The 57,671-nt window shown below is 36.0% G+C and carries 58 protein-coding genes, 1 tRNA gene and 1 pseudogene (2 of these 60 cut by a window edge); 13 read left to right on the forward strand and 47 right to left on the reverse strand.

The features are described 5' to 3' along the window. The 3 genes in view from PYW42_RS08720 to terS are tightly spaced (at most 11 nt apart) and all read right to left on the reverse strand, a layout consistent with a single transcriptional unit that may run on beyond the window. Positions 1-1,301, reverse strand: the 5' portion of a protein-coding gene (locus PYW42_RS08720) for a phage portal protein (protein WP_002384358.1). Its footprint begins 187 nt before the window's first position; the window shows 1,301 of its 1,488 coding nt (coding positions 1-1,301); its start codon is at positions 1,299-1,301; its stop codon lies off the left edge, out of view. A gap of 11 nt (positions 1,302-1,312) precedes the next feature. After that, positions 1,313-2,602 carry a PBSX family phage terminase large subunit gene (locus PYW42_RS08725; RefSeq protein WP_002403123.1) on the reverse strand — a complete coding sequence of 430 codons (1,290 nt, stop codon included), beginning with the start codon at positions 2,600-2,602 and terminating at the stop codon, positions 1,313-1,315. Continuing rightward, entirely contained in the window at positions 2,574-3,377 is an 804-nt protein-coding gene (gene terS, locus PYW42_RS08730; protein WP_002389117.1) for a phage terminase small subunit, read from the reverse strand. Before terS ends, PYW42_RS08725 begins: the two co-directional genes overlap by 29 nt. A 268-nt stretch (positions 3,378-3,645) precedes the next feature. Between terS and PYW42_RS08735 the strand changes: the two genes are divergently transcribed. After that, positions 3,646-4,563, forward strand: a complete 918-nt coding sequence (locus tag PYW42_RS08735) for a beta family protein (protein WP_002370955.1) — start codon at positions 3,646-3,648, stop codon at positions 4,561-4,563. Positions 4,564-4,600: 37 nt separating this feature from the next. On the opposite strand, the gene PYW42_RS08740 is transcribed toward PYW42_RS08735, so the two are convergent. From PYW42_RS08740 to PYW42_RS08805, 14 genes are all read right to left on the reverse strand, one after another. Continuing rightward, positions 4,601-5,179 (reverse strand): sce7726 family protein, encoded by a 579-nt coding sequence (locus tag PYW42_RS08740; RefSeq protein WP_002370953.1) that lies wholly within the window; start codon positions 5,177-5,179, stop codon positions 4,601-4,603. A gap of 143 nt (positions 5,180-5,322) precedes the next feature. After that, positions 5,323-5,556 (reverse strand): hypothetical protein, encoded by a 234-nt coding sequence (locus PYW42_RS08745; protein ID WP_002389079.1) that lies wholly within the window; start codon positions 5,554-5,556, stop codon positions 5,323-5,325. 537 nt (positions 5,557-6,093) lie between these two features. After that, positions 6,094-6,165 (reverse strand) — tRNA-Trp (locus PYW42_RS08750). Positions 6,166-6,549: 384 nt separating this feature from the next. Then, the gene (locus tag PYW42_RS08755) at positions 6,550-6,966 is read right to left on the reverse strand and encodes an ArpU family phage packaging/lysis transcriptional regulator (RefSeq protein ID WP_010816133.1); all 417 of its coding nucleotides are present in this window, start codon (positions 6,964-6,966) and stop codon (positions 6,550-6,552) included. Between the two features lie 906 nt (positions 6,967-7,872). After that, complete coding sequence (locus tag PYW42_RS08760; protein ID WP_002389212.1) at positions 7,873-8,298, reverse strand: RusA family crossover junction endodeoxyribonuclease; 426 nt, start codon at positions 8,296-8,298, stop codon at positions 7,873-7,875. 17 nt (positions 8,299-8,315) lie between these two features. Next, on the reverse strand, positions 8,316-8,615 hold the full coding sequence (locus PYW42_RS08765) for a MazG-like family protein (RefSeq protein ID WP_002389080.1): 300 nt from the start codon (positions 8,613-8,615) through the stop codon (positions 8,316-8,318). Next, complete coding sequence (locus PYW42_RS08770; RefSeq protein WP_002389299.1) at positions 8,616-8,918, reverse strand: hypothetical protein; 303 nt, start codon at positions 8,916-8,918, stop codon at positions 8,616-8,618. It abuts the gene before it with no gap. A gap of 3 nt (positions 8,919-8,921) precedes the next feature. Continuing rightward, entirely contained in the window at positions 8,922-9,923 is a 1,002-nt protein-coding gene (locus tag PYW42_RS08775; protein WP_002389256.1) for a Lin1244/Lin1753 domain-containing protein, read from the reverse strand. Positions 9,924-9,959: 36 nt separating this feature from the next. Next, positions 9,960-10,853, reverse strand: a complete 894-nt coding sequence (locus PYW42_RS08780) for a recombinase RecT (protein ID WP_002369907.1) — start codon at positions 10,851-10,853, stop codon at positions 9,960-9,962. Continuing rightward, positions 10,853-11,797, reverse strand: coding sequence for a YqaJ viral recombinase family nuclease (locus PYW42_RS08785; protein ID WP_002389314.1), 945 nt, complete (start codon positions 11,795-11,797; stop codon positions 10,853-10,855). Before PYW42_RS08785 ends, PYW42_RS08780 begins: the two co-directional genes overlap by 1 nt. A gap of 97 nt (positions 11,798-11,894) precedes the next feature. Further along, positions 11,895-12,122 (reverse strand): hypothetical protein, encoded by a 228-nt coding sequence (locus tag PYW42_RS08790; protein WP_002364220.1) that lies wholly within the window; start codon positions 12,120-12,122, stop codon positions 11,895-11,897. Further along, positions 12,122-12,445 carry a hypothetical protein gene (locus tag PYW42_RS08795; protein WP_002369793.1) on the reverse strand — a complete coding sequence of 108 codons (324 nt, stop codon included), beginning with the start codon at positions 12,443-12,445 and terminating at the stop codon, positions 12,122-12,124. The genes PYW42_RS08790 and PYW42_RS08795 overlap by 1 nt, the downstream gene beginning before the upstream one ends. 43 nt (positions 12,446-12,488) lie before the next feature. Next, complete coding sequence (locus PYW42_RS08800; protein WP_002364222.1) at positions 12,489-12,674, reverse strand: hypothetical protein; 186 nt, start codon at positions 12,672-12,674, stop codon at positions 12,489-12,491. Next, the gene (locus PYW42_RS08805) at positions 12,665-12,859 is read right to left on the reverse strand and encodes a hypothetical protein (protein WP_002364223.1); all 195 of its coding nucleotides are present in this window, start codon (positions 12,857-12,859) and stop codon (positions 12,665-12,667) included. Before PYW42_RS08805 ends, PYW42_RS08800 begins: the two co-directional genes overlap by 10 nt. A 52-nt stretch (positions 12,860-12,911) precedes the next feature. Here PYW42_RS08805 and PYW42_RS08810 point away from each other — a divergent pair, with 52 nt between their 5' ends. Further along, on the forward strand, positions 12,912-13,094 hold the full coding sequence (locus PYW42_RS08810; protein WP_002364224.1) for a YegP family protein: 183 nt from the start codon (positions 12,912-12,914) through the stop codon (positions 13,092-13,094). A 39-nt stretch (positions 13,095-13,133) separates the two neighbouring features. Here PYW42_RS08810 and PYW42_RS08815 read toward each other — a convergent pair. The 3 genes and pseudogenes from PYW42_RS08815 to PYW42_RS08825 form a co-directional block, all read right to left on the reverse strand. Further along, positions 13,134-13,855, reverse strand: a pseudogene (locus PYW42_RS08815) (Rha family transcriptional regulator). A 38-nt stretch (positions 13,856-13,893) separates the two neighbouring features. Continuing rightward, complete coding sequence (locus PYW42_RS08820) at positions 13,894-14,211, reverse strand: hypothetical protein (protein ID WP_002364228.1); 318 nt, start codon at positions 14,209-14,211, stop codon at positions 13,894-13,896. Between the two features lie 5 nt (positions 14,212-14,216). Further along, the gene (locus PYW42_RS08825) at positions 14,217-14,408 is read right to left on the reverse strand and encodes a helix-turn-helix domain-containing protein (protein ID WP_002356998.1); all 192 of its coding nucleotides are present in this window, start codon (positions 14,406-14,408) and stop codon (positions 14,217-14,219) included. Between the two features lie 290 nt (positions 14,409-14,698). Here PYW42_RS08825 and PYW42_RS08830 point away from each other — a divergent pair, with 290 nt between their 5' ends. From PYW42_RS08830 to PYW42_RS08850, 5 genes are all read left to right on the forward strand, one after another. Then, a complete protein-coding gene (locus PYW42_RS08830; RefSeq protein WP_002385819.1) occupies positions 14,699-15,043 on the forward strand; it encodes a helix-turn-helix domain-containing protein in 345 nt (114 codons plus the stop codon). Positions 15,044-15,055: 12 nt separating this feature from the next. Next, the gene (locus PYW42_RS08835) at positions 15,056-15,694 is read left to right on the forward strand and encodes an ImmA/IrrE family metallo-endopeptidase (RefSeq protein ID WP_002389292.1); all 639 of its coding nucleotides are present in this window, start codon (positions 15,056-15,058) and stop codon (positions 15,692-15,694) included. 117 nt (positions 15,695-15,811) lie between these two features. Then, positions 15,812-16,576 carry a LysM peptidoglycan-binding domain-containing protein gene (locus PYW42_RS08840; RefSeq protein ID WP_002389030.1) on the forward strand — a complete coding sequence of 255 codons (765 nt, stop codon included), beginning with the start codon at positions 15,812-15,814 and terminating at the stop codon, positions 16,574-16,576. A 14-nt stretch (positions 16,577-16,590) separates the two neighbouring features. After that, the gene (locus PYW42_RS08845) at positions 16,591-16,920 is read left to right on the forward strand and encodes a hypothetical protein (RefSeq protein ID WP_002369911.1); all 330 of its coding nucleotides are present in this window, start codon (positions 16,591-16,593) and stop codon (positions 16,918-16,920) included. Between the two features lie 74 nt (positions 16,921-16,994). Continuing rightward, positions 16,995-18,143, forward strand: a complete 1,149-nt coding sequence (locus PYW42_RS08850; RefSeq protein WP_002389015.1) for a tyrosine-type recombinase/integrase — start codon at positions 16,995-16,997, stop codon at positions 18,141-18,143. Positions 18,144-18,170: 27 nt separating this feature from the next. On the opposite strand, the gene comGD is transcribed toward PYW42_RS08850, so the two are convergent. The 12 genes from comGD to PYW42_RS08910 form a co-directional block, all read right to left on the reverse strand. Next, positions 18,171-18,614, reverse strand: coding sequence for a competence type IV pilus minor pilin ComGD (comGD, locus tag PYW42_RS08855; protein WP_025189135.1), 444 nt, complete (start codon positions 18,612-18,614; stop codon positions 18,171-18,173). Continuing rightward, positions 18,611-18,886 (reverse strand): competence type IV pilus major pilin ComGC, encoded by a 276-nt coding sequence (gene comGC / locus PYW42_RS08860; protein ID WP_002356991.1) that lies wholly within the window; start codon positions 18,884-18,886, stop codon positions 18,611-18,613. Before comGC ends, comGD begins: the two co-directional genes overlap by 4 nt. After that, entirely contained in the window at positions 18,886-19,932 is a 1,047-nt protein-coding gene (gene comGB / locus PYW42_RS08865; protein ID WP_002401325.1) for a competence type IV pilus assembly protein ComGB, read from the reverse strand. Before comGB ends, comGC begins: the two co-directional genes overlap by 1 nt. Then, positions 19,889-20,857 (reverse strand): competence type IV pilus ATPase ComGA, encoded by a 969-nt coding sequence (comGA, locus tag PYW42_RS08870; protein ID WP_002401324.1) that lies wholly within the window; start codon positions 20,855-20,857, stop codon positions 19,889-19,891. The genes comGB and comGA overlap by 44 nt, the downstream gene beginning before the upstream one ends. Before the next feature lie 239 nt (positions 20,858-21,096). Next, entirely contained in the window at positions 21,097-22,425 is a 1,329-nt protein-coding gene (locus PYW42_RS08875; protein WP_002362058.1) for an APC family permease, read from the reverse strand. A 289-nt stretch (positions 22,426-22,714) separates the two neighbouring features. Continuing rightward, on the reverse strand, positions 22,715-23,788 hold the full coding sequence (rlmN, locus tag PYW42_RS08880; protein ID WP_002356987.1) for a dual-specificity RNA methyltransferase RlmN: 1,074 nt from the start codon (positions 23,786-23,788) through the stop codon (positions 22,715-22,717). Between the two features lie 124 nt (positions 23,789-23,912). Beyond that, positions 23,913-25,742 (reverse strand): ABC transporter permease, encoded by a 1,830-nt coding sequence (locus PYW42_RS08885; protein WP_002391458.1) that lies wholly within the window; start codon positions 25,740-25,742, stop codon positions 23,913-23,915. Next, positions 25,732-26,481 carry an ABC transporter ATP-binding protein gene (locus tag PYW42_RS08890; RefSeq protein WP_002381711.1) on the reverse strand — a complete coding sequence of 250 codons (750 nt, stop codon included), beginning with the start codon at positions 26,479-26,481 and terminating at the stop codon, positions 25,732-25,734. The genes PYW42_RS08885 and PYW42_RS08890 overlap by 11 nt, the downstream gene beginning before the upstream one ends. 117 nt (positions 26,482-26,598) lie before the next feature. Then, positions 26,599-27,300 (reverse strand): GntR family transcriptional regulator, encoded by a 702-nt coding sequence (locus PYW42_RS08895; protein WP_002356983.1) that lies wholly within the window; start codon positions 27,298-27,300, stop codon positions 26,599-26,601. Positions 27,301-27,430: 130 nt separating this feature from the next. Then, entirely contained in the window at positions 27,431-29,854 is a 2,424-nt protein-coding gene (locus PYW42_RS08900; RefSeq protein WP_002411391.1) for a DNA translocase FtsK, read from the reverse strand. A gap of 313 nt (positions 29,855-30,167) precedes the next feature. Beyond that, entirely contained in the window at positions 30,168-31,379 is a 1,212-nt protein-coding gene (locus PYW42_RS08905; protein WP_002411392.1) for an NAD(P)/FAD-dependent oxidoreductase, read from the reverse strand. Between the two features lie 28 nt (positions 31,380-31,407). After that, positions 31,408-32,313: a prenyltransferase gene (locus PYW42_RS08910; protein ID WP_002360016.1), complete on the reverse strand. Its 906-nt coding sequence runs from the start codon at positions 32,311-32,313 to the stop codon at positions 31,408-31,410. A gap of 121 nt (positions 32,314-32,434) precedes the next feature. Between PYW42_RS08910 and PYW42_RS08915 the strand changes: the two genes are divergently transcribed. Then, entirely contained in the window at positions 32,435-33,415 is a 981-nt protein-coding gene (locus PYW42_RS08915; protein WP_002360015.1) for a polyprenyl synthetase family protein, read from the forward strand. A gap of 79 nt (positions 33,416-33,494) precedes the next feature. Here the strand turns inward: PYW42_RS08915 and cydC are convergent, their stop codons facing one another. The 8 genes from cydC to PYW42_RS08955 form a co-directional block, all read right to left on the reverse strand. Further along, positions 33,495-35,261 (reverse strand): thiol reductant ABC exporter subunit CydC, encoded by a 1,767-nt coding sequence (gene cydC / locus PYW42_RS08920; protein ID WP_002411395.1) that lies wholly within the window; start codon positions 35,259-35,261, stop codon positions 33,495-33,497. Further along, entirely contained in the window at positions 35,258-36,991 is a 1,734-nt protein-coding gene (gene cydD, locus PYW42_RS08925; RefSeq protein ID WP_002364369.1) for a thiol reductant ABC exporter subunit CydD, read from the reverse strand. Before cydD ends, cydC begins: the two co-directional genes overlap by 4 nt. Positions 36,992-36,995: 4 nt before the next feature. Continuing rightward, positions 36,996-38,009 carry a cytochrome d ubiquinol oxidase subunit II gene (cydB, locus tag PYW42_RS08930; protein ID WP_002356976.1) on the reverse strand — a complete coding sequence of 338 codons (1,014 nt, stop codon included), beginning with the start codon at positions 38,007-38,009 and terminating at the stop codon, positions 36,996-36,998. Continuing rightward, entirely contained in the window at positions 38,006-39,424 is a 1,419-nt protein-coding gene (locus tag PYW42_RS08935) for a cytochrome ubiquinol oxidase subunit I (RefSeq protein WP_002356974.1), read from the reverse strand. Before PYW42_RS08935 ends, cydB begins: the two co-directional genes overlap by 4 nt. Before the next feature lie 1,194 nt (positions 39,425-40,618). Continuing rightward, positions 40,619-41,482 (reverse strand): AraC family transcriptional regulator, encoded by an 864-nt coding sequence (locus tag PYW42_RS08940; RefSeq protein ID WP_002411398.1) that lies wholly within the window; start codon positions 41,480-41,482, stop codon positions 40,619-40,621. Positions 41,483-41,566: 84 nt separating this feature from the next. Beyond that, the gene (locus PYW42_RS08945; protein WP_002362072.1) at positions 41,567-43,648 is read right to left on the reverse strand and encodes a DNA topoisomerase III; all 2,082 of its coding nucleotides are present in this window, start codon (positions 43,646-43,648) and stop codon (positions 41,567-41,569) included. Between the two features lie 130 nt (positions 43,649-43,778). After that, complete coding sequence (locus PYW42_RS08950; RefSeq protein ID WP_002356966.1) at positions 43,779-44,144, reverse strand: DUF1033 family protein; 366 nt, start codon at positions 44,142-44,144, stop codon at positions 43,779-43,781. Positions 44,145-44,241: 97 nt separating this feature from the next. After that, complete coding sequence (locus PYW42_RS08955) at positions 44,242-44,811, reverse strand: TetR/AcrR family transcriptional regulator (protein WP_002411399.1); 570 nt, start codon at positions 44,809-44,811, stop codon at positions 44,242-44,244. Between the two features lie 132 nt (positions 44,812-44,943). Between PYW42_RS08955 and PYW42_RS08960 the strand changes: the two genes are divergently transcribed. Then, entirely contained in the window at positions 44,944-45,459 is a 516-nt protein-coding gene (locus tag PYW42_RS08960; protein ID WP_002362073.1) for a YbhB/YbcL family Raf kinase inhibitor-like protein, read from the forward strand. Between the two features lie 16 nt (positions 45,460-45,475). Then, positions 45,476-46,708 (forward strand): multidrug efflux MFS transporter, encoded by a 1,233-nt coding sequence (locus PYW42_RS08965; RefSeq protein ID WP_002369152.1) that lies wholly within the window; start codon positions 45,476-45,478, stop codon positions 46,706-46,708. Positions 46,709-46,894: 186 nt separating this feature from the next. On the opposite strand, the gene mnmA is transcribed toward PYW42_RS08965, so the two are convergent. The 4 genes from mnmA to PYW42_RS08985 form a co-directional block, all read right to left on the reverse strand. Next, positions 46,895-48,019, reverse strand: a complete 1,125-nt coding sequence (gene mnmA / locus PYW42_RS08970; RefSeq protein WP_002356960.1) for a tRNA 2-thiouridine(34) synthase MnmA — start codon at positions 48,017-48,019, stop codon at positions 46,895-46,897. 225 nt (positions 48,020-48,244) lie between these two features. Continuing rightward, positions 48,245-48,589, reverse strand: a complete 345-nt coding sequence (locus PYW42_RS08975; protein ID WP_002356959.1) for a DUF1831 domain-containing protein — start codon at positions 48,587-48,589, stop codon at positions 48,245-48,247. A gap of 67 nt (positions 48,590-48,656) precedes the next feature. Beyond that, positions 48,657-49,802, reverse strand: a complete 1,146-nt coding sequence (locus PYW42_RS08980; protein WP_002366913.1) for a cysteine desulfurase family protein — start codon at positions 49,800-49,802, stop codon at positions 48,657-48,659. A gap of 156 nt (positions 49,803-49,958) precedes the next feature. Then, positions 49,959-50,933: a ribose-phosphate diphosphokinase gene (locus PYW42_RS08985; protein WP_010816137.1), complete on the reverse strand. Its 975-nt coding sequence runs from the start codon at positions 50,931-50,933 to the stop codon at positions 49,959-49,961. 212 nt (positions 50,934-51,145) lie between these two features. Here PYW42_RS08985 and PYW42_RS08990 point away from each other — a divergent pair, with 212 nt between their 5' ends. Genes PYW42_RS08990 through PYW42_RS09000 form a run of 3 tightly spaced genes read left to right on the forward strand, consistent with a single transcriptional unit; the run spans position 51,146 to position 53,674 of the window. Further along, a complete protein-coding gene (locus tag PYW42_RS08990; RefSeq protein WP_002360005.1) occupies positions 51,146-51,895 on the forward strand; it encodes a metal ABC transporter ATP-binding protein in 750 nt (249 codons plus the stop codon). Next, positions 51,892-52,761 (forward strand): metal ABC transporter permease, encoded by an 870-nt coding sequence (locus tag PYW42_RS08995; protein WP_002369145.1) that lies wholly within the window; start codon positions 51,892-51,894, stop codon positions 52,759-52,761. Before PYW42_RS08990 ends, PYW42_RS08995 begins: the two co-directional genes overlap by 4 nt. Beyond that, a complete protein-coding gene (locus tag PYW42_RS09000; RefSeq protein ID WP_002356954.1) occupies positions 52,748-53,674 on the forward strand; it encodes a metal ABC transporter substrate-binding protein in 927 nt (308 codons plus the stop codon). Before PYW42_RS08995 ends, PYW42_RS09000 begins: the two co-directional genes overlap by 14 nt. A gap of 54 nt (positions 53,675-53,728) precedes the next feature. On the opposite strand, the gene PYW42_RS09005 is transcribed toward PYW42_RS09000, so the two are convergent. From PYW42_RS09005 to PYW42_RS09015, 3 genes are all read right to left on the reverse strand, one after another. After that, positions 53,729-55,267, reverse strand: coding sequence for an ABC-F family ATP-binding cassette domain-containing protein (locus tag PYW42_RS09005; RefSeq protein ID WP_002411402.1), 1,539 nt, complete (start codon positions 55,265-55,267; stop codon positions 53,729-53,731). A 369-nt stretch (positions 55,268-55,636) separates the two neighbouring features. Then, positions 55,637-56,830 carry an amidohydrolase gene (locus PYW42_RS09010; protein WP_002410522.1) on the reverse strand — a complete coding sequence of 398 codons (1,194 nt, stop codon included), beginning with the start codon at positions 56,828-56,830 and terminating at the stop codon, positions 55,637-55,639. Positions 56,831-56,844: 14 nt separating this feature from the next. Next, positions 56,845-57,671, reverse strand: the 3' portion of a protein-coding gene (locus tag PYW42_RS09015; protein ID WP_002411403.1) for a MetQ/NlpA family ABC transporter substrate-binding protein. 7 nt of this gene lie beyond the right edge of the window; only the last 827 of its 834 coding nucleotides appear in the window; its start codon lies beyond the right edge, outside the window; the stop codon is at positions 56,845-56,847.

Raw genomic sequence — 57,671 nt, forward strand, 5'->3', positions numbered from 1 at the left:
AGATAACCGATGTCTGTTGGCAAGCTACGACTGAATGTGAATACAATTTTTGACACATCAACATCTAATTTATCCCTAAATTTAATAAAGGCAGACATCGTCTCAGCTGCCTCTTTCAATCCTTCTTTAAAATACTGTTCTTTAGTATTTGTTTTAGCTTCTAGTGCAATAATTTGCCATTTGCGAGCTTCGCCAGAGCTATTAGACTTAAATACTTCATCATTGAAATCAATTGACTTAGTTACCGTGTAATAAAGCTTTTTCAGCTTATCAAGATGATACTCGTTGAAATCTTTATTAATGTCTTTCGTTACATACCCAACCTTAGCTTGTGGATCAGGCAAATTAATAATACCTAATTGTTCCATCATTCTTTGTGCTTCTTTTTCATCTAATCGTGAGCCACTAATGGCCATATAAGCAAGTTTAAACTGTTCAACTTCGTTTTGTTGGTCTGATAAGCTTCTATCAAATGCATCAGAAAGTTCTTCCGCCACTTCAAAATCGCAATAACGATTCGTGTTATTTTTAAATTCTGATAGGTAAAACGTTTCTAGCGGATTTTCTACTTCCTCAATCAATTTAAATGTTCCAGATGCACTGACTAAATTAGATTCAACATATCTGCTATATATACATATTCTTTTTTTAGTAATGACTTTCATTTCTTCGAAAAATTTTTTTTGATGTGTGTCGTATTTTTCACGAATAAAGATATCTGCATTTTCGTATTTTTCAGCTTTCCATGGTTCGATATTGCTCGCCCATAATTGCCAACCTTCCACGGTTTCAACAGGTTCTAACAAACGAAAAGCAACACCACAAGCTCCTTGAAACCGAGCTGTATCAGAATCAAGCATGGCAAACCGCATATCGTTTACTAACTCTGTTAATCTGTCGAATTCTTCAGGAGTTTTTGTCTCATTTCTGACATTCCCTGAAAACAAGTCTTTTACCTTTGAACCCATTTTTTGCAATATAGATTTGCGTTGTTCGGTAATATCATAATCCCACTTAATTGGAATGCCTGTGAAATGGTCAGCTGCTTGGTCGATAATAGTATTGTATAAACCAGCATGAAGTTTATTATTCACTTTTATAATCTCTGTGTTTGGTTTAGGTCTTCTATCGATCTCATTTTGTTCGCTTGTATAGGCTTTGTACTTACGCTCTCTATCATCAAAAAATGGCTTCATTTCAGTAATAAAATCATTAGGATCGAAAACTTCTTCATTAATTTGTGTAGAATATTTTGTTCGCACTCTTTTATACCGCTTCAAACTTAAATTGTTTTGAAACATTTTCCCACCTCCTAATATTGGATAAACCTCACATTATTTTTATCCATATCTTCACTGAAAGCATATCTTGTCGCATCAATTGTATGGTTGTCTTTATCTTCTAACCTAGGTTTAGGATTACCGTCTTTATCAGTTTGATAATCAATATTCTCAAATTCTTTAGCAATGTTAGGAGTTCTTAATGGATCAATACAAATAAAATCCAAATCGCCTAACCATTCTTCTCCATACTCAACAGAATCAGGACCTTTTTTTACTCCGAAAACTCGTGGCATACCATGTTCACTGTTTAGCTCTGCTATTGATTTAGGCTCTGCTGAATCAGCTGCAATTCTATCTGATATATATCCTTTAGACTTAGCTTTATTAGCAAATTCCCTATTACTAATTTTCACACCATAAATTTCATCAATAGCATAGATGCCATTTTTCTTTTTGTCATAATGCCATCTAACAAATGCTAATGGATCAGTAGCATAACCGAAGTCAAGACCATTTCTGATATTGTCAAAGTTAGCAGCCATTTCATCAGTAATACATCCTTTTATTACTCGTAGATTATCAAAAGGAACAACTCCTGAACCAATAGCTTTGCCGTCATACTCCCACTCAGCACGTTTCGGATTTTTAGCCCTCGTAGCATTAACTTCTTCAATAAATGCTTGAGCTATGAATGGATTATCCTTATATGTTGAATGATGAACGAAAGTATTCTCGGGTTGGAAGCTAGATTCATATTTCTTATTAACCCATGATTGTCGTCGCTTAGGAGGATTGTATGAATAAAAGAATTTATAAAAAAGACCATCTGCTAATTCACCACGTAGTAATGAGTTAGTTATGGTTTTTACATCATCTTCTGTTTTAAACTCGGCTAATTCCTCAATCCAAGCTATAGCAAATGGAAATCTTGAATCCTTTAATGACTTAATTCTTTCTGGATTCTGTGCGCCACGAAAAACAATATAATTACCTCTAGGCTTATAGGTGATTTTCATAGGACTTTTATTTACTTTAAAATACTTAGACACACCTTGTTCTTCAATTGCCCACTTAATCTGTTCAAAAATAGATAGCTCAATCGTATTATCGACATATCTAATGGCCACAGCATTTACAGGATATCTCATAATCAATTGAACGATTATGTGTGCTATGCCAGATGATTTACCTGATCCACGACCACCTTTTTCAACAACATGTAATATATTTGAGTTTAATGCTATCCTCCAAGTAGTATGAAATGCTTTAGGAAGAAATTCAGATAGTTTTTTACTCATATCCATCACCTGATATATCATCAATAAAAACTGGCATATCCATGTCTCCACTTGTAGCACCTAAACTAGCTTTAGCTTTTTCAGTTTGAACTTTCAACAATTGTAATTTGGCATCATTTGCTAGCAAGGCATTCTGTTGCTTAACAGCCTTTGTTAACTGATTGCTAATTCTAGTCAACGCATCTTCAATAGCTAAGATGTCATCTAACTTTCTAAATGTTTTACGAGTTACTTGAACGTCTTGCATAACTTCACGTTTTATTTCTAGCTTTCTACCGTCTTTTTCAATCGGTGTTTTAATTTTCCTTAGCTGTTGTAACCGTTCAACTTCTTCATCATTTAGTCCTTTTTCAGCTTCTTTGATACGTTTCATCATTCTAAACTGCCGTACCTTTAATAAGCGAATCTCATCATTCAAAATAAAAAAAGGATCATCATTCAGATTAGAATAGATGTCCTTTTCTTCATCAGATAACATATCGGCAAATATTATTTCGTATTCGCCAGTTTTAATAGCGTTCTTATTACCAAGTGGTGGCGAGGCTCGGCTATTACCTTTGTTGCCTACTGCGTTCTGATTACCAAAAGGAGCGCCTCCTCGATTAGTAACGTTACCTTTTGCATTGGTAACATTACCTTTCAATTCAGCACTCCATTTATCAATCGATTTCCATTTTCTAATTTGAGAATCTGAAACATTTAACTCAGAAGCAATTTCCTTTAATTGCTTATCTCCGTTGGATTCTAGCCAAATCTTTTTAGCTTTGTCACGTCTTGGATCACGTTTCCTTGCCATTCAATACACACCACCTCGCATTCTTTTTAAGTTAAGTTTTGTTTTTCAAATTTAATGAAGTCATTTTTTACAACCTTGCTACCCTCTATCTAAAAACATATAAACATTAAACCTTTTATTATCCAATAATATTGTTATTTTCAACTAAAATAACAAGAAATAATATATTCCTCATCTATTCAATTACATAAATTTTATACCTGCAATCAATTGCCTTATATTACAAAAAATTATATAATTAAATTATCAAATTTGAAAGGATGATTTTATGTATTATTCAACTATTCGCTCGAAAGAAGGAGAGCTTCGCGCTTTAGAAAAGCTTTATGAAACCGGAAACAATCTAGATAACTTTATTCCAAATATAATTGTTTCAGATGGATCAGAAGAAATATTGAATTTAATAAATCGAAAATTCCCATTATTTTCTTTGTTAGATATCCGAGAATTAGATGCAGACAATATTGAAGCTTTAGAAGAATTACTAAAAAAACAAGAATATTCCAATCATGCAATCGTTTATCCAATTGATATTCTTCTTGAACCCATGGATAATGAAATCATTTGTGAATATGTTCGGATTCCAAAAAACAGTATAAACAGGTTTCTCTTGCAATGGTTAGTATCGAATAAAAACTTATTACCAAAAAACATTTTTATCGATTTTGAAGATATAGATGATAAAATTTCATCTCAATTAATAGAAATTGTTATTGATTTAATTGACAGTTTACCTGAAATTGATTTCATAATTCTAAGTGGTGCCGTTCCAAGCACAATACCTGTTAAATCAACAGAAAACTATCGTCTAGAAAGGTATGAAAAAGAACTATTCAATCATATAAACGATTCAACTATGTCTAATAGTTATTATGGAGATTACACTACAATTAGTCCTATTCCAATTTCAACAGATGGACCAATAATTCCCATAGTTCAGCTTAAATACACACTTGAGAATTATTATTGGTTTGTTCGCAATGGTCAACGCCGAGGAAATTACGATTTCGTATCTGTTTGTAAAGAAATTGCCCACAACGTGCCTTCTTTTAATCCAGAATATTGTTGGGGAGATGAATATATTCAGTCTGTTATTGATGCAGATGTCAATAAAGGAAATCCTTCTGTTTGGGTTTCAGTGTGTGTTAATAGGCACATTCAAATGTGCATTGATGAATTTAGTTAAAATAAACAACCAGATAGTTTCTATCTGGTTGTTTATTTTAAAAAGCTTCTTTTTTTAAATTTTCTCTTATACGTTTTTTCAGATTATTTTTTGCTGTCATTGATATTGTAGAATCTATTTTTTCGACCAAATCTTGTTTAAACATTTTTTGTATTTCTGTTTTACTATATTCTTTGGTAAATACCGACAATTGTTTCGCTAAAAATTTTATTTGGTTTGAGGAAAGCAATGACATAAAATTACTAAAAGAAATATTAGGATTTAATCTTGCTTTCCTAATAAATCGAATTTTCAAAGCATTTAACTCTTCACCACTGACCAATATAATTCCCCAATATTTTGGGACAATATAAGCAACAGATTCTACATACTTTTCACCTACAACCACATAATTTCTTTCAAAATTTAAGTCGTACTCAGTTATTTGTGAACTTAGCCTTTTCAATGAATCAAAATCACTTTTTATCTCATAGGCAGTAACATGACCATTTATTGCAACTAAATCAGCTCTTGCCTTTCCTGACGGAACCGTTACTTCTTCATATACTTGGCAATTCTTGTACGACTGTAATCTTTCGATAATGACTCTTCGAATATCTTTATCATCTAATCGCACTTTATCACCTCCAAACATTTATTAATTTTACCCATATACTAAAAAAAAATCAACATATATTTAACAACCTAACTGTTTCACAATGATCAAGAATGAAATATTCCTTTAACTTCAGAACTGATGTATCTTTTCAATATTCATATCTAGTTCCTCATATTTCGCTTAATATTATCTTGAATGTTCTTCTCATCAAAATAGCCATGCCCACAATAAACTAGCTTACAATCATCAATTTCCTTTGGTGTGGCTTCTCTCGTCATTTCGACAATAGATGCATTCTTTTTTATCTGCACAGACATTACAACACGCATTGAACCAGTTGAGCGGTTCGGCTGTGGATATTTATGTGTTAACGATACATACCAATAACTTTTCATGTTCTCTCTCCTAATTGTTTTTATGTATATTTGTTTATTGTAAGACAAACGCTTCAATTCCTGTTATACTCACTGCAAGACAGCAACTCCTTTTTGCTTCATGTAACACTTCCAGTTATTTCAAAACATAATCTGCTGTCTGGCCACTAGATATTTTATCTGGTGGTTTTTCATGCGAAAACAATCCAAATATCCGACAAAACTTGACAGCTGTGTTACACTTGTTTTAGGTAGCACTCTTTCATAATAGCTAAAGTTCATAAACTACAAGTGACACGAGATTTTCACTAACGCTACCTAGCCACTAGATCCCATTTCTAGTGGCTTTTTTTGCACAAAAAAAGACCACTCATTTTTATTGAGTAGTCTAAAGATTTATATTAGACTGCCTAGCCAATCTAACACTTATTTAACAATACTAGGTTGCTAGCCATTTTATCCTGTTTCGCAGGCTGGCTGTTCTGAAAGGAGGTAACCGACCGTTAAAGTAAGAAACATTTATTGACGATTCTTTTATTTAAGTAGCTATGCTACCTACTGGAACAATAGGACTCGAACCTATACCGACGGTTTTGGAGACCGCTGCTCTACCAGTTAAGCTATATCCCATTAACACTCACAAACCTGTAGAAAAAAGAGAGAGGAATTACACCCCATTTCTTTTAGTTTGAGAACGTCTGATTTGTGAGTGATCATTGCAACTTAAACTTACATAGCGCTATCTTGACAAGTGCTTTCAGCGTACGTCTACGTGTAAGCTTAATACCAAGTTTATTGCAATATTTGCTACCTAGACTAAACGAGACAGAAAGAACTGGACTTTCCACATCCTTATTCTTTATTTTTTTGTAGGTAGCCTCCAAAGATAAGCGAAACGGAGCTAAGATAGGTAATGCATGCCTTACCTCGTTTCCTTATCTTTCGACACTACCATAGTAACATCTAAATATTGATAAAAACCGCCAACTTTCCGCCAAAAAACCGCCAAAAATTTTATTTATATGCAATTAATTTTCCATTTCGATACGCTTCGGCAAATTCAATTAAAGCCTCTGATTTCATTCGTTGAATACTTCTTTCGGAATATCCAACTTCCCTAGCTATCTTGTAATTAGAGTAATGATCCTGCACACAGAAACTATAATGCAAAATTTGTCTGCTAGTTAGGCTCAATGCCATAAGCGCAGATAAAATTGCGTCTCTTTCTGCTTCTGCATCTGCTAATTGTACTAGCGCATCTTCTGCTTTATTCCCGTGACTTTGGCTTTTAGGCATATCTGTAATAATTGGTGATTTTAAATCTATCAAAGAGCGACCAGCTATTCGCTCTAAACGTCTAAAACTCTTTAACACATTTCTAGCATTCGCTTTTGTTTGTCGAAAATCTACTTCTTTTAACAATAGAATCAAGTGAAATCGCTCCTTTTATGGTATAATAATTTATAATAAACATATCATCATTTAAGAGTTGCTTAGCGGAAACTAAGTAGCTTTTTTTATTTATCCAAACATATATAAGAAATGCTTATTCTTTGCTCATCAGCGACTCTATATGATATAAATTATACTAAGAATACTATTCCAATAGCTATTCACTTCTCAGCCAGTCGGCGGAAACCGACTGACTATTTATTTATCAAAATATTCATCACTCATACATGTTTATAGTCAACAAATTATTGGTTGACTATAAAGAAAACAATAATAATTCTACAATATTTTACAATCTTCCATTCGTCATCTTTCACATCATCTTTATTCATTTGATATTTTCCATCTAATAAATATTTTTGGCATAGAAGGTATTTTCAAATCTATTTTTCAATGGTATAATCACTTTAACTTTCTTGGGGATTTTATTTATGAAATAAATTTCCTCCTTTTCTACATTAACTTCTGGTAAACAGTTAATAGTAGTACACGTCTCTACAAGAGATTTATTGTCGATTTTTAATCGGCTATTTAATAGCACTTTATTTGGGGAAAGTGCTAACTCACACCTAAAGAACAACTGGCGGAAAACAGTTGTTTCTACCACATAAGTCAGCTAGTGGTCAGCTGGCTTTTTTTGTTGCCTTAAATTTCATAGTAATGTATTATTAATTGTCTCTATCTGAGATGAAAATGTATCTATAACTAGCTAGCGGAAACTAGTTAGTTTTTTTATACTATTTTTGTTGGTTTTAAAACTACTTAGCCTTTTTATATAAATGTGAACGTCGAATAATTGAATATTAAATTCTTTAAATTTAATCATCTTCTTTACTCGCTTTCTAACCGAATAATTCTCTTTGATCTGTTTACCCGTTTTACCCACTACACTTGTTCCTCCAAACTTGTAATTTCTAGTTCTGTTCGTGGTCGCATACTGTACAACTTTTGGCAAACCATCACAGCAATTTGACCATCGTTTTTATATAAAATACCTTCGGCAGCATCAGTCACTGCTTTAAAATAATTATCTAAGTCACTTTTCTTATCGCAATATTTACGCTCTAATTCCACTTCTAAGCGTTTCTTTTTAGAACTTAATAGATATTTAGGGGCAGGAACGTAAAACGTCACATGCGCAAAAATAGCCCCTTTTTCAATCAATTCTGGTTTTGCCTTTCGTAGATACGCTTTTACCTTTTGTTTATAGGCTCTCATAGCGCTATCTTCATAGGTTTGAACATAATTCCCACGCCTTGCGAATCGTGGGCGACTTTGTGGCTTGGGCTCAATCGGTAGAATAATTCGCATCTCTTCCACCTCGAACCTTACAAATCGGCTTCTTTGACGAATACTCCGTTTACCATTTCTCCTTGGCGATTTTTGATTTCGCTATATGCTTGATTTAAGCATTCGTATAAATCCATGTTTTTTTGCATAGCAAGAATAATTAACGTCACAACCACATCACCAATACCATCTCTTAGGTCGTTTTCGTTGTTTCTTGCCAATGCAGCACCAACTTCTCCGACTTCCTCAATCACTTTTAGCATTTGCTTTTCAGGTTCTGCTTTATCTAAACGCTTTTCTTTCGCCCATTCTTCCACTAATTTAACTAATTCATTCATCTAAAATTCCTCCCCGAAATCTAATTCACGTTTTAGCTTGCTGTGAATCGATTCTAGCTCTTTTTTGTATTCTTTGACTGTTTGTATTGTTTTACCACTAGAAAGCACATAATCGCGTTCTATTGCGACGAGAGCCTTACTTAAATTGCCATAATAACCAATCAAAGCGAGAGACTCTTTTTCTGTACCGTCTTTATCAGTCAAAATGGTTAACTCTCCGTGTTCATTTCGTCTCGCTTTATTTACGATTACTTGCCTATCATCGCTAGTAATTCGATAATCAAGTACTCTCATTTCAATCATGATTTACTCTCCTCCCAACAATTCTTGCATTTGTCTTTCAAATTCAGCTTGCTCTTCTGGTGATAGCTTTTCTTCTTCACCGTTCGCTTGATTCATCCATTCAGGCACCTTTTCTTGCCGAACAGGTTTATTTTGATATTGCTTATTTTGTGTTTTTTTATCTGCTCGTTCTCTCTCGTTATTTAGATAATCAGCATATGTTTTTACACCATTTGCTCGCCAATTTTTCAAAATACCAGCAAAATAGCTATATCTTCGTTCGTTATTTCTAGCACAGATATTAACAGCCTCTTTCAATAGCTCGAGGTCTCCGTCAAAATCAGAAAGATCGTATTGTAAATCAGTGATATTAACAGGAGTAGCAGGACTTACATTCTGTGAATAATAGCGGATTAACTCCGTTAGCTTTTCTTCACCTAACGGCTCTTCAAAGAATGCTTTTTCAACCGACGTTTCAGGTAACGACGGATTGATGCTACTTTCTGTTTCTTTTTTGTTTACTTTACTTTTATTTACTTTACTTTCTCTTTCTTTTTCTCTTTGTGTATTATTGACACCATTAACTACAGTTGAAGGTGAGTTATTGACGTCATTAACTACAGTTGGAAGAGAATTATTGCCATCAATAATCAAATACTCTTCTTGTAAGACTACTTCTTTCCGTTTAGATGTCATCAATTTATATCTTTTTTGAATACCATTTGATGTTAAGATTTTATATTTTTGATATTTATCATGATCAAAAAATCCTACTTGTACCGCTTTGTTTACAACTTCTTCTACTAGACCCTCTTTCGCCCCAACATCGTCAGCAACTAAGAACGCCGAATCTTCGTCCCACCGCAAGAAATATCCCATGTCTCCATAGATATAACTCAGCAAGCAAAGTAGTATCTCGCAAGTTTGTGGTCCACACGATTTTCGAATTTTTCGATACTTAATATCTTTCAAAAAATCAACATCTAATGAATAGTAGTCAACGCCTTGTTTATATGGCCTTGCCACTTTATCACTTCCTTATAAGAGGGGAAAATCCCCTCTTTATTTGTCTAATGGTGGATTTTTAGTATCAAATAAATCTGTTTGATTCAATGAATCTGAATCAGCTTCATTGATTACTTCTGCTGTTTTCATCGTAGTATTTTCTTCTACTTCCGTTTCAGAAATAATATTTCCATCTTCTTGCATTTGTTGAACTTTTTCATCTGAAGTCGTCGCTTCTTGCATTTCGATGGACAAAATTCCCCATTTTGATAACATATTTCTTAATACTGTTTTACGAGCCATCGCATTATAATCTGTAGCCCAGACACCGCTCAATTTTGTTTTTTCTTTGTCTTTGCTATTTGCAATTCGATGAGCTTCAATTTCTTGTTTGGTCCAATAAACAGTTTTCTTAAATCCATTTAATAGTTCAAAATATCCAACATATCCGATTACATCGTCTGATTGTCTACCATTTGGATCAAATTCAAATTCTTCCGTTAGTCTGTTCCAACTCAGTAACTCTCCTTCGTAGACTTCAATAACATTTAATGCTTTATATTTACCTGACCGTTGAGCCAATTGAATATACCCTTTATATCCTAAAATAAATTGGGCTTTCCTCTCCCATTTGCCAGTCTGCTTATTTTTAGTATTAAATGGTACGAGATAGGCATAACCTAGATTTTTATCTAATCCTAAATTTAATGTAGCAGCTGTTAAAGCCCCGCTTAAGATAGACATTGGCTCGCTTTCTGCCAAGTAGCTATCATTAGAAACTAAGGTCATGACATTTGACATAAAAGCATTAGCATTTTCATGAAGAACCTCCTCAAATTTCCGCTTCATAGTAGGAGTATTCATTAATCCTTTTAAACCTAATTGATTCGCAGGAACTTGTTTTTGATTTTGTTGTGATAATTGATTTTTTAAGGTTTCGTTTGTTGCCATTATTGCTTAATCTCCTTTTCTATTAATCTTCGTGGCGTAGTAACCATATATATTTCTTCATCTTCTGCAATTTGAGGATATTTTTCAGCAAACTTTTTACTGTTCAATCTTTTAGTAGGTATTTCCTTCCACTCAACAATATGTTTTTTAGTAATACCAATGCTTGCATTTCTTTTTCCCAATTCGCTTTTTATTTCATTTTCAATTTTTCTAATAGCTACATCCAACTCTTTTTTGGTTTTCTTCATTTCATTTTTTTGGTCTAACAATTCATCAAACGAAGCAGGTAAAGTAGTTTGCGTTTCTTCTATGTCGCTATACTTATCCTTTAAAAAGTCAGCTGTTGCCTTACTTCCGTCAATAATAGGTTCAACGCCTTTGATTACGTTATTTTCCCAAAAATCAACTAATTGCTCGGTCAGTACATCGATTAATTCCTGATCACGTTCTACCCGTTTCCAAATAAATTTCTGACCACCAATTAAAACTGCAATATAACAATAGTCTTTATTCAAAACATTCATATAATGCTGAACTTGGCAAAGATAACTCAATGGCACTTCGTCTCCTGCCCATTCTTTCGCTAAAAATTGATTTGCAGTTTTGCATTCTAGAATGGCATTTTCTCTAACCACTTCTCTATCAATATTTGCTCTTAAAAAAGGATGGAGCGAATGTTCGAAGACTTGATTTCTACGACGAACTTTTTTTCCTGTTCTTTCTTGGAACTCTTTCGCAACAACTTCTTCTAAAACATTTCCCCAATAGGCTGGCTCGCTTTCTGTATCTTTCAGCTCAACTTGACCTGTTTTCTCTAGCCATAATTGATAAGCTGATTTATATTGATTCAAGCCTAAAATTGTTGCAACGTCTGATCCTCCAATTCCTTTACGCCTATCCTCAAGCCATTCTTGATGGCTCATGGATAAAGTAGATTGAATCATCTTTCGTCTTCCTCCTCATCGTATTCCCACGTTAGCTCTAACACTTCTTTTTCTTCAGGTGGCTCTTGTCTTGCCCCTAGCGAATCAAATTCAGGCATTACAATCCCTCCCAAAATAGTTTTATTTTTTCATCTTCCAATTCGATATAATCGACACCTTGCATTTGTAATTGATCTAAAAATGGTTTTGTAGCTCCTTTACTGCTTACCACACAACTTGTATTGCCATAAGATGCAGATGTCCGAACAGATTGAATAATGTTATTCTGTGCGTTTGCTAGCATTAATTCGTAAATGTCGTTACCTAAACCTCTTACTTCAATCATTACAACTCACCTCGTAAAAAATCTTTTAACAATATATCTAGTTTTTCCTCATTATTTTGTTTAGTTGAAGATGATTCTGCACCAATAAATGATTCTTTTATTTGTTTACATTGCGGACAATCACAATCATGAGCAAGTGCTTCCTCTTTAAATTTTTCAAATAATTCACTAAATGCAATTGCTTGTTCAGGCAAAGAACCTGCAAGTAAAACACTGGATGCTTCCATCATTTCTGAATCAACAGTTGACAAAACAATCGCAACTTTTCCTTTCCGACATTCTTTAACAAGTTCCATTAATAAATTTTGAATTTTATCGTTCATTTTGATATACTCTCCTTAGTTAATAAATTTTGAATTTTTTTGTTCAATATTTGCCCTGTTCGTTTGCAGACGTTCGGGGCTCTTTTTGTACTATGCTTAATCTCTCTGGATAAACGTTTTTATCAGCTGAAACATACGGATATTCTTCAAACAACTTTCGCATGACTTCCGCTTGTGTTTCTCCAATCACATATGTTTCTCTACTAGCTTCGCCTATAGCTACATACATTTTTTATCGCCTCCTTTTTTAGAGTATTGATACTTTGCTTCATCCCAGTTAAAAAACCAATGGATAAAGAAAGGTGCACTTAGTGTTGCTAGTATTGGCATTGAAAAGTGGCTTTTCAGCAATACTCCTAGTACAATCATCAATAAAAATGCGCCTACTAATCGGGTTTCTCGGATTGCTTTCATGTTGTTAACCTCCTATATTTTGATATAATTCAATTGAAAGTGAGGTGTCAATGTGTTTTTTGTGATTAAACGAGCTTCTGATAAAAAATACTATTTTTTGATTAAAACTGAAGAAAATGAAATAATCGCATCAAGCAAAACTTACTACTACAAATCTTCTGTTTTAGAAATCATTGAATCCATTAAGAATGATATGAATCCAAAAGCAATCATTGTTGATACTACTTTTAACTGAGGATAAGTTAGGCTTATCCTTTTATTTTTATTTACTGATCTAGCTCACTTCTTTAAACATATCTCCGTTTCCATTAGCCATATCAATTCTTGCCTGTAATTCCAAGTCAGGCTTCCATTTAGGAATTAGAGTTAATGCTTCTTTATATCGAACTTTTGGAATATCTACATAAGAGGCTACATCGAATAATGCTTTCAATTGTTTATAGCAATTACTAAATGCTGATTGCTTAATACTTGAATCCCGATAAGCCACTGTTTTTTTGCCACCTAATACTTTGATAACAGTTGATGAAACTAGTCCTTGTATCTTTCGTTGTTGGCTTCTATTAATTGTTGTTTCTGTTTCTAGCTTATCTAAACGTTGATTTACAAGAGTCAATCCACGTTCATGTTTTAACGCAGCTTCTAATAACAATTCTGTGTTATTAATCGGTAAGTTTGATTGAGTTTTGAGCAGTTCCTCCATTTGGTTAAAAGCTTCAATATATTTCAGTTTAAACTTAAGAGCTTTTTGACCAGTGAATCCCATTGCTAGTAACGTGAATCCGTCACGGTTCATAATGATTTGTCTATATTTTTGTTTGTTTTGTGGATGAATATAGCTATCTTCGTAAAATAGGTCTGCGTAATTTTCCGCAACCCCCTCTTTTAAATCATCAATCGCTGCTAAAACATCACGATGATTTTTATTAAACGTTGCTCGACTTGTAAACTAGTTGTTACTGCTTGTTGGTTTTTCATAATTACTAAGTTGTCCATTTTTTCCTCCTTAAATTGTTTCTGTATTGCTCTTTCCTTTAATCCCAATGATTCATGATGTCATTACAAATTTTTATAGCTTCTTTAGCAGGCCAATATCTTTTTCCCTTGCTAGTACCAGGCTTTCTTTTTTCGATTATTTGCATACGTTTGTCTTTTACAAAATTTTGTTCAACTTCAGGAACAGACATTGAATATCTAGACGATAATTGTTTGATGTCTAAATACTCAGCACGTTCATTTAATCCTTGACTAGCTTCATTTATGACTTGTTCAAACATTTTTCTCAGGATTTTTTCAATAATGTTGTATAGAAAGTTTTTTGAAGATGTATCTAAGAAATTTTCCATTTTCATTCCTCCTATCTGATTTTGTAAAAGTCGATAATTGCCAAAAGTGTTTCGTGTGCTTTTTTACTTTTATTTTTTCCGTTCAGATAATCGATCAAATCTTGTCTTGGAATATCAAAATAGGTAGCAACACTAACCAACGAAATTCCCTTACTTTCAAAGTAATCACGAATTTTTTGACGACTTACTGATGTGTCTGGCATTTTTGATGCTCCTTTCTTTAGTATTAAATAAGTTAATTTGATAGAAATAAAAAAATATTGTTGACATTTTTACGCTATAGAGTAAAATGGATACATAAAGAAATAAACCTATAACAAAGCCTTTCATATGCACTTGGTCGCCAAACTCAATGCTAATAAGGTGTGTTTTAGTTTGTTTCTTTTCTATCAAATTAACTTACGAATCAATAATAACTCTATAGAGTAATTTTGTAAAGACTTTTTTACTCTTTTTAGTAAATTATTTTTTCGTGTTGGAAAGGAATACTGATATGACAACATTTGAAAGGATAAAAAATTTAGCAAAACAAAAAGACAAAAGCCTTCAACAAGTTGCTAGAGAGTTAAAATACGGTGAAAATTATTTTTATAGTTTAAATGCAGGAAAACAACCAACCGCAGAAAAACTACAAGAAATTGCCAATTATTTTAATGTTTCTGTAGATTATTTGCTTGGACGAACTGATAATCCAAATTCTGATAACTTAGAAGAAGATGAAATTGCAACTTTCTTCCGTGTAAATACAGAAGATTTAACCGAATCCGAAAAAGATCAGCTCAGAGAAGAGTTAAAAGAGTACTTAGAATTCATGAAATCAAGACTTAAAAACAAATGATTGGATGACCCTATGTATTTAGACTACGATACTTATTTTGAATATCATGACCAGACATATATTATTATTGAAAAAGTTGCTAATTACTATGGAATTGAATTAAAAGAGTTAAGATGGAAACACTACAAAGATTATATGATTGACGTAGAAAATGTTGACATAATTCCCTATAGTTTCGGTGATGTTTCAAGAAAAATATTTTCAGGAAATATAATAAGATTTCACGATAAATGCGGAATTTCCTATAATTCAACAATGGTTAAAGGAAGGCAAAATTTCTCAATACTTCATGAATCTGCACATTATTTTTTTGATATGAATAAGGAATGCAAGTCTCAAAGTTTTTCAGATTTAATTACTGGAAAAGGATACACTAGCGAAGATGAACCAAAAGAAATAAGAGCTAATATATTTGCATCCCTTGCTTTAATAAACAATGAAGCATTGAAAGAATGTTTACAAAAACAAATGTCTTTCCGTCAAATTTGCGAAGAATTTGAAATGAGTGCTGCAGCACTATACGTAAGGTTATATGATTTTTTAACAAAAATATTCTTATTAAATACATGCTTAGCTAGATCAGCTATTAATCAATATAGATATAACTATGATTCAACAAAATTAATTAGTTATGTGAAGATGGTTTTATAGATTTTTAGCAATGGTAAAATTAAAACAAAAAAAGTCCGTGCTGGGCACACGGACTTAAACCTCATTTTGAGATTTACTGACAAGTATATTATAACAGAAATGAGGATTAATTTAAAAATGAAAAAAATTGTTACTTTAAGTTTATCATTATTACTGCTGACTGCTTGTTCTAACGAAACTAAACAGGTTTCAAAGCAAAACTCAAGCTCTACCACAATTACATCCGAAAAGAAAGATATTTCTGATTCTAAAAAAATTAATAGCTCAAGTAGTGAGTCATCAACTATACATTATTCAAGTACACAAACAGATGAAACAACTCAAATGGAATTAGGTGGGTCTACCTATTCCCAAATTTTAGAGACTTATACTCAAAAGTTGACTACAACTACACCTATATTGATTGAAGAACTGCGAAATGAAGGAGAACCTATAAAAGGCAATGTTTCAGCATTAGCTGAGGTTTTAAACTCTAAAATAGGAAAATTAGCAGATATTTCAAATGCTGGAATTTCGGAAATGGCAAGCATACAACTTTCTAATAAAGACGACTATTCATTATATGAATCATGGGCAAATAAACTAACAGATGTTTATACTGCTGAAGCAAATAAGTTAACAGACTTGTATACCGAATTAGCTGCTGTTAACACGGAAATTTCTACATCACAACAACCATTGCCATCTACTCAATCATCTTCAGCAATTGAACAACCTCAAAGCTCTGAAGTTGAACAACCCGTATATGACAAAGTACGAAGCGGCGAAGGAGCTCGACAAGTAGCTGAGAGGAATGGATTAACCTTAGAACAACTATTTGCACTAAATCCAGGCATTGACACCTCTGTTTTTTATCCTGGTCAACCACTAAGAATTAAATAAAGGAGAGAACTTTTATGAAAAAGATTAAATATTTTATTTATACACTACTATTGCTTATTGTATTTACTGCATGCGGAACTAAAGAAGTTAAGCCTGATTATACTAGTAAAGAAGCTGAAACAGCACTAAATAACGGCGAAGATTTAACAGGTAAAACTGTGCAATTTACAGTTGATAAATATGTTCCTGATGGCTCATTAGGATATACAATTCAAACTGGAGATCATTTAAACTTTGTTTCAAGCAAAAATCCAGATGTAAGAACAGGGGATAAAGTAATTGCAAAAATAAAGAAAGTTGAAAACCTTATGGGGTCTTGGATAATTACTTTCGATAAAAAATAATTCTCCCCTCTCTGGTGAGTTCTAGCATGTTCGATTCATGTTAGGGGCTTTAAATGAATATTGGAGGTGAAACTATGGCGAAACTAAATTGGTCCAAAAAATACAAATATGTTTTTTCGTACTCAAACAAAAAAGGAACTTTTTGGGGATATCGCTATCCTTATTACAACTCTCTAAAACACCGAAAAGAAGCTAGCAAACGTGGATTTGAAAGTGAAAGAGCGGCGAATAAAGCATTGCTAAAAATCCAATATGATTTAGAAACACAAAATACTTCCTTCATCGAAAATAAACAACTCACCATAGATGAATGGATCAAAGTCTGGATACCTTACGCCCAAGACAATTGGAGTGTTTCAACAAAACAAAATATTGAATCTGCTATCAAATTTCACATATCACCATTAATTGGAAATCAGAAACTATCTTCTTTAAATAAGATTACCTATAAGCGAGAATTTATTGACAAATTAAGACAAGAAAACAAATATACAGAATCCACGATTCAAACGTGGCATAAAATTGTAATGAGGATGATTAACGCTGCGGTACACAATCAAATCATCCCTAGCAACACGCTAACAGGCTTTAAATTTGATTTAAGTAATAATGTTCGTTCATTCTCTAAAAAGGAATTACAGCGATTTATAGCGGTTTTAGAAAACGAAGATATTCAAACGCAAGTTATATTTTTGACTCTGCTAAAATCTGGAATGAGAAAAGGTGAATTGATGGGGCTGCGTTGGAGTGATATTGATTTAAACGAAAAATATTTCGATATCAATTCTACACGTGGCGATTATGGTGAAAATAAGCCGAAAACAAAAACTAGTATTCGTAAAGTTTATTTTGACAACTCATTACTCACTTTAATAAAAAAATACAAAAATCATGAGAAAGAACGGCTTTTTAGAGAAGGGATAATTTTAAGCGATAAGGACTATTTTATTTTAAGTTCTCGAAATTTACCTATCAAACAATCAAGAATTACGTATATGTTTCGCCTGTTATGTGAAAAAGCAGAAGTTCAAAACATAACCGTACACGGCCTAAGACATACCCATGCAACGTTTTTAATTGAAGCAGGAGCAAACATTAAGTACGTTTCAACTCGGTTAGGACACAAGAATATTAATATAACTTTGGATGTTTATAGCGATGTGCTAAAAGAAGAAGAAAAAGAAACAGCTGATATGATGGATAAACTTATTGAGAACTTGTGATTTGTGGTAAATCTGTGGCAAAAACACTCAAAACCATTGATATATAAACGCTCTACCACTCCCCATCTGAAATTGTAAAATAAGTTGCTGTTTCTTTTCAGTCCAAGTAAAAATATATTTCACTAAACGGCCATTGTTCCCTGACGAATGAAGAAAACTGAGTTTACTTGGGCCACTCACTGTCATTTTTTCAGGTACAGCTAGCGAAGTCCTTCGAGCTGGTTGGTTCAATTTATCAGGAAATGAAAAGCTTTGTTGTTCTTCAAAAAACCAAACTTCTTGTGTTTCCTCTAAAACAATTGCTTGCTGTTGCGCAAAACGAAGTTGTTTTTCTACCGTAGCAAGAAACTGTTCAATTTTTAATGTTTCTTGCCAGCGGTGAATAGCGAGTGTTGGGAGCATAGTCATAAAGCAAACAATCGTTAAACTAGCAAGTGTTTCCATTAATGTGAATCCTGCTGACTTGTTCATTGCTTTTCTGCTGTATATTTATCTAACTGCTCTTTAGTAATGTAGCCTTCGTTGACTAATTCATTTAAGGAAGGCGTCTTATTTTTTTCTAGTGTGTAGAGCTCGATTTGTGATTCTACAATTTTTACGATTGCTTCATTGCCTTTTTTGTCAACTGTTTCTTTATGTTTCGCTAAGTTAGGGACAAAAAGTAAAATCAATACGGAAATAATCAATAAGACAATCAACATTTCTAATAATGTAAACCCCGCGTATTTTTGTTTCTTTTTCATTATAAAACTCCTTCCATATTGCCATAAATAGGCAGCAACATTGCCCCATAAACACCGATAATTAAACAAGCAATTATGATAAAAATAAGTGGTTGAACGAGAGTAATGACTCGTTCAATTTTTTTGAAAAAACCTTGGAAACAGACATTACTATAAACCATCAACTCCTTGCCTAATTTTCCTTTTACTTCTCCTTGTTGAATCATTAAACCCAATGCTTTTGTAAAAAAAGGATAAGCAGCTAATTGTCTATGTAAGGTTTCACCAACTAGCAGTCCTTCACTAATTGCTCCAGCTAATTCTTTCATTAAGGGGTAATTGGTTGTATGGCGCATCAAATCGATGACCTCTTTCATTTCTAATCCTTGTGCAAGCAACTTCCCCCATTCTAGTGCAAAAAAAGCACTGACGTATTCCCGATAAAGGCCACGGATAATTGGCAGTTTCAGATATACGAAGGCCCGCTGAATAGCAGACTGATGCTTCAAATAACGGTTTAAAATGAAGAAACTAAATGAGAGGACAAAAACTAAGGTAACCAGAATGTATGGACTGTAAACAATCAGAAGAATCCCAATATTTTTAGAATAACTATTGGCATCATTTTCCATTAATTGGGGCAATAAAAATTGCCGAATACCAACAATGACGAGAATCAAAAAAGCAATCAGGAGCAGCGGATAACTAATTATTTTATAGAACTGTTGCCGATATTTTTCCGTTTGAAAAAAATGTTCGGAAATCGCTTGTAGTGTCCCTACCAAATCCCCGTGTGCAGTAGCAAACGACAATTGTGCCGAGACCATTGTTGAAAATCCTAATTCTTCGACTAAAGCTTGTAAGGCAATGCCTGAGGAAAAGCCTTCAACTAAAAAAGTTATACTGCGCTGAGGTAAGGTGTTTGATTTTTTCATGAAGGAAAAACTTTCTTGTATATTAAAACCATTTGCAAGCAAATCCGCTAATAGTTTCAGAAAAAGCTGCTGTTGTTTTTTCGTTAATTTATTCGATGGCTTGAAAATACGTTTTTTCTGTAATAAACCCATACGCCCACGCCTTTCTTAGATTCTTTTGCCAACTACTCTTTATAACGGCTTCCTTAAAGAAGAAATAATCATAAAGAATTCCCGCTACTTGTTCCTTATTAATCGTGGTTGTCAAAATCTGTTGATAAATGATACCTTGCAAGCATTCAGCCAATTCATGCTCTGGGCCACCTAATTCTATCAAACGCCGTTGCACCCCCAATAAGTTACGGGCGTGAATTGTCGCAAAAATAGTATGACCCGTTAAGGCGGCTCGAATAACTGCTTGAGCCGTCTCGCCATCACGAATTTCACCAATAATCAAAATATCAGGATGATGGCGTAAGCAAACTTTGATTAAGGCTTCATAAGTTAACTGAATTTTTTCATTTGTTTGCAACTGTAAAAACCGCTTTTCCTCAATTTCAACAGGATCCTCAATCGCTATCACTTGTTGTTCGCCACTTCTTTGTTTAGCCACACGATACATGGTTGTTGTTTTCCCAGAACCAACTGGCCCACTGAATAAATAAAGTCCTCGTTTCTGACAAGATGCTTCAATTTCATTCAGCTGGTGGGGAAAGAAAAAATGTTCAGCTTGTTCACCAAATCGGTGCAAAAAACGAATTACCAAGCTCTCTCGATTCTGAAAATCTCCCACAGATGATAAACGCAAGCGTTGCTTCGTCTCGCCAATTAGATAAGTTGTCGCGCCTAATTGTGCTTTTCGTCTTTCTCCGACATCCATGCCGCCTATAAATTTAAAGTGGAAAATTAACTTTTCGCCTATTTCTGCGGAAACTTGTGTGTAAAGTGTCCGTTGCATCCCTGTCCGAAAAGAGATGGCTATTTCGGTATCATTGGGTAAAAAATAAACGTCTTGCGCCCCATGAAGGACGCCCCATTCAATTAATTGATGAGCCAATTTTTTTACATTTTCAGTCATTCATTTCCTCCTCTCACTAATAAACTACGCATTTATTTTATGATTTCAGCAAAAAAAGAACCTTCACCATTAAGATGAAGGTTCTTTTTTTGAAGTTTGCGCTGTCCATCTATCTTCCCCAAAATAGTGGAACTCCTAGACACTTAGTATTATACTAAAAAAATCTTGCGTTTAGTTTTCAAAAATTTCTCTGAATCACAAAATTTTTGAGAAAAACTATGATAATCCGATTGGATCGTTTACGTTTTTGGCTTCGTTTTTTGTTTATTAACTAAATAAACTGGAATTCCTAGAAGCGTAATCCCTATACCAATCAATGCTAGAATAGGCTGTGTAATACTCGTTGTAACCAAGATGAAGATACCACCTAGACTTGCGATAATTGGAATAATTGGATAGCCAGGAACTTTATACGGTCGTTTTAATTCAGGTTCTCGTTTTCTTAAAATAAAAACAGCTAAGAAAATTAATAGATTAAACAGCCACATAACAAAAACTAACATATCCGTCAATAAATCGAAGGTTCCGAAAAACATCATGATAATGGCTACAGCTAACTGGAAAATTCCAGCAACGTAAGGAACAACAAAGCGTTTAGACAACTTTTGAAACTGACGACTAAAAGGCATCAGATTATCTAAGGCTAAGGCATAAGGAATCCGAATCCCTGTCATTGTGTAGCCGTTTAACGCACCATATACAGAGATTAAAATCCCAATAGTTACGATTTTGCCGCCAATTGGTCCAAAAATAGCCACAGAAGCATCCGAAGCTGCATTCAAATTCCCAGCGATTTGCTCAATTGGTAATGTTTTTAGAAACACAAAATTAATTAAGGCATAAATTAAAGTAATCAATAACAAACCAAAAATAATGGCTTTAGGCAAGTCTCTTTCTGGTCGCTTCATTTCACCAGCCACGTTACCCACACCCAGCCATCCATCATAAGCAAACATGGTGGCGACTAAGGCGCCACTAAAAGCAACTAAAAAGCCAGTATTCGCTGTTGTTTCAACAGGAAAAAGTGAAACAGCTACCTGTCCGGGAGTAAATAATCCTACTAAAGAAATCAAGGCAATTGGAATCAGTTTTACCACCAATGTCGTTGATTGGACCAAAGAAGCAATTTTTGTTCCTAATAAATTAATTATTGTGATACTGGTTCCCGCAAGAATGGCAATTGGAATCAATAAATTTGCCGATAAATGAAACAAATTGATTAGTTGTGTACTAAAAATAATGGATAACGCCGAAATGTTGGCAGGATAATAAATGATACTTTGTGCCCACCCTAAAAGAAAACCAGCTAATTTACCATATGTATATTCAATATACTTCACTGCGCCACCTGTTTCAGGGATTGCTGTAGCAAGTTCGGCACTGGTTAATCCTGCACAAATGGTTAAGGCACCACCTAACACCCAAGCAAAGATAGCTAAACTAGCTGACTGTGCGTGTCCAACGACACTCGCAGCTTTAAAGAAAACACCAGCGCCAATCACCGTACCCATTACCGTGGATAACGCACCAAACGTTGTTATCTCTCTTTTTAATTGCTTTTTCTCCATAGACTCCCTCATTTCATTTAAACTAAACAAGCGTAACAAAATTTCACTTTCTTGAAAAGATAACGAAAATAATAGCTGTTTTCATGAAAAATTCTGTGACGATCTCTTTTCAGTATAGCTATTTCTTTTAGAATTTCAAGTTTGAAAACCACAAAAAGAAAATTTGTCATAAAAGTTTTAGAGCATTCATCTTTTGTTTATAAACAAGAATTGAAAAACCGACGATTTTTTATTAAATAAACGAAAAATCGAATCAAAAAGAAACCTTTCTGATCCGATTTTAACTATGTTATTGGTTTTTGACTTTTTCTTTTTTCATTTGTTTACTGCGTAATTGTCCGCAAGCCGCATCAATATCTGTTCCGTGTTCTTTACGAATAACACAATTGATGCCATTCTTTTTGAGTACATCATAAAATTTTAAAACCGCTTCTTTAGAGCTTCGGCTATATTGATCGTGTTCACTCACCGGGTTATACGGAATCAGATTAACATAAGAAAGTTTTTTCTTATTCCGTAGTAAATCTGCTAATTGTTGAGCATGTTCTGGTCGGTCGTTCACTTGACTCAACATAATATATTCAAATGTAACACGTCGGTTGGTTTTTTCAATGTATTCATCAATTGCTGCCATTAATTTTTCAATTGGAAAACTACGATTAATCCGCATAATTGATGTACGAACTTCGTTGTTAGGAGCATGTAATGAGATTGCTAAGTTTACTTGTAGTCCACTGTCTGCAAATTCACGAATTTTTGGCACTAAACCACTTGTTGAAACTGTAATATGGCGGGCACCAATGGCCAAACCTTTATCATCATTAATCGTTCGTAAAAAGTTCATGACATTGGCATAATTATCAAATGGTTCACCAATTCCCATCACAACGACATGGCTAACACGTTCATCCAACCCACGTTCATCGAAATAATGTTGCACCCACATAATTTGGGCAACAATCTCGCCAGCAGTTAAATCTCTTTGTTTTTTTAATAGCCCACTAGCACAAAATGTACACCCAATATTGCAGCCAACTTGAGTGGTCACACAAACAGATAATCCATATTCTTGACGCATCAAGACTGTTTCAATCATATTTTTATCTGGTAATTCAAATAAATATTTCACGGTACCATCTTGCGCTTCTTGCACAATGACTTGTTTTAATGGATTTAATGAAAAATTTTCTTCTAATAAAGTCATCAACGATTTAGAAATGTTCGACATTTCACTAAATGAAGCAACACGTTTTGTATACAACCATTCCCACACTTGTGTTGCGCGAAATTTCTTCTCGCCATGGGCTAAAAACCAGTCCACAAGCTGTTCTCTCGTCAGTCCATAAATGGATTCTTTCTGCATTTCTTTTCCTCATTTCTGCTATTACATTCGCTTCATAACTATAACGTATTCTCACTTTGAATGCAATATCACGAAGAACATCAAAAAAAATCGTTAAGCGTGCATGCTTAACGATTTTTTATAATTAATCTTTCACTAAGTGATAAACTTTTTTGAAGTAGAACGTTCTAGCAATTAAATAGTAAACGACCTGAATCAATAAGAAAACGCCTAAAACTTGCCAGCCAGCTAATTGCATTGGCTGATCTAACACGGCATACATTGCTTTCAAAGCAACAGCTCCATGAATAAATGAAACAACAATTGGGGTAAAGAATAAAATACCTACTTGTTGGTAAATCATTTTCTTCAATTCTTTTTTCGTCAAGCCAAGTTTGTAAATCATCTTGAATTTTTCAACGTCCGTATTCATATCACTATATAAACGGAAGTATAAGAAACTACCCGCCGAAACAAAGAACACGATACCGATAAATAGTCCGACAAAAAGAACTGGCGTATAATATTGCGTAATGGCTGCCGACATTGCAGCTGTTCCTACTAACATGGGATACTTGTCACCAATAATATTTTCTGCTTTTATCAATTCTTCACGATTGGTTCCTGCTTTGGGCTGCCAAATTGTTTCTGTTTCCGCTTTGATTCCATCTGTTGAGGTACTATCTGGGATAACAACCACACCGCCAAAAGTCGGTAATACATTGGTTTCTTCTGTTTTATCAATGTTTAAAACTTGATCATTTGCCAATTGAACAGATTTGACATCTACTGATGCAGCAGAAGGAGCATCTTTTTGTGATAAATTAACTACTTTCTCACCTGTTAAAGTTGGTTCATCTATAAATTTTGCGAGTTTATTATATTCAGATGTTTTGATTAATTGGATACCGGCACTTGTTTTGTACATTGTGTAATCAATCTGATCAAACTGAATATTTTTTTCTTGGAATGTTTTTGTCGCAAATTGTTTCATTTCTTGATTTTCTGGGTTGGTCGAATCAGACAATGTCAGTTCGTACGGTACAGAACTTATTCCTTTAAAAATCATCTCATTCACGCCGTATAACGTTCCAATGGCAGCAAAAGCAACCGTTGATATCACCGAAACCAAGAAGAACGAACGTGCATTATCTTTCATGCGGAATGCTAAATCTGATAAAACGACCATATTGGTTTTTTTCCAAAAGATTTTTGGTTTCCGTTTTAAACGTTCAATGACAGAAACACTCAATTGGTCAAATAAGAATTTTGTCCCTAAAATAACTAAGAAAATTACTGGGAACATCACCATTAAAACTAACTGTCCCTTAGCAACTAAAGCAATTCCGTAACCGACAACTAAAAGCAACACGGCTAAGAAAGATTTAACTTTAGAGCTTTTGATTTCACCTTTACCCATTTCTCCTGCTTTTAATAGCTCTTGAAGTGTCGCTTTTGGCAAGCGGAATTGAATAAAGAAAGAAATTACTAAGAACAAGACCGCAAATGAAATGACAGTAATGATAAACGGCATCACTGGCAAATAAAAACCTAAACCTAGATGCATCAATAAATTGCTAATCCATAAAATAAACTGTGAAAATCCAACACCTAAAATGCTACCAAAAATTGTAGCAAAGAAACCAATCACTAAGTTTTCAATAAAAATCATTTTCTTTAACTGTTTTGGACTCATCCCTTGAATCATCAAGGTTCCAAACTCTTTTTTCCGAGATTGGATAAAGACATCCATCGAGTATAAAACGAATAAGAAAGAGAAACCATAGATTATAATAGCCGCAGCCGTCATTCCCATTTGTGCTTTAGGATTTAAACCATTAGCTAAGGCTGGGTGAAAGACAAAACCAGTGAACGTAAAAAAGATCATCACAGAAAACATTGTACTTAGGAAATAAGCCAAGTATAAATGCTTATTTCGAATCGTGTTTCTTATAACAAACTGATTAAAATTCATTATCGACACCTTCAATCTCAGCCAGTTTCACCATGATTAAATCGTAGAACTCTTTTTGATTGCCATTTTGGACAATTTCATCAATTAATTCACCATCTTTAATAAAGACGATGCGCTTGCAATAACTTGCGGCTAGCGGATCATGGGTTACCATTAAAATAGTCGCCGCTTCTTCTTCGTTTAATTGTTGTAACAAGCCCATCACATCCTTAGATGATTTCGTATCTAAGTTTCCTGTTGGTTCATCAGCCAATAATAATTGTGGATGATGAATCATTGCCCGAGCAACGGCGACCCGTTGTGCTTGTCCACCAGAAATTTCTGCAATTCGTTTTTTCAACAAATGATTGATACCTAAACGCTCACTTAATTCTGCTAATTGTCGTTTCATTACAGAGACTTTTTCTCCATCAAGCGTCAATGGCAAAATAATATTTTCTTCAACAGTTAATGTTGGCATTAAATTAAAGCTTTGAAAAACAAATCCTAATTCTGTACGACGGAATTTAGCAATTTGTTCTTGATTCAAATTGTTTGGATTTTTTCCATTTAAAAGTATTTCACCGTCTGTTGGACTATCGATTGTTGCCAATAAATTTAAAAGTGTACTTTTCCCACTTCCAGAAGGTCCCATAATACCAATAAATTCACCATCTTGGACAGTTAAATTAATCCCTTTTAAAGCTTCATATTTAATTTCGTTTCCGTAAACTTTTTTCAAATTTTGTACTTCTAACATATTTTCCACTCCTATTCTTCTCACTCATTTAGTGTATCGAAAACGAAAAAAAACAACAATAGAAAAGAATAACAATGAACTTACATTAATGTAAGTGCACTGTTATTCTTTTAAAAGTTATGCTTCATATTCAATCACATAAGGATGAATCTTCGTATTATAAATAGCTTCTGAATATTCTACGCAACGACCTGTTGGGCTTAACGAACGCCGAATTCTTTTTAAGCCCGTTGTTTCAGTTGTTTGCAACATCTTTTGCTCTGCTTCTGTCAAAGTTGCAACTTCAAAACGGTCTTCAAATTTATAAATTTCAATGGCATGGCGATCCATCAAACGATACAAGGATTCTTCTTTGTATTCAGTCAATGATACGTCTTTCATGGCAGCTGGCAAATAGTAATTAAAATAAATATAGGGTTGTTCATCGATTAGATATAACCGTGAAAGGTGAACCACTTCTTCTCCTAAAAATTGATAAGCCGGCATCTCTTTTGACAACGTCAAGTTTTCAACTTGTAAAACTTTTTTAGTGACTTTCTGACCTGATTCATTCAAAAATTCAGTGAATGTCCCTGCTTTTGATAGTTTATTATAGGGACGATTGCTTAACACAGTTGTGCCTCGGCCACTTTTTTTCTCAACAAATTCTTCCGTTGCTAACATTTCGATTGCCCGCCGAATCGTAATTTTACTAACGTTAAACATCTCTTCCAATTCTGTTTCTGTTGGTAAAAACGTTCCTACTGGATACTTGCCACTCAAAATATCTTCTTTAATCTGATCTGCTACTTCTAAATAAAGCACGCTCTTTCTTCTCATGATACGCTCCCTCCCAACCGCACTATTCCTTTCTATTTTACCAGAAAATGATGATTATAACATGATGCTTTGCTGAAATTATAAAAAAAGAACAAAAATAGATAAATTTATCTATTTTTGTTCTTTTTGTTTATTGTTCTGGCGTCTCAGGTGCTGCCTCTTCTGATTCCGCTTGTAGAAAGACTTTTCTTGGTTTACTACCTTCTGATGGTCCAATAACTCCGTGTGCTTCCAATTCATCTACTAAGCGAGCCGCACGATTATAGCCAATTCTAAAACGTCTTTGTAGCAACGAAATACTAGCTGTCTGCATTTCAACCACCAAGTTTTTCGCTTCTTCAAACAACTCATCTTGAGGAGCTTCGCCACCGCCTGAAGTGGTCGGTTCATCTGTTGGCATCATGCTTTCTTGATATTCAGCTTCTTGTTGGTCCGTTACAAACGCAACCACTCGTTCGACTTCTTGATCAGAGATAAAGGCCCCTTGGATACGAATTGGTTTATTTTCTCCCATTGGTAAGAAGAGCATATCGCCTCGACCTAATAGTTTCTCCGCCCCGTTAGTATCAATAATGGTACGCGAGTCTGTCCCACTTGAGACTGCAAAAGCCATTCGAGAAGGGACATTTGCTTTGATGATTCCTGTAATGACATCCACACTTGGCCGTTGTGTCGCTAAAATCATATGAATGCCCGCTGCCCGTGCCATTTGGGCTAAGCGGATAATCGCATCTTCTACTTCGTTACTTGCCACCATCATTAAATCAGCTAACTCATCAACAATGACAACAATAAATGGCAGAATCGGACGATTTTCGCCATCTTCCGCATTTTTCTGTTGAATTAGTTGATTGTAACCAGTGATATTTCGGACGCCTGTTGCTGCAAATTTTTCATAACGAAATTCCATTTCTTGAACTACTTTTTGCAGGGCTTGGGCCGCTTTTCTCGGATTAGTAACCACTGGCGTTAATAAATGAGGAATCCCGTTATACACATTCAATTCTACCATTTTCGGGTCAATCATCATTAATTTTACTTCATGGGGTTTCGCTTGCATCAAAATACCTGTGATGATGCCATTGATAGCAACCGATTTCCCACTCCCTGTCGATCCCGCAATTAATAAATGCGGCATTTTTGATAGATCCGCAGTTTGAACCATCCCTGAAATATCTCGACCTAAAGGTACTTCTAATAGTTTATCTGGATGACTTGGTTGTGCCTCAACAATATCTCTAAAGGATACTGTACTAATTGCACTATTAGGAACTTCAATCCCGATTAGTGATTTGCCAGGGATTGGGGCCTCCATACGAACATCTTTGGCCGCAAGCGCTAAAGCAATGTCATCCGTCAAGTTAACAATTTTGCTAACTTTTACCCCAACAGCGGGTTGAACTTCAAATTTTGTGACAGATGGTCCTAAACTAGCTTTGACTACTTTAGCATCAACACCAAAACTCTTGAAGGTTTGTTCTAAGACGCCAATATTTTTTTCGATTTTTTCATATTCACCACTTTGATCCGTTGCTTGAATTGTATCTAACAAATCAGTTGGTGGTAGTTGATAATCACGATCTTCCGCTTCTTCAGAAATTTCAAATTCGAGAACACCAGCTTCATCTGCCGCCTCTTCTTCCTGCTCTCGTTGCGGTTTTGTTGCTGCAATTGGTGGTACAGGCATCGCCTGATTTTGCTGTTGAAACGAATCAATTTGAACAGGCGTTGGTGCGGCCGGTTCTTCCATCATTGGTTGGTGGGTTTCAACAGGTGTTTTTGTTAAGCGCTCGGCTGCCGCTTGTTCCATGCGTTCCCGCTTTTGTAATTTTTGTTGGGCAGCGGCTTCAATTTTTGCTTGGCGTTCTGCAGCTTTGGCTTCTTTCTTCGCTGCTCGCTTCGCCTCTTTTTCTTCTTGTCGCGCCTGTGATTTTGCCGAAACATGACTTAGGCGATCTTGAATACTTTGGAAATGATCAACAATTTGCTGAAAATCCCACATACTCATCAAGAAAATACCCGCTAACAGTAGCAATGTAGCAATTAAATAGCTGCCAAATTGTGCCACCAAAAAGTACGTTCCTTGATAAAGCAGCGCGCCAATCATACCGCCCCCTACGTTTTGCGTCACTTGGTTGGCTTTTAGATCGCTTTGCAAAAACTCCCAAGTGTTACCTAAAATATCTGGTTGACTGCCACTAACATTTCGAAACATAAAGGCATGGAAAAATAACAAAACACTAATATAAATCAGAACAGCCCCAAAAATAGGGCGCCCTCTTTTTAACGGAAAATCTTTCCCATAAATCATGACTAATAAGCCATACAGGATTAGTAAAATCGCTGCAAATGGAAAGGTATTACCTACAACTAAGCGTAAACAATTCGCTAATAACGTGCCTAAAAACCCTAAGCGAAAGAGTCCAAAGACACCGAATAAAATAAAAATCAGGCCAAGAAACATATAATTTAAACGTTCTTGTTGTTGCTGTTGTTTTTTGGTCTTTTTCTTTGTCGTACTTTTTTTCTTATTTGTTGCTCTTTTTTGTGCCATTTAACTTCCCTCTTTCCATCACTTCTCATTATACATAAAAATGGAATCGAACAAAAGTGCCCACCTCATTTTACTTGAAAAATCATAGAAATTTTTTAAAAACTTTCATTTAAGAAAAATGAGCGTGGGACAAAAATCACTTTGGATTTTTGCTCCACGCTCAAAAACTGATAAACGGCGGGAACAGAACCAACTCCTTCGGAAATAAGCCGAAATTCTCCAAAAATTAAAGAGCAATTTTCGGAAATTTCTTCTTATTTCTCGGAGCTAAACGGTTCTGTCCCGACCTCATTATTTCTTATTTTGCTGATTCTTAATGGTATAAGTCGAAACGACCTTTAGCCATCATTTCTTTGGTACCACCTGTTTCAAAGAGCGCTTTGTTCATGATAATTTTTTTCATGAATGAAGCTGGGTATCCTTTAATGTCTGTTTTACCAACAATTCCTAAAGCACGTGTATTTCCGACAGAACAAACAGAACCTTGTGATTTAAAGCTGAAAGGTTTAGTTGCTTCCCCTTTCAATTGTGCTTGAATATTTTTAGCAGCATGAGCGCCCATCTTCAAGGCGATTTGTGCTGTTGTTGGGTAAGGTCGATTGGTTTCTGTATCCATAACTGCTGAGCAGTCACCAATAATATAGACGTTGCTATGGTTCGCATCTGTTAAATCTGGTTGAACCATGACACGACCACGACGAGCTTCAAAGCCAGAATCGCCTACAACGTGGCTTCCACTAACACCCGTTGTCCAAATAATTGTTTTAGCAGAAAGTTCTGCCAAGTCGCCTGCTTCGTTATCTTGATAAACAACTGCGCTTGGTTTGATTTCTTTAATCGGTTTACCTAATAATAAATGAATAGCTGAATCTTTTAATAATTGCACACCATAGTTCGCAAGTTTTTCGTTAAACATCGGCAATAGGCGAGTAACTGCTTCGACACAATAAATTTGGATTTGATCTGCTGAGACACCTGCGATTTCAGCAAATTTTGGTTTATTTTCAACAAGAGAACCTAATAATTCAATCCCTGTAAAGCCTGCTCCACAGACAACAATTTTTAAGAATTCTTCGTTTTGAGTTGCTTTGTATTGACGCATTTGTTCTTGGATATGTTCATACACGTTTAAAGCCGTTTTCACATCTACCATTTGTAGAGCATGTTCTTGCACACCAGGGATACCAAATGATTCTGATTCAAACCCAAGAGAAACAACTAAGTAATCATAATTGATTGTTTGACCATCTTCTAAAGCAACTGTTTGTGTTGCAGCATCAATTGTTTTAACTGTTCCTTGGATAAAGGTGGTCATTTTTTCATCGACAACATCCATAATATTGTATGTGATTTTTTCAGCTGGTTGTGTTCCAGCAGCAACTTCATGCAAGTCCGTTGCTTCGTAGTGATAGTTGTTACGATCAACTAAAGTAATTTCGACGTCTTTGGCGCCTTTTTGTAATTCGCGTAATGTTTTTAAGCCTGCGTAACCAGCACCTAAAATAACAACATGTTTCTTATTCATTTTGATTCCCTTCCACTCTATAAAAAATTTACAGCCACCACAAACCTATGGCAAAAAATAGCACTTGTGCAGTTGCTCCCACAGCTAAGATCTTCACAGCACAAACAAATGTTTTACTCTTCACTTGTTCCTTCAGTAAGGCTTGGGTTTGTTTCCGTACAAAAGGTAAAGTTAAAAGCATGAGTAACATTGTTGGCGGGGTTAATCCTAAACCGACAGCTAACAAAATGGCTAACATTGCTATTGTATTTAATCCGACGAATAATTTCAAAGAACTTGCTTTGCCAAGGTAATGAACTAATGTATATCTCTTGTTATTTTCATCTTCCTCTAAGTCACAGATATTATTTGCTAACATTAAGTTAGCAATGTAACAAGTATTAGGTAAAGCGACTAAGAAAATCCCCCATAAATTAGCTGCTGACCAATTGAAAACTTCAAACGTATTAATGTAGACACAAATAAGAGTAATCATGAACCCCATTGTAAATCCTGAGAAAACTTCCCCTAATGGTAGACTGGACAAAGGTTTCGGTCCTGATGAATAAAAAATACCAATTAAGTAACAATAAAGACCCATAATTAATAACGGCCAGCCAACAATAAATGACAACCCAATCCCCATTAAAGCAGAAACGAGAATCATCCAAAAAATCATTTTGCGTATTAATGGCAAAGATAAATTTTCTCGACCGATAATATTCGTTTTTTCCTTATAATCATGAACTTCTGTAGCATGATGGTAATCATTATAATTATCTAAAATATCGACCGCCATATTAAAAATAAACATCGCAATGAAAAAAATTAAAACATAACCAACATGGAGCCGCCCATATTGGTACCAACTAAAACAAATTCCTAACAAAAATGGCAAAACACTCGCTGTTTTTGCTTTTAATTCTACTAATTCAAAAAATATTTCTCGATTCAAACTATCCCTCCGCTACTTTTTTACAAACTTTGTTACTTTTAAAACTTAATTACTGTATTTCTGTCGCCAATTCGTATACAATCAAATAGTATTGAACCACTGAAAGGATCGTAGTATATTTATGAACACATTTTGGAAGTCGTTTCCTGACGTTGAACGTTCTTTAACGGAAACATGTGAATTAATTGAACAAACGTTGCATACACGCAACGAAGACATTGAAGAAGCCTTAGTAACTTTGGCTCGTTCTGGCGGCAAATTATTACGCCCCGCTTTTTTCTTTCTTTTTGCTCAACTGGGTGATGAAGAAAAACAAGAGAAACAACAACTATTAAAAATAGCTGCATCTTTGGAAATCCTACATATGGCTACGTTGATTCACGATGACATTATTGACGATTCTCCATTGCGCCGAGGCGCTGTGACTATTCAATCACAATATGGTAAAGACGTGGCTGTTTACACAGGTGATTTACTATTCACTGAATTCTTTACTTTGATTGCAGATGCCATGAATGGCTCTGAATTTATGAAAATCAATGCACAAGGAATGAAACGGTTATTACTTGGTGAACTCGATCAAATGAGTCATCGATTTGACCGCCGCATGTCGATTCCTGCTTATTTAAGAAGTGTCAACGGCAAAACAGCCGAACTTTTTTCACTAAGCTGTCTTGAAGGGGCCTATTTCGGTCATAGTTCAAAAGAAGTCCAACGTTTAGCTAAACGAATTGGCCGTCATATTGGCATTGCTTTTCAAGTCTATGACGATATTTTAGATTATACTGCCGACACGGAAACCTTGAAAAAGCCCGCTTTAGAAGACTTGTCACAAGGTGTTTATACGTTACCCCTTCTCTTCGCTTACCAAGCAGCACCTGACGTATTCAGCCCTTATTTGGATAAAGGACGCGCCATTACCTTAGAAGAAGCAGCTGAAGTTGCGGCGCTAGTCAACGACTATCATGGCGTTACAGAAGCACAAGCTTTTGCTAAAAAAGTAACCAACAAAGCAATCACTGATATTCAACAATTGCCTGATGGCACAGCAAAAGAAACCTTACTTTCCTTAACTGAGCTCTTATTACATCGTTCATTTTAAACGTTTTATGGAAGAATTGCCATTAATTGAAATAGAAAAACGACTGATTGTTTGCTTTAATCAACAACCAGTCGTTTTTTTATTCCTCGAAAGAACTAATGCCACGATCAATTCGGTAAAGTTTTTGATAATGCGCATTGGTTGCAAGTAATTCTTCTGGTGTACCACTCATCTCTAATTGGCCATCTTCAATAAAGATCACTTGATCCATCAAAGTTACGCCTTGCAAATGGTGGGTAATCCAGATGACGGTTTTATCTTTTAATGCCTCAAAAAAGGTTTCCAGCAATTGCTGTTCTGTAATTGGATCTAAACCAGTAGTTGGTTCGTCTAATAACACAATTGGTGTATCTTGCAAAAGAATCCGTGCTAGCGCCAAGCGATGTCGTTCGCCACCAGAGAAACGCAAACCTGCTTCATCCACCATTGTTTGTAAACCTTCTGGTAATTGGGCAACCATTTCTTTTAAGCCAACTTTTTCTAAAACCGCCCAAACTTCTGCTTCGCTCGCTTCTTCTCTACCAATCCGAATATTATTTAAAATGGTTGTTCGAAATAGGTACGGCGCTTGGTGCATAACCCCAATATATTCAGTCATCGTCTCACCAAATGCCTCAGTTGGGATGTTTCCTAAAAGGATTTCTCCCGAAGTAGGTCGTAAATCACCACGAATGAGCGAAGCCAACGTACTCTTTCCGGAACCACTGCGCCCTAAAATCGCTAATTTTTGTTTTTCAGGAATTGTTAACGATAAGTCATTTAATACCTTTTTCTCTTGATTTTCATATGCAAAAGACAAATGTTCTATCGATAAACTGGTGCCATTTGGCTGAACAGGCGCTTCTGTTGAGTCATCTTCCCCTTCAGGAAGCTCATTAAAACGACGAATGGAATCCTTATAAATCGTTGTTTCCTGTGCTGCAGCAGGAAGCGGAGCAAAAGCATCAATTAACGGAAACACGGTTAAAACAAAGGCACCAATCCAATTGGCTGCGCCCCCATGATTACCTGGAAACCGCACACTAGTCCAAGCTAAGACAGCAATCGCAATCACACCGAACAGAAGTTGTAAAACAAAGTCTCGGCCACGGTTAAATTGCTTCATTTTTTCATCTAATGCACGAACGTTTGCTTCATCTGTTTCATAACGAGCAACGAATTCAGCACCTCGTTGGCTAAACACCCAATCAGACACACCTAGAATATTGTCGGTTAGTGTTTGATATAACTCATTTTTGGCATATTTATGTTTTTCTTGACGCGCACCATTCACTAGAACTGAAACAAGTGGTAATAGAAAAACAACCACTCCTAACATCAGTAACATGCATAAAGCAAACCACCAAGAAAAGAAACCTAACGCAATCACTAAAAAGATATACAAAATCCAAGCAATAACAGTTGGGAAAATCGTTCGTAAATACAAGTTTTGGATATGATTAATATCCTCCGAAAGCAAACCTAAGATATCCCCAGTGCGATATTTTGTCTTAAAGAAAATCGCATCTTTTTCTAGCACATTATAAAGTTTCAAGCGCAGATCAGAGGTCATTTTTAACACCCAGTTATGACTCGTTAGACGCTCCACATAACGAAAAACAGGACGGCCAATCCCAAATGCTCTTGTTAAAACAATGGGAATATAAATTAATAAAATATTCTCTGGTAAGGAAGCCGCACGACTGATTAAGTAACCAGACGTAAACATTAATGCCCCTGCGCTAAAGAACGTCAAGAAGCCTAAAAGTAAGGCAAAATACAAGGTTTTTTTATAGCGTTTTAAAAAAGGACGAACCCATTGATCGTTTTTCCAAACGTCTTTCGTTGTCGGCTGTTTTTCCATCATTGGCGTCCTCCTCTCATTTGCTTCATTAATTGAACATAGTAGCCATCTTTTTCAATCAACTCTGCTAGCGTTCCTTGTTCCACTAATTGACCTTTTTCCATCACTAAAATGTAATCCATTTCTTCCATCCAATGCAGACGATGTGTCGCAAAGAAGACAAGATGATTGTTCATTAATGGCAACATGCGCTCTTTCATTTCAACTTCTGTTTCAATATCCAAATGCGCTGTCGGCTCATCAAACAGCAAGACGTGGCGTTTTTGATCAACAAAGGCGCGGGCCAACGCTACTCGTTGCGCTTGTCCCCCACTTAACATTCGACCGCTTTCCCCAATCAAGGTATGAATTCCTTCGGGAAGATCTTTAACCAGCTCGTCTAAGCCAACTAACTGAATCGCTTGCTGAATCGCCTCATCTGTTGCTTCAGGTGTATAAAAGCGAATATTGTTTGCCAAAGTATCTTGGAAAATATATGGCGCTTGCGGAATATAAAGGATTTGCTTTTGCCAGTCTTTTTGTAAAAAATGTGGAATCGTTTGACCATTTATCGCCAATTGACTCGTTTCTTCTGTTGGTAATAAAAAGCCACTTAATAAATTAATTAACGTTGACTTACCAGAACCACTCGCCCCGATAATTCCAATCTTTTTGCGACCATCAACAGAGAATTGCAACGATTGAATTGCTTCTTGCGTTGCATCTTCATAGGAAAAATTTAACGCGGTGACTGACAACTGACTTTCTTGATGCCAATCATCTAACGTGAGCACATCGGTCTGTTCTGCTTCTGGCAATGCTAATACCGCTTGGATCGCTTGAAAAGAGTTTTTTCCATCTAAGGTTGCGTGATAATCACTTGAAAAATCACGAATCGGTAAAAAGAACTCGGGTGCTAAAATTAAAGTAACCAAGGCAGGAAATAATAAAATCGTGCCGTTTAATAAACTTAATCCAAGGAAAACTGCCACAACAGCTACCGATAATGTCGTAAAAAAGTCTAACGCAAAAGTTGATAAAATAGCAATTTTCAACGTACTCATGGTCGCTTTTCTGAATCGTTCACTTGTATGGTAAATACTCCCAGCATATTTTTTACTCAACCCAAACAGTTTCAGTGTGTCAATCCCTCGCAAGGAATCAATAAAATGATTGGAAAGCATTTGAAACGCCGCATATTGCTTGTCCGCTTTACTTTGTGCTGCATAACCTAACACAATCATAAAAATAATAATAATCGGAAAAACAATCAGCAATGTTACGCCTGAACGAATATCTTGTGTAAAAACAAAGGCCAAAATAATCCAAGGAATAATCATCATATTCATCATTTTTGTCAAAATCAATTGTAAATAATTTTCGGTTTGACTGATGCCTTCTAAAGCCATGGTAACCATATTTCCAGTCCCATTTTTTTGAACAACATTTGGCCCCAAACGGAAAATTTTAGTTAATAATTGTTCGCGTAATTCTTTCGAGCGTTCATAACTAAATGTATCGAGCATTCTCTCACGAAAATACGTAATAACATGTCGACCAAGATAAAAAATAAAAAAGAGTAAAATACTCTGTAGTTGTTGGTTAAGATGCCCGCCACTCCAAAGGCCGACAATGGCTTTTGAAAGAAAAAAAGCTTGCCCAATTATAAAGACTGCTTGCAGGAAAGAAAAACCTGCAAGCAAGACAAGAATTTTTTTGATTTTAGGCATCTGTAAGATGTCTTTATCAATCATAGATTTAATACCCCTCTGGTACGGCTGTCTGTGAAATACGTTTTCTGAAAATATAATAGGACCAAGCAGTATAAGCTAACACGAATGGTAAAATACTTAAAGAAATCCACGTCATAATTTTTAGTGTATATGGTGTGCTTGTTGCATCTTTAATCAACAAATCAAAACCTTCACTACCAATCATAACACGTGGGAACAAGCCACTGAACAAGAGAGCAACTAGTACAACTAATGTTAAACCACTCGCTAGAAAAGCTAACATCTCTTTGCGTTTAAACACCCCAACATTAGCAATGACCGTTAAGACCACAATTGCTAACGTTAAAATTAAAGTGACCGCAAAGTTCTTTTCATAAAAGTCCGTTTTGAAGTACATCAACACTGCAAAAACAACTAAACCGACATATAAAACGCCGTATAAGATTTCTGCATAATTTCGAGCACGTTCGCGAATTGGGCCTTCTGTTTTTAAAGCAATATAGTTCATGCCGTGTAAGTAGCAAAGTAATGTTAAGGCTACTCCACCAACAATTGAAAACAGATTAAAATAATCCGTAAATTGCGCATGCATATTGCCGTTTGCATCTAAAGGCATCCCTTGGACTAAGCTGATAAACAAAATACCAAAGAAGAACGGTACAAGGAAACTACCAATTGATAGCGTCCAGTTCCACATCCGACGACGTTTACCTTCCGGCATGTTGTGGCGGAATTCAAAGGAAACTCCGCGAATAATTAAGCCAAATAAAATCGTAAATAGAATTAAATAGTAGCCACTAAATAATGAAGCATACCAATATGGGAAAGAGGCAAACATTGCGCCGCCCGCTGTTAATAGCCAAACTTCGTTTCCGTCCCAAACAGGTCCAATTGTTGCAACGACTTGATCTTTTTCGTCGTCATTGTGTGCCAACGTTTGAACGGCCATTCCAACACCAAAGTCAAATCCTTCTAAGAAGAAGAAACCTGAGAACAAGACGCCGATAAGGACAAACCATAATAATTGTAGTGTACTCATTCGCCAAATACCCCCTTATCAAATGGATCCAACGCTGGTTCATTTTCTTTCGCTAATTTTTTCGCTTCATAGTCTGGTCCTTTACGTAATTCTAAAATGACCAAGTAAACCATGACACTACCTAAACCAGCAAATAACAAGAAATAAATGACATTTGACGTAATTAATGAAGCAACCGATACATTTGGTGAAACACTTTGTTCAATCGTAAATAATCCATAGACAGTCCACGGATAACGACCTAATTCAGTGACTAACCAACCTGTTGTATTGGCAAGGAATGGTGCGAATGTACATAAAGCAACAATCCACAGCATCCATTTCTTCTCGTACAGCGATGGTTTTTTCTTCCTTGTAAAGAATAGTCCTAAGGCAGCAACCAATAACATTAAGGCACCAAAACCAGCCATGATACGGAAGCTCCAGAATAAAGTGTTAACTGGTGGATAATAATTTTTATCATCCCCATATTTTTCTACCAAACGCTTGTTGACTGTATCCATTCCATCAACCGAACCTGATAATTTGTTATACGATAAAATACTTAGCATATATGGAATATCGATACCAAAAACTTGTTTATGTTCTCGTTCATCTGCCCAAGCAATCAATGTCCAAGCAGCAGGATCATCAGAGTCTTCATAGGCCCCCTCCATCGCCGCAAATTTCATTGGTTGTCCTTCAATTAGAGCTTTCATTTGCAAGTCGCCAGCTAATAAAACGCCGATTGAACCGAACAAAGTAACCCATAAGCCAATGCGCATAGATGCTTTGTGGAATGAAATATCCCGTTTTTTCAACAATTGGAAAGCAGCCATACCAGCTACTGCCATGCCGCCCAATGTAAAGGCACCCATGATAACGTGTGAAAATTCATACCAAACTTTTGGATTGCTGATGACAGCTACAAAGTCCACCATTTCAGCACGGCCATTATTGATGACATAACCTACTGGATGTTGCATAAAACTATTGGCAACTAAAATCCAGAAAGCAGACATCATTGAACCGAATACGACCAACCAGATAAACGTTACGTGAACTTTTGGATTCATTTTATCCCAAGTAAAGATCCACAAACCTAAGAATGTTGACTCTAAGAAGAAAGCTAAGAGCGCTTCTACCGCCAACGGTGCCCCAAAAATATCTCCGACGAATCGAGAATAATCAGACCAGTTCATCCCAAACTGAAATTCTTGAATAATCCCGGTTACAACCCCAACAGCGAAGCTTAATAGGAATATATTTCCCCAAAACTTGGCCATTTTACGATAACGTTCCTCTTTTTTCACAACGTACATTGTTTCCATAATTGCTACAACAAGTGCTAATCCTATTGAAAACGGTACGAAGAAAAAGTGGAAAACTGTTGTCATCGCAAATTGGATTCTCGCCAATGTTACAATATCAAACATATTATTTCCTCCCTGATTTGCCTCCACACAAAGAAACAAGCTTACCTGAATTGTTCATTTCCATTAGCGATGACTCCTTTTATCTACGAAACTAAAAGAAAATTCAAGTGAACTTTTCCAAAAAGTGTGAAAATGCATGTAATATAGAATAATTCCAATCTAAGTATACAACTTTCTGAGGCAGAAACCAAACAATACAGAAGCATTTCTCACAATTTTTTTAGGTGCTCCCAAGATTTCTTCCCTTTCTTCTATCAATAAAAAAAGCCCTTCCTAAAAAAAGGAAGAACTAATCTCAATCTATCAACATTTTGACTTATCACTTGATTAGTTTTCGAAAATTGAAGCAGCTCGTCTTTGATGATAAAAATTCTAATCTTGTGATGAAAATTACGGATTGCTTGTAGTGATAGTTTGTTTTTAAACAACATGACTATAAAACAGGGGAGAAAAAGCCAAATCAAAAAAGTTTGTTTTGGTACCATTCTAAACAACATGACTCTAAAACGAATTGATAATTGAAGCCTTAACAAGTAATGTTTTGGCACCATTCTAAACAACATGACTCTAAAACCTTTTGATTTTGGTGCTAATGCATCAAAATGTTTTGGTACCATTCTAAACAACATGACTCTAAAACATGAACTAAATGTTTCAGATTCTCAAATAAGTTTTGGTACCATTCTAAACAACATGACTCTAAAACTCTGGTAAATTCTTAATGTCTGCATAGGTAGTTTTGGTACCATTCTAAACAACATGACTCTAAAACTAGCCTAAAATTAATACATCATTTTCGATAGTTTTGGTACCATTCTAAACAACATGACTCTAAAACATACCATCCGCAGTTGGTGTAAGTTCGGTTGTTTTGGTACCATTCTAAACAACATGACTCTAAAACATGACTATGCGAAAGTTAATCGTTTGTTACGTTTTGGTACCATTCTAAACAACATGACTCTAAAACAGAAAGTGGGGAATGCGTAATGCCGTACTTGTTTTGGTACCATTCTAAACAACATGACTCTAAAACCTCGGAGAATTATTTTTTCTCCATGATTCCGTATTCGCATCACTTATCTATAGCTAGATTTCAGTTTAGAAGGTCTGATTTTTTTTCTTCACGTTTATTATACCAAACTTTCTCCTTCTTGGCGGAAAAACCCACCATTTTTCAATGGTGGGTTTTCTTTATTTAGTAGCTGTAACAGCGAGCCAGATTTCACTATACTTAGCTTCTGCTGGTCCTTGATATTGCGTAAACGAAATTTCTGGTGCTGCAACGACTTGGTAACCAGATGAAGGCAACCATTCAGAGAATATCCTTGCCCAGGTTTCTTGTAATGTTTGTGGGAAAGGACCTTCATTTGGAAAAACCGCCCATGTATGAGCAGGTACGCTTAGTTGCTCCAAATCTTCATAGGTATTTTCTTGCGAAGTGGCAAAGCCAATCATGTGTGTCATTTCTCCACCTTCTGTTGTTCGTCCCTCTTGAAAGTCAAAAGAAGCATTTACTACTTGATGAGGATATATGTCATCAAATGTATGCATTTCCGCTCGTTGTTGTGGTGTAATGCGCTGTGCTAATTCCATGATTGCTTGATTTTCCCCTTGATACTGCAAGGGAACCTTCTGACTAACTCCGACTATTTGAAACGCTGGTTTTTCAATCAATTTAACATCCATTGATTGTCCTCCTTTAATATCAATATAGAAAGAGAATTTAGGGAACGTTTTTTGGATTTGTGTTTTCATTACTTCAGAAGGTGCTTGTCCTGACCAATCACGAAAAGCTCTTGAGAATCCTTCAATACTTTGATAACCATATTTAAAAGCTACATCTGTCACTTTTTCACCAGCAAGTAATGCTAAATTTGCTTCCGCCAAACGTCTCTTTTTAATATATTCAGCCAGACTCATCCCCGCAATAAACGAAAAAGTTCGTTTAAAATGGTAAACAGAAATCCCTGTCTTTTTCGCCAATTCATCGAAGGATACTTCTTCCGTTAAATGTTCTTCAATATAATCTATTGCTTGATTCAAATTTGCGAGCATCCGTGTCCCTCTCTTTCTATTTGAAAGTTTACTAAAGACCAACAAGGATGACTTGATTATTTAGAGCCAACATTCGTCAAGTCGCTACTCTTGATTCATAGCGGCTTTTAAGGCCTGTGCTAAAGCACTTTCTTCTGGTTCGTCTGGTTGTGAATATTTTTTCATCAAACGACGTTCTTCATGTTTAGTCATTTTTTGTTTTCGTTCTTTTTTATCGGGAATTTTTTCAGTAATCGAACAGAATTTACATTTGAAAGAACGACCATTTTTTCCTTCTATGATGACCATTTTTTTATGGCATTGTGGGCAACGGTGATTGGATACTTTAGGATCTTTTCGCCGACGATAAGAACATTCTTGGTTTGTACAAACGTAAATCTTCCCATCTTTCGTATTTTTTTCCCGTAAGTTTGAGCCACAATCTGGACATTTTTTTTGCGTAATGGAAAAATCTTGATATTTTTTCTCGCTTTGTTTAATTTCACGGACTAATTTTTTCGTATCCTCTTCAATATCCTTTAAGAAAAGTTGACTCTTTTGTTGACCCGAAGCGATTGCTTCGAGCGACTTTTCCCATTTTTCCGTTAGTTCAGGTGTCACAAGTGATGGATTCACCAAGTCTAATAGTTGCTTTCCTTTGGCAGAGACACTTAAACCGCTATTGGTTCGTTCCATCAATTCTGATTTAATCAGTTTTTCAATGATTTCAGCTCGCGTTGCCGGTGTGCCTAAACTGTGTTTCTCCATTTTTCCTAACAACGTTCCTTCAGTTAATGGTTTTGGCGGCGACGTTAATTCTTTGTTAATGGTAAAGTTTGGCGCAACGGTCATGCCTTTTTGCCATTGGACAGTGGACAGCGGCTGTTCAGCTGTTGTTTTCCAGCCAGCAACAACTACTTTATTTTGATGAAAGACAAATGTTTCTTTTCCAAAAGCGACTGTAACTTTTGTTTGTTTGGTTTGGTTTGGCTCAGCAAACAAACCTAAGAATCGTTGAACAATCATTTGATAGATTTTTTGTTCATCATTGCTTAGCTTTTCATAACGAGGACGTTGTTCAGTTGGAATCAATCCATGGTGATCCGTGACTTTTGCATTTTGGAAAACTTTTTGTTGTTTAACAACAGCCCCATTTTTAAGGTAGCCTTTCACTTCTGGTGAAAAATCAGCAATGGCTTGAAGGCGCTCTTTCATCGTTCCTTTCATATCCGTCGTTAGATATTTGCTGTCAGTTCGAGGATAGGAAACAATTTTATGGGTTTCGTATAAACTTTGTACAAGAGACAACGTTTTCTTTGCAGAAAATTGGAATCGCTGGTTGGCTTCACGCTGGATTTCGGTTAAATCATACGGTAACGGCGCATTTTCTGTTTTAACTTTTTCTTGGATATCGGTAACTAAGCCCTTTTGTTTTGAGAGTTCTTTGACTAATTGTTCTGCTTCCTGCCGTTCTTTTAAAGCGTATGGATTTTTTTGGGTCATCTTTGCTTTTTCTGATTCAACAGATAACGAGATAGTAAAATAAGTTTGAGGCTTAAATTGTTCAATCGTTTTCTCTTGTTGGCGTACCATTGCTAAAGTTGGTGTTTGAACACGACCTGCGGATAAGTTATCTTGATATTTCACTGTCAAGGCCCGTGTGACGTTTAGCCCCACTAACCAGTCAGCTTTTGCGCGCGCCAAGGCAGAATAATACAAATTATCGTAGTCTTTCGCTGGGCGAATTTTCTTAAACCCGTCTTTAATGGCTTTGTCTGTTTGAGATGAAATCCATAAGCGTTTGACTGGTTTGTTAAAACGGACATATTCTAAAATCCAGCGGGCCACTAATTCACCTTCACGACCAGCATCAGTGGCAATCACGGCTTCAGAAACATCTTTACGATTGGCTAATTGTTTAATCGCTTTTAATTGATGTCCCGTTTTCGGTAACGGTTTAATCCCTAAATTCTTAGGAATCATCGGTAAAGTTTCCATTTGCCACGTTTGCCATTCTTTGTTTAAATCTTCTGGCATTTTTAGTCCTAAGAGATGGCCTAAAGCCCAGGTGACAATCACGTTGGGTCCTTCATAATAATTCTTATTTTTTTGATTTGCTCCTAAAACGCGGCTTAAATCTTTTGCTACGCTAGGTTTTTCAGCAATAATTAATTGTTTTGCAACCACTAGTTTCGCTCCTTTTTGAGTGCTATCTTTTCGTATTATACCAAATATTGGTTCGATTTTCTCTAAATTCCGAGAATAGAAAAAGAGTTTAAAGAAAATTCCCTGAGGTTTTTCTTTAAACTCATGCGTTTCAAATAACTTTCCGTTTGCAGAATTTTGTTTTGCCAAAATGATTGGATATTGTGGTAAACTCAGCTTTATTTTCAAAAGTAACTGCATGATGATTTTCTAGTAATGCTAAACCGAAGTATTGTTGTAAATCTTCATCGCATTCTTCACACCAGCGTTCTTCCCCATCATTCCAGAAAGCCGTTAAATAATTAGGCTTTGTGTTGACGTATGTATAATTCTGAGAAAGTTTTTGCCAAACTTCCACATAATATGTCTCTGCATCGGTCAAGTTATCGAAGGTTTTTTCTTGAACAATGTCCTCTTGCCAATCATCAAAAAACCACCAAGGTTCATTGTCGCCATACATTGTAATTACTTGATACATTGAACCGCTCCTTTTTTTGCTACTGTAGGTATCATAGTCACTTTCTGAAAAAGTTGCAAGGATTTGGTTTCGGACTGAGAAATTTTTGAAATTTATTTTATCCTGCTACTTCTAAAGAAGCAATAAAATCTTCAATCATGCGACGATAACTTTCTTCCGGCGTGGCTTCTTCGCGTTGAAAATAACCTAAAAAACGTAAGGTAATATAGCCATGGATTAAACTACGTAATTCTCGACTTTTGTGCAGTCGTTCTTCATTATTAAATGGATAAAAAGCTAAAAGTTGTAAGATAATTTGATTGGTTTCATGGATGCCTTCAATTAATTGTTGGTTTTGCGTTTTCGGCACACTGATAAGTAATTCATAGACTGCAGAATTTTCAAAAGCAAATTGTTGGTACGTTTCAGCATATATCCGAATTGCTTCTGCGCCACTCTTACCCACTAAGGCTCTTCGCAATGCATCATTTAATTCTTGAATTAACAAGTCCACTAGAGCATTTTTTACTTCAGCAATATTTTTAAAGTGATTATAGAGTGAAGGATACTTGATGCCTAAATCAACGGCTAAATTTTGAAAGGTTAATTGGTGAACGCCCAATTCTTCCGCTAGGTTGCGGGCACTTTCAAGGATTTTGGCTTTCGTTAAATTCCGTTTTTTTGCCATCTTTCTGACGCCTCCAATTCTTAAATTTTGGACAAGTATTAGTTTATCATATCTATTGACTCTTTTTAAACTATAAATTATAGTTTATAATAATAATTTGTAAACATCATTTTTGAAAGAAGGCTGTTTGGCATGCATATTACCAACCGTTCTCATTTGGCCGATCGTTATGGCAAACGAACCAGTGCAGAATTTTTATTACACGAACGTCCTATTTTATCTTTTCCTATTTCTTTAGCGGCCATTCCTAAAGAAGCCCGCTATTTATCCTGGGAATTAATTGATTATGACACGATTCCTCTAATCGGTTTCCCTTTTATTCATTGGTTAGCTGCCAATGTTCCTGTAACCAATGAGATTCCTGAAGACTTTAGTCGAACAGCACTCAAGCCTACCATTCAAGGAAAAAATAGTCTTGCTTCTCCTTTGGGGAAACAGATGATTCCAGCGCTTGCCACTGAAACGTTACCTGAGTTAACCGAACGTTATCTGGGGTTAAGTCCTCGCTCTGGTGTGCACACCTATACGTTATATGTATACGCTACAAAAAATCCACTAAATTTAAAAGAAGGCTTTTTTGCGAATGAATTGCATCAAGCATTGAATGATCAACGACTCGCCAAAGCCAAATTTGAATTTCTTTACTAGAAAGTGAGGAAATAGAATGTATGAATTAATTAAAAGTAAAATTTTCCGTCCAAGACAACCTTGGGAAAAAAATCTGCTCGTTTTATGGTTTGGCACATTTATGGCTGGTATTGGCTTTAGCTTAGTGATGCCATTCATGCCTCTTTATATCAACACATTAGGTACTTTTACCCACCAACAATTGAATTTTTGGAGCGGAATCACGTTCTCCTCCACTTTTTTAGTCACGACCATTGTTTCTCCTTGGTGGGGCCGTTTAGCCGACCGAAAAGGACGCAAGTTAATGTTATTACGTGCTTCATTAGGGATGGCTATCGTCATTAGTTTAATGGGCGCAGTCACAAGTGTTTATCAATTGATTGGCTTGCGCTTATTACAAGGTGTTTTTTCTGGTTATATCAGTAATGCGACTGCGTTAGTTGCTACAGGCACACCTAAGGAAAAAAGCGGTCAAGTGCTTGGTACTTTAGCCACTGGTTCTGTTACCGGCACGTTGCTTGGTCCTCTTTTGGGCGGTGTCACTGCTTCTATTTTCGGTTATCGGCCAACCTTTTTCATTACTGGTACGATTTTATTACTCGTTTTTGTTTTGAGTCTCGTCTTTGTCCATGAAGAGTTTGTGCCAATTGAAAAAAATCAAGCCGCATCTGGGAAACAAATTTTAAAAAAACTAGAACATCCCCACGTGATTCTTGGAATGTTTATTACGACATTAATCATTCAAGCTTCCAATAATTCAATTAGTCCCATCATCAGTTTATATATTCAACAATTGTTGGGTGGTCACGGAAATGTCACCTTAATTAGCGGAGTCATTGCTTCTATTCCAGGGATTGCAACGTTAATAGCCGCCCCACGTTTCGGCCGGTTAGGCGATCGTATTGGTAGTGAACGCATCTTGACAATTGGCTTAATTTTAGCCATTTTCGTTTATCTACCAATGGCCTTTGTTCAAAATGTCTGGCAGCTTGCTATGCTTCGTTTCTTAGTTGGGATTTCCGATGCCTGTTTACTACCAGCTGTTCAAACGTTGATCACTCGTTATTCCCCAAGTGACGCTGCAGGTCGTATTTTCAGTTACAATCAATCTTTCCAAGCGACAGGAAATGTGATTGGTCCTATGATTGGTTCAAGCGTATCTGCCGCTTTCGGTTATCGTGGAGTCTTTATTTCCACTTCTTGTCTGGTTCTCCTTAACCTTCTATGGGTTCGTCGAAGCACCGCCGAATTAAAAAAAAGAGAAAAATGATGACTAAGTTATACACAGAAAAGTTATCCACAATTTGAATTTTTAATTTTTCTCTTTTTCTTATTTTAAAAAAAATAGGCATATAAAACAAAAAAGAAAAGCGGATATTTACTGGTTTTATGACCAGCATATCCGCTTTTCTTTTGGTTAACTCTGCGCTTTTTGTTTCACAACTCGTGAAACTTTTTAGACGTATTGTAGTTCTTTTTCATCTTGGTAGGCGCGATCAATTAAGCCGCCCCCTAAGCATTCCATCCCATCATAAAAAACAACAGCTTGACCTGGAGTGACTGCGCGGGCTGGTTCCTTAAACGTAACGGTTGCTTTTGTGCCATCTTCAGATAAGGAAACATGCACTGGGATATCTGCTTGACGATAACGGAATTTAGCCGTACAGTCAAACTCTTTTGGCATTGGCGTATCAACAGTAAAATGAACCTCACTAGCTTCTAAATGTGTTGCATATAGTTTTTCATGGTGAAATCCTTGTCCCACATATAATGTATTGGTAGTTAAATCTTTCCCAATTACAAACCATGGTTCTTGTGTTTTACCGCCGCCACCAATTCCTAAGCCTTGGCGTTGACCGATAGTATAATACATCAGACCATCATGTTGTCCTTTGATTTCGCCATCTTCTGTCACCATGTTGCCTTTTTTAGCTGGTAAATAATTACTCAAAAATTCTTTGAAATTCTTTTCACCAATAAAACAAACGCCCGTTGAGTCTTTTTTCTTGGCTGTGGCTAATCCAGCACGGTCAGCAATTGCACGAACTTCTGATTTTTCCATGCCACCCAATGGAAACATTGTTTTTGCCAATTGGGCTTGTGATAATTGGCTTAAAAAATAGGTTTGGTCTTTATTATTGTCAATTCCACGTAACATATGCACTACGCCATTTTCATCCGTTTCTACTTGCGCATAGTGGCCAGTTGCAACATAGTCAGCGCCTAGTTGCATAGCATAATCTAGGAATGCTTTAAATTTAATTTCTTTATTACACATGACATCTGGATTTGGTGTCCGTCCTAACCGATATTCTGCTAAAAAATATTCAAACACACGGTCCCAATATTCTTTTTCAAAATTGACCGAATAATACGGAATCCCAATTTGATCCGCTACTTTTGCGACATCTTTATAATCCTCAGTTGCGGTACAGACACCATTTTCGTCTGTATCGTCCCAATTTTTCATAAAGATCCCAATTACATCATAGCCTTGCTCTTTTAAAAGCAACGCTGTGACAGATGAATCGACACCGCCACTCATGCCTACCACGACACGCGTTTTGCTGTTATCTGCCATTTTATCACCATCATTTCAATTAGATTCTGAAATCATCCACGATTTGAAGGTCGTAACTTTTCAGTGCTTTTCATTATACTATTTTTTTGAAATAAGTAAAGCAAGCCGGGCGTATAATGAGAAAATACTTGGAACAAAGACACAGCCAACAAGCTGTTGCTTTCAAAGAAACAGAAAACCTGAAGGAACAAGCTACTTTCACTTGTTTCTTCAGGTTTCTCTAAATTATTCTACTTTCTCTAATACACCACGACTAATTAAGCCATCCATTAAGAAAAAGTATTTTTCTTTACTCATTTCATGTTGTTCATTCTTGAAAATATTCATTGGTTTTAAACCATTTGCCGTTGTAATGGACATTTTCAACTCTTTTAGATCAGCAGTGATCGTAATTTTCAATTTGAAGCCTTCATTTCTCTGAGGCGTTGGATCTAAGGAACGAATCAATTGAAAGTTCCCTGATTTTGTTTCAGTAAAGCCGTTATCTTTTAATGTATAGCGTTTTGCACTAGGATGTACTTTGTAAAAAACTGTTGAGCCTTCAACAGCAGCCGTTGTTGTAAATGCCATGGGTTCCACCTCGTTATTTTCATTGTTATCTTCATTATAGCGAAAACCTTTAGCTGCCGCAATCAGATTATTTTTTCAATTGTTGAATCACTGCAACTAGTACTTCAGAAAAAGTCGCAATTTCTTCTGGTGTGTTCCCGTAGCCAAAACTAATCCGGATTGATTCTTTAATAGCTGAGGAATTTTCTCCATACATCGCTGTCAACACGTGCGAAGGATCCACAGTTCCCGCTGTACAAGCCGAGCCTGTTGAAATCGCAATACCTCTTAAGTCCAAATGCATTAAGAGCAAATCACTGGGAATTCCTTTTAAATGAAGATTTAAGACATGCGCTAAACGATTGGTTGGTTCACCATTAATTGAAAAATCAATATTGGCTTCTTCTAACGCTTTTAAAATAATCGTTTGAAAACTTTGATAAGCTGTTTTTCTTGCTTGCTTTTCTGTAGAAGTTAGTAATGAAACGGCAGTACCCATGCCAATAATTCCAGCTAAGTTTTCCGTGCCCGCACGTCGTTTTTCTTCTTGTTCCCCACCATGTAAAAGAGGTGGTAATTGGATTGCATCGCTTTTAAATAAAAAACCTACGCCTTTTGGACCATTGATTTTATGAGCGGAAATACTTAATAAGTCGATCCCTAATTCATGAGGTAAAATGACTTCACTTCCATAAGCTTGGACGGCATCTGTATGAAAAATCGCCGAATGATTTTTAAGAATTGCACCAACTTCAGCAATCGGTAATCGATTTCCAATTTCATTATTGCCATACATCATTGAAACCAAGATCGTTTCTTCGCGTAAAGATTTTTTGAATTGATCCATTGAAATCTGACCATTTTCATTCACAGGCAAGTAAGTCACTTCAAAGCCTAGCGTTTCTAAATATTCCATCGTTCGTAACACAGCGGGATGTTCAATTGCCGTAGTAATAATATGTTTTCCTTCTTTTTGACGAGAAAAAGCAACTGCCAAGATAGCTGTGTTATCCCCTTCTGTGCCACCACTATTAAAAATAATTTCGTGGGGTTTGGCTTGTAAGCTCTCGGCAATCGTTTGACGCACTTCTTCCAGAAGACCGTGTGCCTTTCGTCCAAACTGATGAATACTTGATGGATTGCCAAAAGTCGTTTGCATATTTTCAGTCATCGCTTGAATGACCGTTGGATGAAGCGGTGTTGTTGCCGCATGATCTAAATAAATGGGTTCCAAATGACTCGTCCCTTTCCTTATGTTCTGGCGTTATTCTAGCATAAAAAGCTTAAAACACAAAATCAGAATACTTTCTCTTCTATTTATTAAAGAGATAAGAAAAATAGGCCCAACACTATTAAAGTTGTTAGACCTATTTCTAGTTTAAGGAATCACTTATTCTCCTTTTGGTTCTAAACGGAATAATGGACTCATTGGTTTATTTTCATGAATACGAAGTAACGCTTCCCCCATTAATTCAGCGCAAGAAATAATATTCAAGGTTGCTGGTTGGCGGTCTGCTGTCGTATAAACAGAGTCAGTAATACTAATTTCCTTAATTGGCGCATTTTCTAAGGTTGCTTTTGCGCCTTCTGATAACAAACCATGCGAGGTGCAAGCATACACTTCTTGCGCACCATTTTTCATTAAAACTTCCGCCGCTGTGGCTAACGTTTGACCAGTATTCAAAATGTCATCAACAAGAATACATTTTTTCCCAGCGACATTCCCAATAACGTAACCTTCTTGGCGCACCCCATCAATCTCTTCATGGTCGACAATTGCTAAGGTCGCATCTAAGTACTCCGATAAACTACGTGCGCGTTGAACGCCACTGTTTTTAGGCGAAACAATCACAATTTCTTCCCCTACTAATGCTTGTTGACGATAATAATGAGCAAACAAAGGCATTGTAAATAAATTATCTACTGGGATATCAAAAAATCCTTGGACTTGAACAGTATGCAAGTCTAATGTTAACAAACGTGTTGCGCCTGCCTCTACCAACATATTAGCAACTAATTTCGCAGTAATGGGTTCTCTTGGTTTCGCTGTGCGGTCTTGGCGAGCATAACCATAGTAAGGCAAAATAACATTAATTGTTTTTGCGCTAGCACGTTTTAATGCATCAATTAAAATAAGCAATTCCATCAAATGATCATTTACAGGGGCATTCGTTGCTTGGATGATGTAGACATGATCGCCACGAATACTTTCTTCAATATTAATTTGAATTTCGCCATCACTAAATTGGCGCACGGTGCTTTTTCCTAATTCTGTTCCTACTGATGCTGCGATTTTTTCAGCAAGTGGTCGATTTGCATTTAAACTGAAGATGCGTAAGGTGTCATCTTGATAGTTTTCGGTCATGATATCCTCCGTCAATATAAAATAATAGTCGTTTTCATTCATATTCTACCATTTTTTGTCATAAAAATCATGGGATCCTCCTTAATTTATTGAAAGAAACGGTTTTCTTTGTGAAAAAAGCGCTTATATTTAGGTGCACCTAAAAATTGTTTGCATTTTCTTAAACTATCCCTTATACTGATTTTAAGGCAAACCTAAAAAGGAGGAATTTCATGAGAAAAAGCTTTAACTTAGCTGTTCAAGCGTTAACCGTTCAATATCAAGGACGGACCGCTTTAAATAATATCCACGTTACTATTCCCTCCGGTAAAATTACTGGAATTATCGGACCAAATGGTGCTGGAAAGTCAACATTTATTAAAGGGTTATTAGGCTTGATTAAAACAAAGGAACGTGATGTTTTGTTAAATAATCAAGCGATTGACCAACAAAAAACAACCATTGCCTATGTAGAACAACGTAGCGCCTTGGATCTTAGTTTCCCAATTAGCGTTTTTGAAACGGTCTTGCTAGGAACCTATCCAAACTTGGGACTATTAAAACGCCCAGGAAAGAAAGAAAAGCAAGCAGCCATGGCTGCATTAAAAATGGTGCAATTAGAAGACTATGCGCAACGCCAGATTGGCGAACTTTCTGGTGGCCAATTACAACGTGTGTTTATCGCCCGTGTTTTGGCCCAAGGTGCTGAGGTGATTTTTTTAGATGAACCTTTCGTCGGCATTGATATGTCTAGTGAAAAAGTGATTATGGATATTCTCAAATCATTAAAAAATCAAGGTAAAATGATTATCATTGTTCACCATGATTTGCACAAAGTGTCCCACTATTTTGATGAATTAATCGTTTTGAAAAACCGGCTAATTGCTGCGGGTCCTGTTGAACAAACGTTTACTGCAGAAACGCTCCAAGAAGCATACGGTGATTTGTTAGGTGATTTATTAATACAGGGGGTTGCAAAATGATTGCTGCATTTATTGATGGTTTATTCCGTTATCAATTTTTACAAAATGCCCTTTTGACGTCTGTAATTGTCGGACTCATTTCAGGGGTAATTGGTTCATTCATTATTTTACGTGGGATGTCTTTGATGGGTGATGCGATTTCCCATGCTGTTTTACCAGGGGTCGCTGTTTCTTATATGTTTGGTTTCAATTATATTTTTGGCGCTTCTATTTTTGGCTTATTAGCTGCATTATCAATCGGCTTTATTACCCAAAAAAGTCCACTAAAAAATGATACTGCCATTGGTGTTGTCTTTAGTTCTTTTTTTGCTTTAGGGATTATTTTTATCTCTTTTGCAAAAAGTTCCACCGATTTATATCATATTCTGTTTGGAAATGTATTAGCGGTCGCAGATACCGATATTTTAATTACTTGTGTCGTCGGCGTGATTGTTTTGATTTTTGTGGCATTGTTTTATAAAGAGTTGCAACTCACTTCTTTTGATCCCACAATGGCTCAGGCCTATGGTTTAAATATTCAATTTTTCCACTATGCATTGATGTTTTTACTAACATTAGTCGCTGTTTCTTCTTTGCAAACCGTCGGAACTATTTTAGTCATTGCCATGCTGATTACGCCAGCGGCAACAGCTTATCTATTAACAAATCACTTACCGACAATGATTGGCTTAGCCTCTACTTTTGGGATTTTAAGTTCAGTGATTGGCCTATTCTTTAGTTATTCTTATAACTTAGCTTCTGGTGCGACGATTGTTTTAACCGCCGCCTTATTCTTTTTATTGGCTTTCTTTTTCTCACCAAAGAAAGGCCTAGTATTTGTAAACCGTGAGAAAGAAATGGAGGAATCAACGAATGAAAAAATTTAGTTTATTTTTTTTAACACTTTTAGCAGGGTTAACGTTAGCTGCTTGCGGGAATCAAGCAGCTGAAAAGAAAGAAAAATTAGCAATTGTGACAACGAACTCGATCTTATCCGATTTAGTGAAAAATGTTGGGCAAGACAAAATTGAGCTGCATAGTATTGTGCCAATTGGGACAGACCCTCACGAATATGAACCGTTACCAGAAGACATTGCGAAAGCTTCTGAAGCGGACATTTTATTCTTTAACGGCTTGAACTTAGAAACAGGCGGAAATGGCTGGTTTAACAAATTAATGAAAACGGCCAAAAAAGTTGAGAATAAAGATTACTTTTCTACAAGCAAAAATGTTACGCCACAATATTTAACAAGTGCCGGTCAAGAACAAACAGAAGATCCGCATGCTTGGTTAGACATTGAAAATGGCATTAAATATGTAGAAAACATTCGTGACGTGTTAGTAGAAAAAGATCCAAAAAATAAAGATTTCTATACAGAAAACGCGAAAAATTATACCGAAAAACTTAGCAAACTACATGAGGAAGCCAAAGCTAAATTCGCTGATATTCCTGATGATAAAAAATTATTAGTTACAAGTGAAGGTGCCTTTAAATATTTCTCCAAAGCTTATGATTTAAATGCCGCTTATATTTGGGAAATTAACACAGAAAGTCAAGGAACACCTGAACAAATGACCACGATTATTGATACCATTAAGAAATCAAAAGCACCTGTGTTATTTGTTGAAACCAGTGTCGATAAACGTAGTATGGAACGGGTCTCAAAAGAAGTGAAACGACCAATTTACGATACACTTTTCACAGACTCCCTTGCCAAAGAAGGAACAGAAGGCGATACGTACTACAGCATGATGAACTGGAATTTAACAAAAATCCATGATGGCTTAATGAGTAAATAAATAATAAAGAAGAAAGAACCAAGTTGACTCCCCCTCAACTTGGTTCTTTCTTCTTTATTTAACTAATTCCTCAATATCAATTACTCGATCCACAATTTCTTCATAAAAATCTGCTTCATGGGAAACCAGAAAAACCGTTCCTGGGTAAACGTGAATTGCTTCTTGTAAACTTTTTTTGGCCGCTTCATCAATATGATTGGTTGGCTCATCTAAAAATAACAAATTACTAGTTTGCATCATTAGTTCCGCTAGTTTTACTTTTGTTTGCTCACCACCACTTAACAGGGCTAACGACTGCATTGCTAACTTATCTGGTAAACCTGCTCTAGCCAAATGACTTCTTCGCTCTTTAATCGTTGTATCTGGAAAACGATCTGATAAATAGTCTAGCGGCGTTAACTGCTCATCAGGCCACGCTAAGTCTTGGGTAAAATAAGCAATTTTTGTATTCAGCGGATAATGAAATTCTCCATCTAATGAAGGAATCACTTTCGTCAACGTTTTAATTAATGTTGATTTGCCAATCCCATTAAAGCCTTTCAATGCGACTTTTTCACCGACATGAACCATTAAATCTAACGGTTCTAACAAAGGTTCCCGATAGCCGACAACTAACTTCTGGGTCGTTAGTGCTTGCGTTGCAACTAACCCTTGATAAGGAAATTCAATCGCTGGCTTAGTCAAGGAACCTGGCGGAGTCAATCGTTCTAACCGGTCCAATTGTTTTTGTCGACTTTTAGCCATCGTTGCTCGATTTCCAGCTTTGTATTTACGAATATAGGCTTCCATTTTTTCAATTTTTTCTTGTTGGGCCTGATACTGTTTCAAATAGGTTTGTTTATTCTGCTCTTTTTGTGCAAAAGATTTTTCTACATTTCCAGTATATTTGGTTAACTTGCCAAACTCAATGTCTGCGATGCAATTCGTCACTTCATTTAAAAATTGATAATCATGGGAGACTAATAGAAAGCTTCCTTCAAAATTATTCAGATAGCGAACAAGCCATTGAATATGTGTATCATCTAAATAGTTGGTGGGTTCATCTAAAAGTAACACATCAGGGGCCTCTAACAATAATTTTGCTAAAATCACTTTTGAACGTTGACCACCGCTTAGCTCCCCTAACTTTTTATCCAAACCAATTGCTTGTAGTCCTAACCCATTGGCTAAATCCTGAATAATCGTGTCAATTTGGTAAAAATTACTTTCATCTAAATCTGTTTGTAACTTGCCTGCTTGTTCTAAAAGTTTTTCCGAAGCCGTTTGACTGTATTCTTCATAAAGTTTTGTCAGTTTCGCTTCTTTATCAAAAAGTTCTTGAAAGGCTTGTTTCAAAAAATCAACCATCGTTAGTGATTGTTCTACAGAAACGTGCTGATCCAAGTACCCAATCTTACAATTTTTTTGCCACTGAATCGTTCCTTCGTCTGGCAATACTTCCCCCGTTAAAATTTTAATTAAGGTGGATTTGCCGACACCATTTTGGCCAGTTAAGCCTAAATGATCCCCTTTATTCACTTGCAATGAAGTCTCTTCATACAAGACCTTTTCGCCAAATCGATGCGTTAAATGTTCAATAGTTAAAATACTCATTTTCGTCACTTCTTTCTTGTTAACTGATTATTTTGGGACAACAAAAAAAGAACCACGTCTGCACGTCGTCCATCCTGACAGAAATCCCGACAACCGCTTGTACGTACACTCAAATAAGACTAGCTTTTCTAGTCAAAAAATGTGCTATCAAGCGATGAAGAAATTAATTGCTCGGCTCCACAACAGTGCTTCATCTGTTCTTAAACTATCGGGAGCTACTTTTCTTGTTAATTTATCAGTTAAAACAAAAAACATGTGAATCACCTTTCTTATGCTTGTATTCTACCATAGAATGACAAGAAAGCAAGCCACGTTGGTTTATAACGAAAGGAGCCCACAAACCATCATTTTGTCGGCTCCCTATCCCTATTATTCTGATAAATAGTTTAATGCATAGCGTACGTGGTACTCTGCTGCTAAAAGTAAGGCACGTTCATCAATATCAAATTGTTCATGATGGTGTCCAAAATGAGTAGCAGGATTTTCAGGGTTTCGTGAACCGACCCGTCCATAGATACCAGGAATTACCGCTAAGTAATCAGCAAAATCATCCGCCCCTAAACTTTTAGGATGATCGGTCACAACATTTTCAAAACCAACAATTTCACTGGCTACCTGCTGTGCACGGTTGGTTGCTTGTTCTTCATTAATTAATGGATTCGCTGCTGCATAAACAGAAAAATCAGCAATTTCTGTGCGATGAGACTGGGCAATTTCATGGGCAATTTCTTCGACTCGTTGTAAAACAAATTGGCGCGTTTCCTGACTAAATGTTCGAACAGTACCTTCAATGGTTGCCTGGTTTGCTACAATATTATAGCGTGTTCCTGCTTGTAAAACGCCAATTCCTACTACGACAGAATCTAAAGGATCAATCTCGCGAGCTACAATTTTTTGTAATTCCACAACGATACTGGCCGCTGCTAAAACAGCATCCCGGCCATTCTGTGGTTGGGCGACGTGACTACTTTGACCACTGACTTCAATTTTAAAAATATCACAAGAGGCGTTGGTGGCGCCTTTGGTAGCGACTAATTTTCCGACCGGCACACTAGAATCTAAATGAATCCCAAACACTTGGTCGATTGCTTCTAAATAATTTCCTTCCACAAATTGTCGCGCGCCTGCACCAATTTCTTCAGCGGGCTGAAAGGCCAGTTTAATCGTTCCTGAAAAGGTATCCTGATGTTTTTTGAGCACTTTAGCTGCACCTAGCAATGCTGCCGCATGACCATCGTGTCCACAAGCATGATTGAGTCCTGGATTTTTAGAAGCATAGGCAGTACCTGTTGCATCTGGCAATTCCAACGCATCAATATCTGCACGTAACAAAATCGTTTTGCCAGCGCCAAGACCTCCTTCAATGGTTGCTAAAACACCCGTTTCCCCTACTTCTACAAAAGGAATAGCTAAGGCTAGTAGTTCTTCTTTAATTCGCTTAATCGTTTCATATTCTTTTAAACTTGCTTCAGGGTATTGATGAAAATGACGTCTTAAATGGATTATCCATTCCTTTTCTGTAGCAATAGCTTCTTGGATTGTTTGAATCGTTGTTGTACTCATTATAAATGCCTCCTTTATTTTTTACCAAATGTTTCCCAGGCTGGAACATTGGCGCCTTTTGATGTTTCTGCAATGACCTTTTTCGTTTCTTCTTGTTGATATTCTTCTACAACTTTTTGATAAAGTTTATTCTCTTGATCTTCTTCTCTGGCCACGACAATGTTCACATAAGGTTTCGCTTTTTCGTTTACAGGTTCTAAGAAAATTGCATCTTTATCTGGTGTATACCCAGCATCGACAGCCATGCCGCTATTGATCACTGAAGCATCGACATCTTGTAAAGCACGCGCTGTTTGCGTAGCATCTAATTCAGTTATTTTCAATTGGCGTTTATTTTCAGTAATATCACTGACAGTCGGTAGTTGCTGTTTCGCAGGATCAACTTTTATCAGTCCTGCAGTTTGTAATAAAATTAACGCCCGCCCACCATTCGTTGGGTCATTAGGAATAGCAATTTCTCCGCCGTCTTTAATTTTCGTGATATCTTTCAATTTATTAGCGTAAATTCCCAATGGTGCATTGACTGTATTGCCAATTGATACTAATTTCGTCCCATGTTCTTTATTGTAATTGTCTAAAAAGATTTGATGCTGAAAGGCATTTAAATCAATTTCTTTTTCTGCTAATGCTGCGTTTGGTTGCGTATAGTCTGTAAATTCTACCAATTGTAGATCAATATTTTTCTTTTTCAAACGCTCTTTGACCGATTCCCATTCATCGTTTTTTGTTCCTACAACCCCTAGTTTAACGGTTTCTGTCTTAGTATCCTTCGCAGACCCCGATGCACAACCTGCAATCGTAAAAGCTAATACCCCAATAAGTCCAATTAATTTACTAAATT

Source organism: Enterococcus faecalis (assembly GCF_029024925.1).
Taxonomy (GTDB): Bacteria; Bacillota; Bacilli; order Lactobacillales; family Enterococcaceae; genus Enterococcus; species Enterococcus faecalis.

Excerpts from the sequence above, each read along its gene's own strand:
- PYW42_RS08760 (WP_002389212.1), bottom strand. The coding sequence starts at position 8,298 with ATGCGAATTATTCTACCGATTGAGCCCAAGCCACAAAGTCGCCCACGA.
- PYW42_RS08875 (WP_002362058.1), bottom strand. The coding sequence starts at position 22,425 with ATGGAGAAAAAGCAATTAAAAAGAGAGATAACAACGTTTGGTGCGTTA.
- PYW42_RS08835 (WP_002389292.1), top strand. The coding sequence starts at position 15,056 with ATGTATTTAGACTACGATACTTATTTTGAATATCATGACCAGACATAT.
- PYW42_RS08845 (WP_002369911.1), top strand. The coding sequence starts at position 16,591 with ATGAAAAAGATTAAATATTTTATTTATACACTACTATTGCTTATTGTA.
- PYW42_RS08900 (WP_002411391.1), bottom strand. The coding sequence starts at position 29,854 with ATGGCACAAAAAAGAGCAACAAATAAGAAAAAAAGTACGACAAAGAAA.
- comGB (WP_002401325.1), bottom strand. The coding sequence starts at position 19,932 with ATGGGTTTATTACAGAAAAAACGTATTTTCAAGCCATCGAATAAATTA.
- PYW42_RS08770 (WP_002389299.1), bottom strand. The coding sequence starts at position 8,918 with ATGATTGAAATGAGAGTACTTGATTATCGAATTACTAGCGATGATAGG.
- PYW42_RS08915 (WP_002360015.1), top strand. The coding sequence starts at position 32,435 with ATGAACACATTTTGGAAGTCGTTTCCTGACGTTGAACGTTCTTTAACG.
- PYW42_RS08950 (WP_002356966.1), bottom strand. The coding sequence starts at position 44,144 with ATGTATCAAGTAATTACAATGTATGGCGACAATGAACCTTGGTGGTTT.
- mnmA (WP_002356960.1), bottom strand. The coding sequence starts at position 48,019 with ATGGCAGATAACAGCAAAACGCGTGTCGTGGTAGGCATGAGTGGCGGT.
- comGC (WP_002356991.1), bottom strand. The coding sequence starts at position 18,886 with ATGAAAAAGAAACAAAAATACGCGGGGTTTACATTATTAGAAATGTTG.
- cydC (WP_002411395.1), bottom strand. The coding sequence starts at position 35,261 with ATGATGGAAAAACAGCCGACAACGAAAGACGTTTGGAAAAACGATCAA.
- comGD (WP_025189135.1), bottom strand. The coding sequence starts at position 18,614 with ATGAACAAGTCAGCAGGATTCACATTAATGGAAACACTTGCTAGTTTA.
- PYW42_RS08955 (WP_002411399.1), bottom strand. The coding sequence starts at position 44,811 with ATGGCAAAAAAACGGAATTTAACGAAAGCCAAAATCCTTGAAAGTGCC.
- PYW42_RS09010 (WP_002410522.1), bottom strand. The coding sequence starts at position 56,830 with ATGAGTACAACAACGATTCAAACAATCCAAGAAGCTATTGCTACAGAA.
- PYW42_RS08800 (WP_002364222.1), bottom strand. The coding sequence starts at position 12,674 with ATGTATGTAGCTATAGGCGAAGCTAGTAGAGAAACATATGTGATTGGA.
- PYW42_RS09000 (WP_002356954.1), top strand. The coding sequence starts at position 52,748 with ATGAAAAAATTTAGTTTATTTTTTTTAACACTTTTAGCAGGGTTAACG.
- cydB (WP_002356976.1), bottom strand. The coding sequence starts at position 38,009 with ATGAGTACACTACAATTATTATGGTTTGTCCTTATCGGCGTCTTGTTC.
- PYW42_RS08790 (WP_002364220.1), bottom strand. The coding sequence starts at position 12,122 with ATGATTGAAGTAAGAGGTTTAGGTAACGACATTTACGAATTAATGCTA.
- PYW42_RS08965 (WP_002369152.1), top strand. The coding sequence starts at position 45,476 with ATGTATGAATTAATTAAAAGTAAAATTTTCCGTCCAAGACAACCTTGG.
- PYW42_RS08990 (WP_002360005.1), top strand. The coding sequence starts at position 51,146 with ATGAGAAAAAGCTTTAACTTAGCTGTTCAAGCGTTAACCGTTCAATAT.
- PYW42_RS08745 (WP_002389079.1), bottom strand. The coding sequence starts at position 5,556 with ATGAAAAGTTATTGGTATGTATCGTTAACACATAAATATCCACAGCCG.
- PYW42_RS08940 (WP_002411398.1), bottom strand. The coding sequence starts at position 41,482 with ATGCTCGCAAATTTGAATCAAGCAATAGATTATATTGAAGAACATTTA.
- comGA (WP_002401324.1), bottom strand. The coding sequence starts at position 20,857 with ATGACTGAAAATGTAAAAAAATTGGCTCATCAATTAATTGAATGGGGC.
- PYW42_RS08985 (WP_010816137.1), bottom strand. The coding sequence starts at position 50,933 with ATGACCGAAAACTATCAAGATGACACCTTACGCATCTTCAGTTTAAAT.
- PYW42_RS08820 (WP_002364228.1), bottom strand. The coding sequence starts at position 14,211 with ATGAAAATGGAAAATTTCTTAGATACATCTTCAAAAAACTTTCTATAC.
- PYW42_RS08830 (WP_002385819.1), top strand. The coding sequence starts at position 14,699 with ATGACAACATTTGAAAGGATAAAAAATTTAGCAAAACAAAAAGACAAA.
- PYW42_RS08780 (WP_002369907.1), bottom strand. The coding sequence starts at position 10,853 with ATGGCAACAAACGAAACCTTAAAAAATCAATTATCACAACAAAATCAA.
- terS (WP_002389117.1), bottom strand. The coding sequence starts at position 3,377 with ATGGCAAGGAAACGTGATCCAAGACGTGACAAAGCTAAAAAGATTTGG.
- PYW42_RS08905 (WP_002411392.1), bottom strand. The coding sequence starts at position 31,379 with ATGAATAAGAAACATGTTGTTATTTTAGGTGCTGGTTACGCAGGCTTA.
- PYW42_RS08825 (WP_002356998.1), bottom strand. The coding sequence starts at position 14,408 with ATGCCAGACACATCAGTAAGTCGTCAAAAAATTCGTGATTACTTTGAA.
- rlmN (WP_002356987.1), bottom strand. The coding sequence starts at position 23,788 with ATGCAGAAAGAATCCATTTATGGACTGACGAGAGAACAGCTTGTGGAC.
- PYW42_RS08995 (WP_002369145.1), top strand. The coding sequence starts at position 51,892 with ATGATTGCTGCATTTATTGATGGTTTATTCCGTTATCAATTTTTACAA.
- PYW42_RS08895 (WP_002356983.1), bottom strand. The coding sequence starts at position 27,300 with ATGAGAAGAAAGAGCGTGCTTTATTTAGAAGTAGCAGATCAGATTAAA.
- PYW42_RS08785 (WP_002389314.1), bottom strand. The coding sequence starts at position 11,797 with ATGATTCAATCTACTTTATCCATGAGCCATCAAGAATGGCTTGAGGAT.
- PYW42_RS08890 (WP_002381711.1), bottom strand. The coding sequence starts at position 26,481 with ATGTTAGAAGTACAAAATTTGAAAAAAGTTTACGGAAACGAAATTAAA.
- PYW42_RS08795 (WP_002369793.1), bottom strand. The coding sequence starts at position 12,445 with ATGAACGATAAAATTCAAAATTTATTAATGGAACTTGTTAAAGAATGT.
- PYW42_RS08735 (WP_002370955.1), top strand. The coding sequence starts at position 3,646 with ATGTATTATTCAACTATTCGCTCGAAAGAAGGAGAGCTTCGCGCTTTA.
- PYW42_RS08725 (WP_002403123.1), bottom strand. The coding sequence starts at position 2,602 with ATGATATATCAGGTGATGGATATGAGTAAAAAACTATCTGAATTTCTT.
- PYW42_RS08840 (WP_002389030.1), top strand. The coding sequence starts at position 15,812 with ATGAAAAAAATTGTTACTTTAAGTTTATCATTATTACTGCTGACTGCT.
- PYW42_RS08975 (WP_002356959.1), bottom strand. The coding sequence starts at position 48,589 with ATGGCATTTACAACAACGGCTGCTGTTGAAGGCTCAACAGTTTTTTAC.
- PYW42_RS08850 (WP_002389015.1), top strand. The coding sequence starts at position 16,995 with ATGGCGAAACTAAATTGGTCCAAAAAATACAAATATGTTTTTTCGTAC.
- PYW42_RS08960 (WP_002362073.1), top strand. The coding sequence starts at position 44,944 with ATGCATATTACCAACCGTTCTCATTTGGCCGATCGTTATGGCAAACGA.
- cydD (WP_002364369.1), bottom strand. The coding sequence starts at position 36,991 with ATGATTGATAAAGACATCTTACAGATGCCTAAAATCAAAAAAATTCTT.
- PYW42_RS08765 (WP_002389080.1), bottom strand. The coding sequence starts at position 8,615 with ATGAATGAATTAGTTAAATTAGTGGAAGAATGGGCGAAAGAAAAGCGT.
- PYW42_RS08935 (WP_002356974.1), bottom strand. The coding sequence starts at position 39,424 with ATGTTTGATATTGTAACATTGGCGAGAATCCAATTTGCGATGACAACA.
- PYW42_RS08805 (WP_002364223.1), bottom strand. The coding sequence starts at position 12,859 with ATGAAAGCAATCCGAGAAACCCGATTAGTAGGCGCATTTTTATTGATG.
- PYW42_RS08885 (WP_002391458.1), bottom strand. The coding sequence starts at position 25,742 with ATGAATTTTAATCAGTTTGTTATAAGAAACACGATTCGAAATAAGCAT.
- PYW42_RS09005 (WP_002411402.1), bottom strand. The coding sequence starts at position 55,267 with ATGAGTATTTTAACTATTGAACATTTAACGCATCGATTTGGCGAAAAG.